Below are 57,671 nucleotides of genomic sequence, written 5' to 3' on the forward strand. Positions count from 1 at the left end.
AAATTGAGTGCAGGCTGATTAAAGTCCCATACTTCTACCATGAGTTGCTTAACGCCGAGTTCTTTCAGGCGTTGCTCTACACTGCACAACAACGCTTTGCCAAGACCGGTATTTCGATATTTAGGCTCGGTATAAAGCTCATCCACATTACCAACGAAAATAGGCTTACTAATCGGTGAGGTAAGCTCACAAAATTGTGCGCTGACAAAACCAATGATGTCATCACCAAGCTCCGCGACCAAGACTAAACAATCCGGGGAATCCAAATAACGAGCAATACTTTTCTCTTCTTGAACTTCATCTGCCGTTTTAAAGTCTTCGGGCACAGCATTATGATGATGCTCATGCAGGGCATGCATCAGTTCATTGAGCATTTCTATATCCGCTAGCTTTGCTGCGCGTATTTTATAGCTGGATGATGTCATAGCGTTATGAATGTAATACAGAGTGAAGGAAGCGACCAAAAATGTGCGCACAGTGTGAGGGTTTTGTCAGGTATGTGCAAATGAAATTCTAATCGTGATCTCACCGAGGTGTGATTTGGGGAGAATATCACATTATTAACAAATCACGACAGCGTTGACAGCTATACTAATGGTACGTGTCTTATTGATAGCAGCGTCCGTTGTTCAGTTCCCCTGTGTAACAATGCAGCCTCACTTAGCGCCCCTGCTTGACCTTAATCCGCTAGCAGTGCACGAAGGAGATGTTTATGAATCGGTTATCTTCCTCCAGAGCGCTAATTTTATCTAAAAAACAAACACTTTCTTGGTATTTTCGCATACTGTTATCGGCTGCTCTGATCTCTGGGTTATCTTTCACTAATCGGTTAAACGCTAACACAGATAGGTTAAATGCTAGCCCTAATAGCTTAAACGCTAAACCCAACGCCTCCTCTGACCAAACAGCATTCATTCCGATAAAGTGTCTGCTTAAGGGAAGTACTGATCATTTTTGGTTTTATCAAACGCAACTCGTTTATCAAAGTGACCAATTCGCTCTATTTCAAAACTTCAAAGGACGGGTTGTAACGCAGATTGATCTCACAAACGGTCAGTTTAGCCGCACCACTTACATTGGTGCCCCCTTTACAGCAAAACACCAAATACTATTTGGTCGCTGTCAGGAACCGGCTCACGTACTCAAAATATGGGCAGTGAGCGCGATCCCTTTTGATCAGTAAATAGAAATTGAATTCGTTAACTATTGCGTAAACGAGCGTTTGTATCAGTTAATGTTTAACGGCCTTGCCCGTTAATTGCTATGCAACGCATCCTCAATTTCATTTAGACTTGCGGGATCATCAATGGTTGATGGAACGACGTAAGCCTCACCATCTGCAATTTGACGAATGACACGGCGAAGGATTTTTCCTGAGCGGGTTTTCGGTAATCGTTCAACCACCAACGCATGCTTAAAACACGCTACAGCACCAATTTCCTGCCTAACTTTGCCAATCAGTTCACCTTGCAGCGCTAGGCTATCAATTTTCACCCCATCTTTGAGTACTACCAAACCAAGTGGTAACTGCCCTTTTAATTCGTCATGAACACCTACGACTGCACACTCCGCAACGGCAGGGTGCCCCCCAACTATCTCTTCCATCTCTCCAGTAGACAACCTATGACCGGCCACATTGATGACATCATCCACTCGCCCCATGATAAAGAGATAACCATCATCATCAAGATAGCCCCCATCACCTGAAACGTAATAGCCTTCAAACTGGCTCAAATAACCGGACTCAAATCGGTCATGGTTTCGCCAGATCGTGGTGAGACAACTCGGTGGCAATGGCCTTTTCAAAGACACAAAACCTTGCTTACCGGCTGGTAAAGCCTCGCCTAACTCATTTAATATCTCAACCGTAAACCCTGGACTTGGGAGTGTTGATGAACCCGCTTTCACTGGCATGGCCTCTAAACCAATCGGGTTACTGGCAATTGCCCACCCTGTCTCAGTTTGCCACCAATGATCGATCACCGGCTTTTTCGTATGCGTCGTCACCCACTCTAAGGTTGGCGGATCTAATCGTTCGCCCGCCATAAAAATACTGGTGAGATTCGTTAAATTGTATTTATCTAGCTCTAGCCCATCCGGGTCCTCTTTTTTTATCGCTCGAAAAGCGGTCGGGGCAGAGAACAGTACATCAACATGGTACTCATCACAAACGCGCCAAAATGCACCCGGATCAGGCGTGCGTACGGGTTTACCTTCGAACAAGATGGTCGTACAGCCATGTATAAGGGGGGCATAAACAATATACGAGTGGCCAACCACCCACCCGACATCTGATGCTGCCCAAAACACGCCGTCAGTGGGCATGTCATAAATTGCGCTCATCGAATATTTCATGGCTACCGCATGTCCACCGTTATCACGCACCACGCCTTTTGGTTTGCCTGTTGTACCTGACGTGTAAAGAATATAAAGCGGATCCGTTGCCAGCACAGGCACACAATCATGAGGTCGCGCTTCTTGATACGCCACATTCCAGTCAACGTCTCTTGCTTGAGTGAGTTCTGCCACACACTCAGGCCGTTGCCATATCACAACACGATCAGGTTTCCATCGACTGTCCATTATGGCTTTGTCGACTAAGGGTTTATAAGGTAGGACTTTGTTCACTTCAACACCGCAGGATGCAGTGAGAACGACTTTAGGTTCAGCGTCTTCTAATCGCACCGCTAATTCATTGGGCGCAAAGCCACCAAAAACGACAGAATGAATGGCGCCGATACGTGCACAGGCAAGCATTGCAATCGCCGCTTCAGGGATCATCGGCATATAAATGACAACGCGGTCGCCTTTTTCAACGCCCTGATCTGCCAGCATTCCCGCGGTTTTCGCAACGCGCTCTCTCATTTGAAAATAGGTAAAACGCTGCTTAGATTGAGTGACGGGGGAATCGTAAATGAGCGCCGTTTTTTCGCCACGCCCCTGTTCACAATGGTAATCAAGTGCCAACCAACACGTGTTCATAACGCCATCAGCGAACCAACGTTCAATACCGTTGTCATCATAACTGAGAGTCGTTTGGGGAGGCGTAAACCAATCGATTAACGCGGCTTGAGCTTGCCAAAAGACTTCTGGCGTTTCTTTTGCACTTTGATACGCTTTTAAATATTGAGACATTCCTTTTCTCCCTGATTATTCGTTAGCGTCAACGATGTAGGCAGGGACACGAACCCAACCTTCCATTAAAATACGGGCACTGCGGCTCATGACAGCTTTCTCCACTATCCAGTGCGCCTCTTTTACTTCAGACTTCGCACCAACGGTTAATGTGCCAGACGGGTGACCAAAAGTGACGGATTCTCTCACCTCTCCACCTGCGGCTCTGTTCACAATAGTACCGGGGACACTTGCGGCAGAAGCAATGGCAACGGCCGCCGTCCCCATCATGGCATGATGCAACTTGCCCATCGAAAGCGCTCTCACCAAGACATCAATATCGTTTGCTTTAACACGCTTCCCGCTCGATGCCAGGTAGTCTTTCGGCGTGCCAACAAACGCAATCTTTGGAGTGTGTTGCCTATGTTCAGCCGCTTGTAGGTCGTCAATTAAGCCCATTGCTAATGCACCATAGGCTCGAATGGTTTCAAATTTATTCAAGGCAGACGTATCACTATTGATGTCTGATTGTGTTTCAGTACCCAGGTATCCTAACGCTTCGGCGTCCATGAAAATGGTGGGAATACCGGCACTGATCATGGTGGTTTTAAATTGCCCAATACCCGGCACGTCTAACATGTCTGTGACATTACCCGTCGGAAACATCGAGGTGGCGTCATCACTTGGATGATGAAATTCGACCTTTATTTCCGCCGCAGGGTTCGTCACACCATCAAGTTCAAAATCGCCGTGTTCTACCACTTGTCCATTTTTAATCGGGACATAAGCAACAATCGTTTTTTGAATGTTGGCTTGCCAAATTTTTATTGCCACCCATCCATCATGAACAAGCCGCTCTTCGTCAATTAAACCCGCATGGATGGCGAATGGCCCTACGGCAGCCGACAGATTTCCGCAATTGCCACTCCAATCCACAAACGCAGTTTCAATGCCAACCTGACCAAACCAGTAATCGACATCGTGATCTTGATGGCTGCTTTTTGCGACTAACACGGTTTTGCTGGTACTCGAGGTTGCCCCACCCATACCATCAATTTGTTTGCCATAGGGGTCGGGGCTGCCAATCACTCGCATCAACACCTTATCGCGAATAGTACCGGCTTGCTGGGCCTCTTTCGGCAAATCAGCAACGTTAAAAAAAACGCCTTTGCTTGTTCCCCCGCGCATGTAGGTAGCTGGTATACGTAATGACGGTTCTTGTGATGTTATCGACTGCATATCGCCTCCTTAATTAGCTAAAAAGTCTTGCGCGAAGCGTTGTAAAACACCACCGGCATGATAAACATTGACCTCATCTTCAGTATCTAATCGGCACGTCACCGGTACATCCAAACGCTCACCGTTAGTTCGTGTGATGATCAATGCGACATCGCCGCCCGCATCAATATTGCCAGCAACATCGTATTGCTCAGAACCATTCAGGTTTAACGTCTTACGGTTAGTGCCCGATTTAAACTGCAGTGGAAGCACCCCCATCCCGACAAGATTAGTTCTATGGATACGCTCAAACCCTTCCGCCACAATCACTTCAACACCCGCCAGTCTCACCCCTTTCGCGGCCCAGTCTCGCGATGACCCTTGTCCGTAATCTGCACCGGCCACAATAATCAAAGGTTGCTTACGCGCCATGTAGGTTTCAATGGCTTCCCACATGCGCGTGACCTGCCCTTCAGGCTCAATTCGAGTCAATGATCCCTGTTTCGGCTCCCCCCCCTCTAATACCATTTCATTAAACAGCTTGGGGTTGGCAAAGGTCGCGCGTTGCGCGGTTAGATGGTCACCACGGTGTGTTGCATAGGAATTGAAGTCTTCTTCAGGAACCCCCATCGATGTGAGGTATTCTCCCGCCGCACTAGACGCTAAGATGGCGTTAGAAGGTGACAAGTGATCGGTGGTTATATTGTCACCCAATACCGCTAATGCTCGCATACCTTGTAATGTGCGCTTTCCTGCCAGTGCTCCTTGCCAATAAGGAGGACGGCGGATATACGTACTTTGTGGTCGCCATTGATAAAGCGGTTCACTTTGTACATGGCTGTCTTCTAACTTGAACATCTGAATGTAGACTTGCTTGAATTGCTCAGGTCTCACATGTTGATTCACTACGGAATCAATCTCTTCGTCAGTCGGCCAAATGTCACGCAAATAAATAGGTTGTCCCTGTTTATCGGATCCCAGCGCATCTTTCTCTATATCAACGCGCATCGTACCCGCTAACGCATAGGCGACCACTAAGGGTGGCGATGCCAGAAATGCTTGTTTCGCATGCGGGTGAATACGCCCATCAAAGTTGCGATTCCCTGATAGAACCGCTGTGGTATAAAGATCTCGCTCAATGATTTCTTGTTGGATTGTGGGATCAAGCGCGCCGCTCATGCCATTGCATGTGGTACATGCATAGCCCACAATGCCAAAACCAAGCTGCTCTAGCTCAGGCAATAACCCCGACTCTTCCAAATACAACTTAGCAACCTTGGAACCCGGCGCAAAGGATGTTTTCACCCACGGTTTTCGTGCCAACCCTAAGGCATTGGCTTTCTGTGCAATGAGCCCTGCGGCAACGACATTTCTTGGGTTACTGGTATTGGTGCAAGAGGTAATAGCGGCAATAATGACGGCACCGTCAGGCATGACGGTCTCATCCGCGTCATGGCGTCGCTCATTCGGTTGATTGGTACGAGCAAAACCATGCAGAGCAAGCTCTGACGTAGGCAAGCGTCGATGTGGATTTGACGGGCCAGCGAGGTTTCTTTCAACGCTAGACAAGTCAAATTCGAGTTCTCGCTCATAATGAACTTGAGTGAGATCATCGGCCCACAGCCCAGCTTGCTTGGCATAGTTTTCCACTAAGGCAACCTGTTCGGGTTCGCGGCCAGTTAACGTTAAATAACGGATGGTTTGTTCATCGATATAAAACATCCCTGCCGATGCACCATACTCAGGTGTCATATTGGATAGTGTAGCGCGATCACCAATCGTCAAATCTTTTGCGCCTTCGCCAAAGAATTCCAAATAACACGATACCACTCCAGCGTGGCGTAAGAATTCAGTCATTGCCAAGACAATATCGGTGGCAGTAATACCAGGTTGCCGAGTGCCCACCAGCCTCACTCCAACAATATCAGGCATACGCATCATAGAAGGACGCCCTAACATTACTGTCTCAGCCTCTAGCCCCCCTACGCCAATGGCGATAACACCAAGCGCGTCAACATGAGGGGTATGACTATCGGTACCAACACAGGTATCAGGAAATGCCACACCGTCCTTTAATTGAACAACAGGCGACATTTTCTCTAGGTTAATTTGGTGCATAATCCCATTACCAGCGGGGATAACATTAATGTTTTCAAATGCCGTCTTGCACCATTCGATAAAATGAAATCGGTCTTCATTTCGACGGTCTTCAATGGCTCTATTTTGAACGAACGCATCAGGTTCGAAACCGGCATGTTCGACCGCGAGTGAATGATCAACAATAAGTTGTGTTTCCACCACAGGATTAACCTTGGCAGGGTCTCCGCCTTGCTCGGCAATCGCATCTCGCAATCCAGCCAAATCGACTAAAGCCGTTTGGCCCAAGATATCGTGGCAGACGACTCTGGCAGGGTACCAGGGGAAATCTACATCTTGTTTGCGCTCAATAATTTGCTTAAGCGCTGTTGTCAATTGCTCTGGTGGGCAACGGCGGACTAAGTTCTCCGCAAACACACGCGCACTGTACGGGAGCGTCTGATAACTATCAGGCTGGATATCGTCAATGGCCTGTCGTACGTCAAAGTAATCGACATTAGAGTTGGGGAGCGGCTTCCTATAAGAGGTGTTTATCATCATGATTACTCATTGCTGTGCATTCCGTGTAACCGGCGCATTTATGGACTATTGGCTCGTGTTATTGACTAGGCTTGAACTGATTCGCACGCCTCATGTTTATCCCGCAGCTCAATAGGTACCCACGGCATACTTTCTGGTCCTTCATAATCAGCGCTTGGCCGAATGATGCGGTTACTCGCGCGTTGCTCAAAGACGTGAGCCGCCCAGCCGGTCAGCCTGCTCATGACAAAAATAGGCGTGAATAATTTGGTGGGAATATCCATAAAATGATACGCCGATGCATGAAAGAAGTCGGCATTACAAAACAAGCCTTTCTCGCGCTTCATTACCATTTCTACTCGTTCAGACACATCGTATAAATGTGTATCACCCACTGATTCAGACAAGGTTTTCGACCATGATTTAATGAGCGCATTTCGCGGGTCGCTTTCACGATAAATCGCGTGACCAAAGCCCATGATTTTGGCTTTATCTGTCAGCATTTTCATGATGTTATCTTCAGCTTCGGTCGCACTTTTCCAGTCTTGAATCATATCCATTGCCGCTTCATTAGCACCGCCGTGCAACGGGCCACGCAGAGTACCAATAGCTGCCGTTACACAAGAATGAATATCCGATAACGTTGACGCGCAAACTCTCGCGGCAAAGGTTGAGGCATTAAATTCATGCTCGGCGTACAAAATAAGTGAGCAGTGCATCACTTTTTTATGAAGTTCCGACGGTGCTTGCCCTGTTAGCATTTTGAGGAAATAACCACCAATGCTGTCTTCAGAGCAATCGTCGGTATTAATCCGTACCCCGTCATGGCTGAAGCGATACCAATAGCAAATAATGGCGGGAAATAGGGCCAGCATTCGCTCCGTTGCCTGTTGTTGAGTAGAAAAGTCATGCTCTTGCTCTAAGTTGCCCAGCATTGAACACCCTGTTCTCATCACATCCATAGGGTGCGCGCTCGCGGGTATCAACTCCAACGCTTGCTTGAGAGGCTCAGGAAGACCACGCAGTGAGGTCAACGTCGACTTATAAGCGTCCAATTCCTGTTGCGTTGGCAAATGGCCTTGCAGTAACAAGTAGGCGACTTCTTCAAATTGAGCATGCTGAGCCAGATCAGTAATGTCGTAGCCACGGTAGGTCAACCCCGCGCCTGACTTCCCCACGGTACATAATGACGTCACCCCTGCGCTCTGGCCTCTAAGCCCGGCTCCACCGATAGTTGAATTTGGCATGTTGAACTCCTTTTCGACTTTCCACGTTTATTGCCCTTTGCGGGTCTATGTGGAAGTGTTTCACATAATAATTGGATTAATTTTCCAAGATGTGCCGATGCGAATAAATCGTTACACCGACGGATCGTTAAATAATTGGTCTAACTTATCTTCGTATTGATGATAATTGAGGTGCTCATAAAGCTCGGCGCGGGTTTGCATATTCGGAATCAGCGCCTCCTGATTGCCCTGAGCCAGCAAATGTTGATAAACATTTTCCGCCGCTTGATTCATTGCTCTAAAGGCCGACAACGGATACAGCACCATATCTACGCCAGCATTGGCTAACTCATGACAACCAAATAAAGGCGTTTGACCAAACTCAGTGATGTTCGCCAAGATAGGAATGTCTCTGTTTGTCGCCTCTGATAGCGCGGCTTTAAACTGTGTGTATTGTTCCAACGTGGTCATGGCTTCTGGGAAGATCATATCCGCTCCTGCTTCAACACAAGCAATTGCACGCTCAATGGCGCTATCCATTCCCTCAACCGCCAAGGCATCCGTGCGAGCCATAATCACAAAGCTTTGTTGTGTTTTGGCATCCACCGCCGCTTTTATTCGGTCTTGCATCTCTTGCATGGAAACAATGGCTTTGTTTGGTCGATGACCGCAACGTTTTTGTGCTACCTGATCTTCAATATGCACGGCCGCCGCGCCTGCTTTTTCCATCGCCTTTATGGTACGGGCAATATTAAAAGCGCCACCAAACCCTGTATCAATATCAACTAAAAGTGGCAGGTCACAGGCGTTAGTAATACGCTCAACATCCACCAGCACATCATTGAGTGTCGTAATACCCAAGTCGGGTAACCCATATGATGCGTTGGCAATGCCGCCACCAGATAAATACACCGCTTGGTGTCCAACATTTTTTGCCATCATGGCGCAATACGGGTTCACCGTACCGACAATCTGCAATGGCTGGTTATTAGTGACGGCGTCACGAAATAATTGTCCTGGAGATGTAGACATGTCATGTTGCTCCCTATTCGTCGTTGTCATTTAAATGCTGTTGTATTAATGCTTTGCTTCGAGAGATATGGCGTCGCATTAATAACTCAGCCAACTCTTCATCTCGATTTTTAATCGCATCAAGGATAAATAAATGTTCTTTCAATGCCGATTCAGGGCGAGAATGTGTTCTCGGCGATTGATATCGGTACATGCGCAGCAAGTGGTATAGCTCATTACACAGCAAATTAATAAGCTGGTTATTCTGGCTTGCTTTAATAATTTGATAGTGAAAATCAAAATCACCATGTTGATGAAAATATGAAGCGCCATCCACCTCATCGATATGTTCAGAATGCTGCTCAAGCAGCAGTTCGAGTTGCTCGACTTCTGACATCGTTATGTGCCGCGCCGCGAGCCTTGCGGCCATACCTTCAAGAGCCTCTCGTACAGAATAAAGCTCCATGAGCTTAGTTTGTGATAGGGTAATCACCCGCGCACCAACATGAGGAATCCGCTCAATAAGCCCAAGTCCTTCTAACCTCATTATCGCTTCTCTTAATGGGCCTCTGCTCACCGAAAACCGCTTTGCTAGCTCCGGCTCAGATATTTTCATTCCCGATGGAATGTCACCATTCACAATATTTTCGATTAACAACTCAGTTAAATTTTCTGACTTTGTTACTTCTTTTATGACGGTGTCATCTTGGCTTGCAACCTTCATATTCATCCATTTCTCACTCAACCGCTTATTCATATTGTCGACAATACCTTTTATAGGGTGAAATTTAAGCACTCTTTCGATCAAATCTCAACCACATTGTCGACAATGTAGACTAATGTCTAATATTTCTCACCCTACGTGAACAGTATGAACAAAATCAAATCTATGCTCTTTATTCTCAATATCGTCTCTATATTGAGCTGCCATTAACAATTCAATAACCTTTAAGCAACCCATAGACGTCACCAGCAACCGTGCAAAAGCTGGCAGACTACGATAGTCAACATAAGGAACGTGAACATGTTTAAGGCATTTAAACCTGCAGTAGCCGCTTCAATTATCTCCGCTACCCTATCTTTCGGCGCATACTCCGCCGATGTCGATAAGATTCATTTCTTGATCCCTGGTGGCGCAGGCGGTGGCTGGGATATGACCGCTCGAGGAACGGGCGATGTGTTAGTCAAAGCCGACATTGTCGACAATGTGTCTTTTCAAAACTTATCTGGTGGTGGGGGCGGTAAAGCAATCGCTCACCTCATTGAAACGGCCCAGCGCCAAGAAGATACCTTGATGGTAAATTCTACCCCTATCGTCGTGCGCTCTTTGACCGGAGTATTTCCACAGTCTTTTCGAGATCTCACTCCTGTTGCCGCGACTATTGCTGACTATGGCGCGATAGTCGCATCGGCTGACTCTCCCTACAATACTTGGGAAGATGTCGTTGCTGACTTTAAAGAAAATCCCAAAAAAGTAAAAATTGCCGGTGGTTCAGCACGAGGCAGTATGGATCATTTAGTGGTCGCGGCGGCATTCAAAGGAGAAGGGTTTAACCCTAAGAAGGTTCGCTATATTGCTTATGATGCGGGCGGAAAAGCGATGGCAGCATTGCTGTCCGGTGAAACGCAACTTCTTTCCACTGGCCTAGGTGAAGTATTAGAAATGTCTAAGTCTGGGCAAGTAAAAGTACTCGCTGTAACCGCACCAAAGCGCTTAGAAGCAGCGCCAGACATTCCAACCTTAACCGAATATGGCAATGAAACTGTGTTTGCTAACTGGCGTGGATTCTTTGCCGCTCCCGGTATCAGCGAAGAAAAAGTCAGTGAATGGAATGCGGCGTTAAGCAAGATGTACGACACCGAGCAATGGGCGGTTGTCCGCGACCGAAATGGCTGGATTGATAACTATAAAGCCGATAAAGACTTTTATAAGTTCCTAGAGGATCAAGAAACACAAATGGGGGCCTTAATGACCGAACTCGGGTTCCTAAACAAATAGCGACCTTGGCACATTTGGCGATGAGATGACATCTCTTCGCCCGCTTCTTTGCCGGCTATAAGACACAATAACGAACCCTTCAGTTCGTTTTGTGACTCGCTGTACTCCTTTGTTTAATTGGGTATCACTGACACTAATCTTACTCACTGACACTCAGTTCATGAGATTGCGTCAGCTACCCACTTGGGTCGAGCACCTATCGCCCCCTTATGGTCGGCTTTTTTCTTTGTTCAATTTTTATCGCTAAATAGTTGTTGGAGTCCGTTATGCCAGCTTTCACCTCTAGTACGTTTACCAAACAGAATCTCCTGTGCCGTGACCGCGTGGGTGCGATGATTTTTCTTATTTTTTGCCTTGGTTATGGATACCAAGGATCGTTAATCCCAATGTTCCCTGGCGACGAATATGAACCTTTCACCGCCCGTACGCTTCCGACCATTCTTACCTTTATTGGCGTCGGCCTATCTTTGTTATTGTTGGTCACGGGGCAACCCAATCATAAAAATGCAGACAACAAAAACCTGAACTGGTCGTTGCTATCGGGATTCATCATTTTGATGGCGCTGTATGGTGTCGGGCTCACCTATCTTGGTTTTGTACTGGCTACCGGCTTCTTTCTTATGTTCGGTTTTTATTTACTTGGTGAACGACGCAAAAAAATCCTGTTCGGCGCTTCGTTTCCTTTTGTAATCGCTTTTTATCTTATGCTCACTCAGGGTTTAGACATCTACCTTGAACCCGGCATTATTTTTACTCTTTGGTAGGACACCATTATGTTAGACGGAATTTTACAAGGCTTGTCCACGGCCATTATGCCGATGAATATCATGATGGTGATCGTTGGTTGTTTTGTTGGTACTTTCATTGGAATGCTACCGGGTCTTGGCCCAATCTCAGCAATTGCATTGATGATCCCTATTACTTACGGGTTAGACCCATCATCAGGTTTGATTCTGATGGCTGGCGTGTACTATGGCGCGGTATTTGGAGGGTCAACCTCTTCAATTTTAATTAATGCGCCGGGTTGTTCTTCCACCGTTGTTACCGCATTTGATGGCTATCCTATGGCACGTAAAGGCCAGGCAGGTAAAGCCTTAGCTTTAGCGGCCTATTCATCATTTACCGGCGGTACACTTTCCGCAATCATGTTACTGTTCGCCGCACCAGCGTTAGCAAAAGTCTCGTTGAGCTTTCAGTCTTCCGATTACTTTGCTCTTATGCTGGTCGGCTTATCTGCTGTGGCTGCTTTTGCTGGCAAAGGGCAAGTGATTAAAGCTTGGATGATGACGATACTGGGATTAATGATCTCAACCGTTGGCATTGATAAAGGCGTTGGTGTTGAACGCTTTACATTTGGCCTGACCGATCTTATGGACGGCTTTAGTTTCTTATTACTCGCGATGGCTACGTTTGCCTTGGGTGAAACCCTAATGGGCGTATTGAAACCAGAAAAAGACACTCGCGGAGAAGAAAAGAGCCTAATGAGTGACATTGGTAGTATGAAGGTGACTAAGGAAGAGTTTAAGGAAGTCGCTCCCGTGTCTATTCGCTCCTCCATATTGGGTTTTTTCACTGGCGTCTTACCTGGCGCTGGCGCAACCATTGCTGCGTTTTTATCCTATGGGATGGAACGAAACCTGGCTCCTAAAGAAAAACGAGACGAGTTTGGTAAGGGCAGTATCCGTGGTTTAGTCGCTCCTGAGTCCGCGAACAACGCCGCATCAAGTGGTTCATTTGTTCCTTTGTTGACGCTGGGTATCCCCGGTTCAGGCACTACCGCGATTATGCTAGGCGCATTGATTGCTTACGGAATACAGCCTGGGCCTCGCTTATTCGTCGAGCATCCCGATGTCTTTTGGTCTGTGATCATTTCCATGTACTTTGGTAATGTCGTATTGGTAATTTTAAATCTACCTTTGATTCCGTACATCTCAAAACTGCTTGCCGTACCAAGGACTGTACTGCTACCAATGATTATCTTTTTCTCTATCACTGGTGTTTACCTTGTCTCATTCAATACTATGGACGTGTTTATCATGATCTTAGTCGCGATGGCGGCAATTGCTCTCAGGTTAGCGGACTTCCCTCTTGCACCTCTGCTGCTCGGCTTTATCTTAGGCGGCCTAATGGAAGAAAACTTACGCCGCGCACTGATGATTGCCGACGGCGAGCTAAGCTTCCTGTGGGAGCGTCCAATTACGCTAACCTTTACTTCGATTGCTGTTGCCGTGTTGATTGGACCCGTCATCATTTCGCTTATCAAGAAATACTTCTATCAACCGAAAAAGGTAGTGTCTTAAACAGAATAACGCCTTCCCTATACGGGAAGGCGTTATCGATAATTAAGCTACTTGGGTAACACGTGGCTAAGTCTTTTAGGATTAATTTGTTGTTACGCGACCACTAAAACCAACATTGTTTTCACAGCAAATCTCGCCAATATTCAGTATGGTTGGTCGTCTATCTAACGCTAAATTTTAAATACAAAAAAGCCCACATGTAGTGGGCTTTTTTGTATTTAATTTGGTGCCCGCTACTGGACTCGAACCAGTGACACCTTGCATGTCATGCAAGTACTCTAACCAACTGAGCTAAGCGGGCGTTGTTCTAACAGTCTGACTAGCTATTCACATACGTAAATCAAGAAATGGTGCCCGCTACTGGACTCGAACCAGTGACACCTTGCATGTCATGCAAGTACTCTAACCAACTGAGCTAAGCGGGCGTTCTTTCTAACTGTCTTACTCATTCACTTCCTATAAGGAAATATAGAAAATGGTGCCCGCTACTGGACTCGAACCAGTGACACCTTGCATGTCATGCAAGTACTCTAACCAACTGAGCTAAGCGGGCGTTGTTCTTTAGAACGAGGGAGATATTAACGAGAGATATTGGGCTGTGCAAGCACATTTTTGTGTTTTTGATATCGTTTGTCGCTTATATCGCCAGTTCGGTCTGTTTTTGTGCTTTTATCTGCAAATAAACGACTAATTTTCATTTCCTTACGAAGAAAACTAATCCGCGACGTCATCTTCAAATACAACATTGTAGTTCTCTGTGTACTGGCATAACGGTTGTCGGCTACAGGTAAAAAAGCGTCGCCCTTTAAAATTCCCTTGCGTTGCTGTTTTTATATTCATAGGGCTGCCACATCGTTTGCAAAAACGGATTTCTTTCTCAGGTTCGATAAGATCAATGTGAGCCCCAATGAGACGCCGAAGCTTACTGACTTGGTAACTCAGTTTAACGCTCGCACCAATTAATGGAAGCTCTGCCGACTTGCAAACTTGCATGATCAGCTTCTGCCTTTCAATTTTACCCTTATGCAGTTTTTGTCCATCGTCATACTCAATAACAACGCGAGGTTGCAATGTCCTTGGATCGCAGACAACAAAATCAAAATAACTTTTTGCGATCACGTTGTTCGCGATGAACCACTGTTTCTTATTAGCCGTTTGTGTTGGAACGACAACATTCGATAGGTTAACTTTCGTCAGTATGAGTCCATGCTCGCCCACCGCCTCTCGCAACGCATTATAAAATGCCGTCTGCGGCGCGGAAAGAATGGGGCCTTTCGATTTATAACGATAGGTTTTAGTGTCTTCTTGTTTCACAAAGTACTTTTGAGCGACAAAAAACAAACCTACCAACATGGCAAGGACGAGAAATATTTCAATCATTGTATACCCACTACCTTTTCCGCCAATTCATCTCTTCAATAGACACAATGAGAATATTCGCAATGCGATATTTATGCAATATTTGTCACTCTTAAGCTTTGATAACGTACATAAGCGTTTATAATTAAAGAAAATATCAATAACAGGACGTTAAAATGATCATGTATTTACGGAAAATGGCGGCATTTTTGTTTATCGGTTTACTTGCAGGTTGTACGGGGATGCCGGAAACGGTGAAACCGGTGAACGAATTCAACCTCGACCGATACCTAGGGACCTGGTACGAAATCGCTCGTCTGGATCATAGTTTTGAACGAGGCTTAGATAACGTTTCAGCTTCATACTCAGTTAATGAAGACGGTTCCGTGAAAGTACTCAATAGAGGGTGGGATATCGAAGATAAAGAGTGGTCGGAAGCGGAAGGTAAGGCTAAATTTGTTCAAACACCGGACATTGCCCACCTTAAAGTATCGTTTTTTGGGCCGTTCTACGGAAGCTATGTGGTCTACTATCTTGAACAAGATTACTCCGTCGCCTTGGTGAGTGGTTACAACTCTGATTATTTTTGGATTCTATCTCGTACGCCCACGCTTCCGAAAAGCCAACTTGATCAATACATCAACATTGCACAAAAAGCGGGGTTTGACACCAATTCACTTATTTTCCCAAATCAAGACAAAGCGAAGTAACTTATTTCACTAAAGACAGGATGAACTTCTTTGTTTTAATTTTCACCACACGCCAATGAGTCACAGGCTTTCGAGGTGCGGTTTCTAATAGATGGTCCCGCGCCTCGCGATCAAACTGAACGGCACTTCGATGGGCTAACAATACCTGTTTGGCATGCAGGTTATACACTTTTTCGACTGACACACGGTATTGATTGGGATGGAACACTGGAAACGGTGCAACGAGGTGCTTTTTTACCTGAACCATGAGATCAGCCACATAAACAACCGCTTGTTCTTTATGATAAACCGAAATATCTCGGTCGGTATGGCCGGGCGTCGCCAATACTTGCCAATCGGGAAAATGCGGAAGCTGATCGCCGTCGCTTACGCCAAACTGAGGGGAAAGTGTTTTTTGATACCACAAGTTTTTACGCGGTCTCCCCATACGACTGGCCATCCACCACGCCAACAGAAGATCACTCAGATGCATAAAAAAACCATCAACGCCTTGATACCATTGCTTGCTCTCTAGAGATGAAACGATATCACAACCCGATACTTTTCTTAGATGATTTGCAGCACCAGCATGGTCAGGGTGCATGTGCGTCACAACGACTACCTTAAGATCCGAGACGGAACGGCCCAGCTCTTGAGTAATATAATCACATATAAGAGTGACGTCAGCCCGGCTGGCGCCATCGAGTAGCAATAACTTATCTGGATACTCAACCAGATAAATCTGTTGGATATACCCTTTTATATGATGTATTTTCATTAACTTACCAACTGGTCTAATCACTCAATCAAGATAAACGCATATTTACAATTGTGCAACATTCATTTTTTAATCTTTACTTCACGCTTATCGCTTTTTAAAGCAATAATTCATTGTCGTCTCGTTGTCTCGATAATAAAATACATCGTCGTTTGGTCGTTAACCAGAGCACAATTCAATAGGAATCAAACTATGAGCGCCATCATTGCTGGACACCGAGGAGTTGCAGGTACCCATCCAGAAAACACGTTAGCAAGCATTAAAGAAGCACAGCGTCTTGGCGTTAAATGGGTAGAAGTTGATGTACAACCAAGCCTCGACAATGCATTGGTAATTTGTCATGACCATACCGTAGACCGCTGCAGTAATGGGAGTGGTCGAGTCGATGAACTGACTTTATCACAGCTGCAGCAACTGGACTTTGGTGCTTGGAAAGCCGCTCAATTCAAATCAGAGCCCATCTTGACGCTAGAAACATTATTGTCTTATTGTCACGAAAATCAGCTAGCCATTAACTTGGAGATTAAGATTGATAGACACGATGCCAAACACGTCGTCTCTTTAGTGAAATCTGCCATTGACTCAAGTCTTATCGATCGCTCACAGCTCCTTATTTCAAGCTTTAGTGCCGAGGTTATGCAAGAACTCTACGCCGCTAATTTGGATGTGAGACTTGGCGTCTTAGGTAATAGACTCAACAACAAGCTACTAAGGCTGATCGACAGTATCGATGCATTTAGCTGCCACCTAAGCTATCGTTGGTTGACACAGAAACACATTCGCTCTTTGAAGACACGAAATGTCTCGATTTGGTGTTATACCGTCAATAACCCCAAATCTTTTAAACACCTGCAACTTGTCGATGGCATCTTTAGTGATTTTCCTCAACGTTTTAGTGCTCAATAACAGCGACAGAAACAGAGGTATTAAGATAGAGAGTGCGTGATCTTGAAGTGAAGTTTTACAGTAACGGTGCTTTCTAGGACTACCGGGACGACGGCTTCATCGCGGTTGCTATATAGTCGATAAAGACTCTTCTACGAAGAGGCATATATTTGGATTGAGGGAACTGCATGACAACCATCCCCTGATAACGCGAATTCACATTCCAATCAGGCAATACTGGCAAGACTTCTCCCATGAGTAATGCCTCTTGGACAACAAATTCTGGAAAAACACCAATACCCAAGTCTTTTTTAACGGCGTTCAACCTCATTTCTGAATGGTTGACGCTATATCGCCCATCTACTTGTACCTTGATGCTCTCATGCTCTCGAGTAAACAACCATTGATTGTCATTAGGTGTTTCATTGAGGAATAAACACTGATGTTGAACGAGTTGGTTTGGCTCAAACGGAATTCCATTTTTCTGCAAATAAGCTTTGCTCGCACAAAGCACCGTTTTTATATTGCCCAAATTCTTCGCAACCAAATTCTCTCTAGGCGTATGAGTTAACTCAAACACAATATCTAGGTTATGACCAAACGGGTCGATAAAATCGTCACTGACGAACAGCCTTAGTTTTATTTTCGGGTGCAGCTGTAAAAATGACAACAGCATAGGTTCTAAAATATGTCGACTGAACGCTTTTGGCGCCGCGATTCTAAGCTCTCCAGCTGCATTATCGTTGTCAATACTCGTTATGGCAGCGATGTCCGTCGCCGCTTCCATAATTTTCTTACCAAACTCGTAAACGGCTTTCCCCGCATCCGTCATCACTTGTCTACGAGTTGTTCGCTCAAGCAAATCGGTCGAGAGCGCTAACTCTAAGCGACTTACCTGGCGGCTTACTCCAGACGGTGTCACGCCCAGACGCTGTGAGGCAGCGGTAAAACTACCGGCATCCACTACAACCACAAAGGCTGCAATATCGGGCAACAATCCCATCAATTTATTCGTGTCCACAAGTCATCAGTCCTTTGCTTGCCATGTGTATTATCATATTGCTTTCATAAGTTAGCATAAGATTCAACATATTCACGATAGAGCTATAAATTAAATGCTAATAAACCTTAGATATGCATCAAACGCAGCGTCACTCAGCGCAATTTGGGGACTACTTGCCGTTTCAATTTTATGGGGTACTAGCTACGGTGTTTCTAAACCGTTACTTATGCACTTTTCTGTTCAACAAATACTCTTTTTAAGATTTGTGATTGCTTTCGTCGCTCTGGGCATACTCATAATAAAGAACCGCTCTTACCTCGTTTTTTTACATTCGCCACAACCCTATGTAATCGTCGGCGTAAGTACTGGCATCGTACTCACTAGCATTTTTCTGGCAGAAACCTGGGCACTAATGAGCTCACACGCAAATCAAGTTGCCGTATTGATCAGCTTGTGCGTATTATTTACGCCCATTCTAGAGCGCATCTGGCTTAAAGCTGTGCTTCCTCCGTTGCTGTGGATGTATGGTTTGGGCAGTGTCATCGGGGTTATCTTAATAACAGGCGAGCATTCTCTAAATATCAACTTCTCTTCTGGCACTCTATTAATTTTGCTCGCAGCAATACTTCGTGCTGTTATGGTCGTGAGTTGTCGAAAAGCATTTAGCACCTATGAACTACAAACCGATGTTGTGACGTTTATTCAACTTTCCATCGTTACCACGGTTTCCTTGATTCTAGTGATTCAGGATGCCAGCCACCCTTCCCTTATTCATACACTTAAGTTTGCTTCCACCCAAGATTATTTGAGCATTGTTTATCTTGCTCTTGGCTGTACATTGCTGGCTTTTATTCTTCAAAATCATTCGGTCAAATCACTCGATGCAAGCCATGCATCCTTATTGATGGGGACGGAACCTTTATTTGGTTTGCTTTTTTCTGTCATCTTTCTCCAAGAGACGTTACTGCCATTGCAGTGGGCTGGAAGTCTACTGATTGTTTGCGCTACGATGATAGCCTGTTACCAATTTTCCAACCATAATCGAACAAAACTCGACCGATAAAACAACATTGCCGTGCTTTATTTGATTTACCTCAGGTCTAGCACGTAAAGATAGGGTGTAAAGTAATCCTCCCTGTTCTCAATGCGAAGTAATCCTATGACCCATGTAAATACGGACCGTTTGGTCAACCATTTCTTTGATCTCATCAAAATCGACAGCGAATCTGGTAACGAAAAAGCCATTGCAGAAGCAATATCTGAGCAACTTGGTGAGCTTGGGTTTACAGTAAGTAAACTGCCTGTACCCGAACAATACACCAATGGTTTTAACGTTTATGGCCGCTTAGACGGCACGTTAGATGGAAGCATTGTATTCAGTGCCCATATGGATACGGTCACACCAGGTATCGGTATCGAACCCATTATTGAAGATGGCATCATTCGCTCTAAAGGCAATACGATCCTTGGTGGCGACGACAAATCCGGTATTGCGGCAGTGATCGAAGCGGTTCGTTGTTTAAAGGAACAAAACATCGCGCATAAGACCATCGAAGTCGCGTTTACCGTGCATGAAGAAGGCGGTTTGTTCGGCTCTGAATATTTCGATATGTCATTTATTCAATCTGACAACGCTATCGTTCTTGATACTGGTGGTCCTATTGGCACCATCGTGACTGGGGCGCCGGGTCAACAAAAGATCATCGCGAAAATCACAGGGCGTCCAGCCCATGCTGGCTTAGCACCAGAAGAAGGCATTAGCGCTGCGAGTGTTGCAGCGGACGCGATTTCTAACATGAAACTTCTCCGTATCGACGAAGAAACAACAGCAAACATTGGTATGGTAAATGGTGGGCAGGCAACCAATATCGTCATGCCTGAGATGACTGTCGTTGCAGAAGCTCGCTCGTTAAACAGTGAAAAACTCACCGCACAAGTCGACCATATGGTTCAAACGTTCCAAGCCTCTGCGGCTAAATTTGGTGCGACAATTGAAGTAACATCAACCCGAGCTTACGATGCGTTCGTGATCGCAGAAGATAACCCTCATGTTCAGCATGTTAAAGCCGCATTTGCTAAAAATAACATTACGGCTAAGACGAAACATACTGGTGGTGGAAGCGATGCGAATAACTTTAACAAGAAGGGTCTGACAACCGTCAACCTTTCAACAGGGATGGCGAAAGTTCACACCACTGAAGAGTACATTGCGATTGCCGATATGGTGAAAATCACTGATTTTGTGATCACATACGTTACAGAGTAACGTCTGTACATTTTTGACCGGTACTGACAGCCATCACGACGACACGTGATGGCTTTTTTCTATCTTAACCTCTGGTAAGCATGAGCGACTGTCTAAGTATAGAAATACATTCATTGTATCCACCAGATAAACTCCCAACTTAACAACGCTATAAAAACTCAAAATCATCGATAGCTTTTCTTGCTTCCACTAACGTGCATCCAGATTCATGCATCAGCTCAGCAATCGTTACATTTGGGTTCTTTTCTAAGACTTGCTGAATTGGCGACTTGTATTCCGCAAGGACCTTATCGACCGCAACTGAAATCCAGCCCACCCCAGACTGAAACGCAAACTCTGTTAGAGAATGAGCGTTACCCGTAAGAGTCCAGTGTCGAGACCGACGAATACGCTTGAGTTGGCACTGTTGTTCTGTCGCAAGTTGAAGTAAACGCTGTTTATCTTCCACTCGGTGGACGAAGCTGTTGAGCTTAATCGTAATTAGAAGCCGCGATATTTCCAAAACTGCCCCTCGTCCCTTGCGATAACTTTAAACTTCTTTTGCGCCACTATCTTGCCTTGCAGAGTCATTTCCATCCTCCATTCCCCTAAATTACTTTCAAGCCCTTGGGTTGGGTGGAGTAATTGGATGGTGTCGCCTAAATAAAAATCCCAATCATTACTATTGATGTGCTCTTCACCATCAAACGGGTCAAGAATTTGTCCCTTCTTACCCACAATACCAGGATGAAAAATACAAAATTGAATGCGTTCGCCCTTTGCTTTTTTAATGTTGACCGTAAAGCCAAACTCAACATGTTCATCAGCGGTCACTGTGGTAGTAAAGTCTTGTATTTTAGGAAGTTCTTTTGAACCAGAATCCCAAGTTGAATAAATACCATAAGACGTCATTTCAACCGTTGGGGAACGTTTTGCCATGTACAGGTTCCTGTTAATAAATAAAAATTGCGTGTCGCTGAACAACTATTTAATCAATCTTGCCAACGTCGGCGCATTTTATCAATGACAGCGTCACTCACACCATGAATATTCTGATACTGTCCCTTGCACACCTTCACTTCTAATGTTGCCTTGTAGCGCTTCGCCAGCTGTTGGTAAACCTTCATTTCCCAGCGGCGTACAAACGTGTTGGCTACCACAACATCCTTGCCTAGTTTCAACTGCTTTTCAGTTTCACCTTGGCACCACAGGTGAGCCTGCTCGATACAACTGGCATCATACTGATATTGTCCTTTATCGTTCAAAAAGAACATATCGGCTTCAATATGAACCGCATCGAAGCTTTTCGCTAAGGTGGATTTTCCTGAACCTGGCAAGCCACGAATTAATATCAATTTCAACACAACTTCCTAATAATCAACCGCTTTAGTCACAATGAATCCAGTATACCGGAATAACGCTCGCTCAGGAGTAAAACTCAGATAAGACAAGCGCTTCGATAATTCAATAACAATTAACGGTCGACAAGGTAAAAAGATTCGGTTAACTTTAGATGTATAGACGTCCAGAAGACCAGATAGCTTAGGGAGTAAGCTGTGCCAATTAAGATTCCTGACCAATTGCCTGCATCCGATGTATTGCGTGAAGAAAATATTTTTGTGATGCCTGAAACACGTGCATCCTCTCAGGAGATCCGTCCCCTTAAGGTTTTAATCCTCAACTTAATGCCCAAGAAAATTGAGGCTGAAACTCAATTTCTAAGATTATTATCAAACAGCCCGTTACAAGTCGATATCGAGTTGTTACGCATTGATGACCGACCAAGTAAAAACACACCCACCGAGCATTTAGACAATTTCTACCGTCAATTTGAAATGGTCAAAGATCGTAATTTTGATGGGTTGATTATTACCGGTGCCCCCCTTGGGCTCGTGCAATTCGAAGATGTGATGTATTGGGATCACCTACAAACCATCATGAATTGGGCGCATCACCATGTGACATCCACTTTATATGTATGCTGGGCAGCCCAAGCAGGGTTAAAGTTGTTGTATAACCTTCCTAAGCGCACACGTAAAGAAAAGCTGTCTGGTGTTTATCATCATTCCATCCTACAGCCTTATCATCCCGTCTTACGTGGGTTCGATGATTCTTTTGTCGCACCTCATTCACGCTATGCCGACTTCTCTGTGGAATATTTAGAAGAGCACACCGACCTTGATATCCTAGCGACATCAGACGTTGCGGGTGTCTATCTCGCGGCAACAAAAGACAAACGAAACGTATTTGTCACTGGCCACCCTGAATACGAAGCCCATACTCTTCACAATGAATACGTACGCGATCTCGGCGAAGGGATGGAGCCGACTATTCCAGTGAACTACTACCCTAATGATGATCCGGATAATAAACCTATCGCAAGTTGGAGAAGTCATGGTCATCTGCTGTTCGCAAACTGGTTAAATTATTGCGTCTACCAGCAAACACCTTACGATCTAGAGCATTTCAGTGCCGATAATTTTACTGTCACTGAGTGAGTTCACGACGTGATTGTTGAAGAACTAATCAGTAGCCAATAACTAAACCGGCGTTAACCGTGCCTTCTATTCCCTAAATGCGAAAGCCCCAGTGACAACCATCACTGGGGCATTTTTGTATCCGCTTATCAATTATCCACTTATCAATTGTTAGTGAGGCTATGCGTATTAGCGAAGCTCACGTCTCAAGATTTTACCAACGTTAGTTTTTGGTAGTGACTCTCGGTACTCTATGACTTTAGGGATTTTATAACCCGTTAAATATTGGCGACAATGCTTTTTAATCTCTTCTACTGTCACCTGTCCATTTGTAACAACAACCAGTTTTACGCGCTCACCGGCGACATCATCAGGCACACCAATTGCCGCCGCTTCAATGATCTTTGGGTGCAACGTCGCGACTTCTTCTATTTCGGTAGGAAAAACATTGAAGCCAGACACCAGAATCATGTCTTTTTTTCTATCTTCAATGTAAAAGATTCCTTGCTCGTCCATTCTGCCAATATCGCCTGAGAACAGCCAACCATCATCCGTCAGCACGGCCTTCGTTTCCGCGTCTTGTTTCCAGTAACCTTTCATGACTTGGTCACCACGGATCTGAATTTCACCCACCTCGTTAATGCCCAATGCCTTGCCTTCTTCATCAACAATACGCAGCTCAGTGCTTGGCAAAGGGACGCCAACGGCAGGCACAAAAGATTGTTGAGTATGGACGCCACCAGCAACCACAGGCGAACATTCCGTTAAGCCGTACCCTTCGATAATCGGCATTCCTGTAATTTTCTGCCACTCTTCAGCGACGTGTTTTTGTGTGGCCATGCCACCAGCGATCGTAAATCCTGCATGTGAGAAATCGAGTTCTTTAAATTTTGCATGATTGTTGAGCGCTGAGAACAAAGTATTCAAGCCAAAGACCATGGTAAATGGATATTTGCTCAGGTCATTCACGAAGGCATTGAGATCTCTCGGATTGGTAATCAACAGGTTGGTCGCCCCCATATACATCATCAGCATCATGCTGACTGAGTTCGCAAAAATATGGTAAAGCGGCAGCGGCGTTACTGCGTATTCCTGCTCAAGCGAGGTTCGAGGACCAAAATGACCAAACACTTGCAACACGTTTGCAATAATATTTCGATGTGTAAGCATCGCTCCTTTTGCCAGACCGGTCGTACCGCCCGTGTACTGTAAGTACGCTAAGTCGCTGCTTTCTATTTTCGGTGGGTTGAACTCTAGCTTTCTTCCTTCTGTCAGTACTCGGCGCAGTGAAATAGCACCAGGTAAATGATACTTCGGCACCATCTTTTTGACGTATTTAACGACAAAATTGACTAAAGTTCGTTTATGAGGCGCTAATGCATCACCGATACTGGTCAACACAACATGTTTAATGCTGGTTTTCGCGACCACTTTTTGCAGATTCTCGCCAAAATTGGTCACCGCTACGATAATCGTTGCACCAGAATCACGGAGCTGGTGCTCCAGCTCTCTTGGCGTATAAAGAGGATTAACATTAACCACGACAAGACCAGCTTTTAGCGCCCCCAAAATCGTGATTGGGTATTGCAATAAGTTTGGCATCATTAGGGCGATTCTATCGCCTTTTTTTGCACCCAACTTGACCTGAAGGTAGGCGGCAAATGCATCGCTCTTTTCATTGAGCTCTCGATAACTAAGGGAGTGCCCCATATTCACGAAAGCGGTTTTCTCAGCATGTTCGGTAAACGAGTGTTCAAATAACTCGTTTATATTGTTGTAACGGTCAATATTTACATTTTCCGGCACATCATCAGGATAGGTATTTAACCAAGGTTTTTGTTCAATTGTCATCGTCATATGGCTCATTATTTCTTCTTGTTAACTGTATCGAAATTCACTGTTCAGATACAGATTAGAGTTAATATTCCAACTCTGTTTGCTCGTTATTTAAACGAATAATGAACATCTATCGAGTTATTTTTGCGCACTCACTCGCACACACATCTTCACGCCTGCCAGCTATAAATCTAAGTGCTTATTATGATTCTAAAACGCCGTCGCGAAGGAGTGTAAGGCAATGATTAAATGGCTCGTATCCCTAATTGGTATACTAATAGTGAGCGGTTGTGTAACGATAGATGAGGGAGCAGACCGCCAGCAACGAGATCCCGTCTCCATTGCTGAATCTCGTATAGCACTGGGCCTTGGCTATATGAACCAAGGCGATTACGCTCGCGCTAAGCAAAATTTTGAAAAAGCGATGGAACATGCACCCAATTATTACCGTTCTACTCTAACAATGGCGCATTATTTCGAAACCGTAGGCGACGACGACAACGCTAAAGCAATGTATCAACGTAGCATTCGTATGCATCCACATAATGGTAATGTTCTTAATAACTACGGGGCTTTTCTGTGCAAACAAGGCGATTTTATCGACGCCGATCGCTATTTCAATCGCGCCATCGATCAACCCTATTATTACCTCGTCTCTGCAAGCTACGAAAATGCTGGGTGGTGTGCACTAAAATCAAATGATATTAATAAAGCCAAAACGTACTTTTCTAAAGCATTAGACCATCAACCTCTGCGCCCTAATTCCATAATTCAATTGGCAAAAATAGAAGTTTCACAGAATCAGTTAAAAGAGGCACGCTTACGTCTATTGGCCTTTAATCAACGCTATGGGTACCAAGATCCCAGCCTAAAAGTACTGATTATGCTTGAATCAAAGGCGGGGAATCCCGCCATGGTATCGAAGTATCAAGCACTGTTGTCCAATTAAGGAGTATTCCAATGCCCTGAATTTACAATGAACAGCGCTTGCAACGTGCACACGAAGGCTTATCTGAGTGTTTTACCAAATTGTGCGCGTTGTTTTTTCGGCATGAAGGTCCAGGCGACAAAGCGACTTATCTTCTGTCCTTGAGTCATCTCTTGAATGACGACTTCAGAGACGCCAAGTTTTTCCAGTTGTTTCGTCAATGGCTCAATGTTCTCTTTTTTAGATAACAAGGTACTAAACCAAATCACCTGGTTTGAGTAGCATTGACTCTCATTCGCCATTTTTGATACAAACGCAGACTCACCACCAGGACACCATAGCTCGGCTTTTTGTCCTCCAAAGTTAAGCAACGACGTCTTAGCTGAGGTGGCAGGCTCACTACCTCGCTGTTTACGGTTTAGCCCGAGATTCTTGATTTTTCTTTCGGACCCTTGCTTGGCGTCCTCTAATGACTTGTGGAAAGGAGGGTTACAAATCGTCACGACGAAAAAGTCGCCGGGTTGAATCACGCCGTCAAAAATAGTATTTGCACTACTTTGCAAGCGCACGTCAATTTTATTCAGGAGTTTTACGTTTTGGGATACGATCTTTTTCGCTGACACAACCGCGACAGGATCAATTTCTGAGCCCACCCAATTCCAATGATACTGGGCAGCGCCAATGATTGGATAAATACAGTTGGCACCCACTCCGATATCAAGCGCTTGCACTTTTATCTTCGCTCCTGCAACCGACAAGTCTTGGGTAAGATGCTCATTGATCCAATGTATATAATCCGCTCGTCCTGGAATAGGTGGACACAAAAAACCATCAGGAATATCCCAGTAGTCCAAGCCATATTCGGATAGCAGTAACGCTTTATTAAGCAATTTCACCGCGGCAGGGTCAGAAAACGGGATTGTATCCTGACCTGATGGGTTCAGGGTCATCACCGACTTCAATTCTGGCAACGCTGCTACGAGTGCATCAAAGTCATAACGTCCATGATGACGGTTATTTTTATGCAGGCCCGTTGCATTTCGTATCGTGACCAACGGCATGCCTGAGTCGTTATTTTTTTTTTGATTTGATTTGTAGTGGTTTGGTCTAGCGTTTTTTTGCGTTTTCATGCATCAACTCTTTGTAAATCATAAATAGACGGGCATCAAATTCAAGCTGATGATAATCAGGCTCCATATGACAACACAACTGGTAGAACCCCTTGTCATGCTCTTTTTCTCTCACATGAGCAAGCTCGTGGACAACGAGCATGCGCAATAGAGCTTCCGGTGCGTCTTTGAAAATACTCGCAATACGTATCTCATTTTTCGCTTTTAGTTTTCCGCCATGAATCCGAGACACATAAGTGTGTAAGCCTAACGCATTATTAATAAGATGAATTTTACTGTCCCACACCACTTTCGTAATTGGGGCTGTTTTTTTCATAAAACGTTGTTTAATTTTCATCGTATAGTCAAACAGCGCTTTTTCACTCTTTACTTGATGCGATTCAGGGTAACGCTGCTCAAACCAAGCCACAAAACGACCAGACGCTATCAGGCCTGACACCTGCTCAACCAAGTTCGGGGGATAGCCAGTAATATACTTCAGTGATTGGTGCATGGTGCTCCCCTTTCTAAAAGAGGCGCTATTTTAGCGATGCTCCCGATCGAATGAAAGCGATTCGAATAATATCTCGATTTTATCTTAAGAAAACCCGTCTTTTTATTCTTGAATACCACTCGACATAAGGTGGCATGATAAGCGCAGATCGAGCTATCAACATATTTCTTTAGCACAAAAAAAACCCAACCGAAGTTGGGCTTAATTACATCAGTATAATCCTGAGGAATTAGTATTGCTCTTTTGGCTCAGGAGCGGCTTCCTTTGGAAGCGAAGCGTTCAACAATCCGTACCCTAATACTGCAGCTGTCGTTGAGCCCATCAAGATGCCTAGTCGAGCGTAAGTGTCAAACTCTGGACTCACGCCAACGAATGCAAGTGACGCAATAAAAATCGACATGGTAAACCCGATACCACACAGTACTGACACGGCGAATACTTGCTTAAAGTTCACGCCTTCTGGCAATTTAGCCACGCCTAGTTTCACCGCTGCCCAGCTAAAGGTAAAGATACCAAGTGGCTTACCAATCAATAGCCCCGCAGCGATACCGAGTGGTAGCATTGATGTCAAACCTTCGATTGAAACACCTTGAAGAGAGATGCCCGCGTTGGCGAAAGCAAATATTGGCAAAATACCAAATGCCACATATGGGTGAAGCGCGTGCTCCATATGTTTAAGTGGGGAATGCTCACCAGGTTTGCCTTTGAGTGGAATAGCAAAACCAAGTACCACACCAGCCAACGTAGCATGTACGCCTGAAGCCAATACGCTCACCCACAAGACGAGACCGACCGCGATATAGATTGGCAACTTTGTCACCTGCTTCGAGTTCAACGCAAATAAGAGCGCGGTCATCGCAAAGCCAACTGTCAGCGCTAGTGTCGACAAATCGCTGCTGTAGAACAGAGCAATAATGACGATAACACCTAAGTCATCAATGATAGCAAGTGCTAGCAAGAATACTTTTAATGCCACAGGTACTCGTTTGCCAAGTAGAGCCATGATACCTAGTGCAAATGCAATATCGGTTGCTGCTGGAATCGCCCAACCGCTCATTGCTTCAGGGTCACCGGCATTAAATAGAACATAAATCAGTGCTGGCGCAACCATACCGCCAACCGCGGCAATTGCAGGGAAAATAGCCGTTTCGCGAGACTTCAATGCCCCTTCTAAAAGCTCTCTTTTAACTTCCAAACCAATCAGCATGAAGAAGATCGCCATTAGGCCATCATTGATCCAGTGTGAAATAGATAAACCGAAGACGTAGGTATGAAGTACACCTTGATATAATTCATTGAGAGGAGAGTTAGCAACAACCATCGCAATCGCAGCTGCAATCACCAAGATGATACCACCTGCTGATTCCATCTTAAAAAAGTCACGAATGACGTCGTTCATATATAAACCCTTTATAGTTATTCGTTTTGTTTGAATAGTTAGATTCTATATCTAGTTAAATTACAGAAAAAATCGATTGTTCAGAGGTTAAACATCGGAATAACCGAACATTAAAGGAAAATCATTCGAAAAATCCATTTTATTTTCGCTCATCACCAATCAGTATAGTGCATAATTATCGAGAAAAGACTAAACCGCCGCCTTGGGTAGGCGGCTGTCAATATCATCTTGATTAATTAAATTTAGAGAAAAAAATGATGGAATACAAATGTTGTTGAGTTACAACATTTATGCAGTAACAAGAGGGGGAGATCTTGCTCAATATCCGTTGAGCTGCATGTAACCTGATGCCGAGTGTGTACCTGTTGTGTGAATTGGCCCCTGCCATTGAGGTACCACAAAATTCACCCAGTTAACGTTATCGTCCGCTTTTATGGTCACATCAATACCATACTTGGGCGCGCTTATACTCCACGTTAAAGGCACGCGAGCCCCCGTATCCACTTGGGTATAATTCAACACCCGTAACGCGATATCATCAGCGTCAATGGTGGTCACAGCACCTGATTGGTCAATCAAACTTGCGCTAGTGAACGGCATATTTCTGTTGTATCGATACTGACTCACTGTCAGTACCTTGTCCGCTGACAAACGAATAGCAAAATTATCTTCACCAACCGAGCTTCGCCCGACTAACTCACTGCCCCACTCTTTTGAAAGCCATGCGCTTCCAGTCACCGATAATTTTTGTCCATCGGCTAATGCTATTTGACCCGATGCAGAGATAAAAGGCGCTTCAAAAACATAAGACGCTCGCGACAGCAAGTCATGTTTCGCATGATAGCCGTTCTCTCCGATGATGGCATACTTGCCTTTCTGCTCAAGCTGCAAGTTAATCTTAAATTTCTCGGTCGCGATTTTTAGATTACCAGGCATCGGATCTCTCGACAGAGAACGCCAAGACCAGTCATCAATCCATACTCTGAATGGACGACTGACACCACCCGCTTGTCCAATGCCTCCGCGCGATATGCGTTGGTCGGTAAACATTCCCAGATGACTGGTTAGAACAACATTGGAAATATAGATTTGAGGGTCTTCCCACCCTGTTTTAACTCGGTCATCACTGGCATAGCGAAAGAAGCGCCATCTCAGCCAATAGGTCTGCCCATGTTGATCGGTCAATTCTGTAACAAGCTGCCACCATTCATGGTGGAACTCAGGATGAAAACTAAAATCCTCCGGAAGTTTAACCGCGCGGTCAGGCAATACGGGTTCAAATACTTTCTTTCCTGGTGAACCAAATATAGTGTTGATGTGTGCCGTCTTAGAGCGGGTAATACGTTCTTCTTCATCTTTAACAACCCATACAAACGAAGCCGTAACCACAACGACTAAGCAACTGAAAAAGATTATTTTTTGAAGTCGGGTCATTTACAAAGCGTCTCTTAACGAATTAATAGGCGAATTTCGAATCAATCGGAGAACAGGAATAGCACCTGCAACAACCAGAGCAAGTAAACTCCACAAACTGGTGGTGAGATACTGCCAAGGTACGATTTGCAGTTGTAGAGACCAACCAAATGACTGCTTAATAACAATATCAACAATCAATTGCGCTAATGCAATGCCCAATGGCATAGCGATAGCGGCCGAAATCAAGCCAAAGACCAGTAACTGTAATCCACCTACGATAACGAGCTCACGCCCAGATATCCCAAAACAACGCAATAAAGACGTATGTCGTTGCCTCGAAACCTCACCCGCGATTGTCGCAAAGAAGATACCAAACACGGCAATAACCAATGTGATGTTACCTAGTGTGTCTGCAATCGCGAATGTTCGATCAAACGTCTGCATTGCTTCACGGTGAATCGTTGTATTATCGTAAATTCGTTCAGTATTTAGCCTAAAGGTACTTTGCAGACGTCTTTGTACCATGACTGAATGTTCTTTGTCGTTTAATACTGCGCCAAGCGCCACGTCTCCAGAGCCAGCAAAACTTGCTAACCAACGGTTTTGTGACATAAGAACCTGATCGTAAGGGTTACCATAGTCATAGTAGACCCCGATCACCTGCCAGTTTTTACCTAATGGTTTACCCAAATCTAGATAATCACCAGGCCTCAACTTTTGTTTCAGCGCCATCGATTCACTGATCATTACGCCTTTGGAATGATGCAGGTGATACCAATAATTAGGAATACCCGTTTTGACCGTCAGCGAATCCAACTCGCCCACAGAGTCTCCTGTACTTACTACTTGCATCATACCATTGTCAGTTGGCACTTCTTCTTCCCAGCGCCACCAGACTCGTTCGACTTCTGGTTGTTCTTCTAACCATTTACTCATGCGATCAGCATTATTGTTTGTCGGGTATACATAAATGTCCGCGGCTAAACGCTGAGTCAACCACCTGTCAGTTGTGTCACGAAAACTACCAACCATGGTCTCCACCCCCATGTTCGCCGCCATCGCAAGCATAAATGCCATATTGGCGACACCACGATAGCTCATACTGGCTGCAGCATCGGCGAAAAACCATCGTACCTTCACCCATTTCAGAGAAAACGATAGCGCAGTAAACACTTTCCAAATAATGAATGGGGTAATCAGCGCCACACTCAATAGCATCAATACTATAATGGCGTAACCGGAACTCTGCGACTTAGGTGCTTGATAGATGGCGATAGCTGCGACACAAAAACCACATGCTACGAATGCCTGCCAAGTAAACTCCGCACCAGTAAAGCGCATCAACGATAAACGGGAAGATAATCGGATCGGTTGCGATTTTAATAAGCGAACCAATGGCCAACCACAAGAGATAACGGCACCAAAGAAAGCCAGCAAGAAGCTGTACATGCTCCACTCCCAACTCCATTCAATGCTCAGTCCAATGTTCGCATCATATAAATCACTGAGGCTTTGTGAGACAGCAGGTATGAGTTGATTCGCAAGAAGCAAACCCAACACATTCCCCCCCCACCAGCTCAGGAATACAAGTCCTGCGAGCTCAAGGCACAGGGCTTGTGCAAGTTGCCATCCGGAAACCCCTAATTGACGTAAGCTGCCCACTAGAGGTTGACGCTGAGCTAGCGATAACGACATCGCCTGGTAGAAAATGAACAACCCAACGACAAAAGACAGCATGCTCATCGCAGTTAAATTAGTGTGAAAAGCTTTCGTGAGCGCCTCAAGCTGAGATTGAGAGCTTCTTGATAATGTCATCCCGTTAGGAATACGTTTACGTAACGCTTCAAGTTTTTCGGATGACATATCACCGCAGGCGATGACGGACAGTCCAGACGATTTTTTAAGGCTACGCAATAGAGACATATCGGCTAGTATGCGCGTCCCACGGATCCCCTTTTTTGTATCAATTTTGATGGGGCCGATCTGTCTGCCCCCTTTGAGAGTAATGATATCTCCCGCCTGCCAACCCTTATGCTCAGCTAAGTCAGCGCTGACGACCACCGTAGTCGGTACCTTCATAAGGTCTTGTGAGGCGAGATCACTGATTGTGACGGAGTTTTTTAGTTGCAACAATGCGACAGGGTCGACGCCAACTAAATTTAACTCTAAATCATCCGCCGTCATCACTTTATGCATATCAAACGGTACACACTGCTTAAAACCTTCACGCCTCAGTTGAACATAAAAGCCTTGAGGGATTTTTGTTTCTGCATGCTTGGGACGAATTCGATAGGGAACGGGGTTGGCAAATAGCTTCTCACCACTGGCATAAGCCTGTTTAGCATGGTGATTGATCGCGGTTACGCCCACAAGAAGTGAAACACCGAGTGTTAAGCCTAACCAGACGAGTAGAATTTGGAGTGGGTGACGGCGATAGTGCCCAAGTAGCGCTTTAACTACGGGCAATAACATGCAGGTGTCCTCCTTGGAGGCGAATACAACCGTCCATATGGCTTGCCACCTTTTCACTGTGTGTCACCACCAGTAAAGTACATTTTAGCTGACTGGTTAACGAAGTAAGAAGGCGCATCACGGCCTCAGCATTTCGCTCATCTAAGCTGCCTGTCGGTTCATCTGCTAAAAGAATTTTGGGTTCCATATAAAGCGCTCGAGCAATGGCAGCACGCTGTTGTTGTCCACCCGATATCTCTTCAGGGTAGCGCCCTAATAAAGCCATGAGGTCAAGCGCGGAAAGAATTTGACGCCACAAGCCCCTATCTTCTGGGAGACCTTTTATTTGACGGCAAAAGCGGATGTTGTCGGCGACGTTGAGCGTTGGAAGCAAATTAAACTGCTGGAAGATATGCCCAATGTTGTTTCGACGATACGCGGTTCGCATGTTTTCCGTCGAATCGTGCATCGCGAAATCGGGATACCATATTTCACCAGAATCAACACTGTCTATCCCTGCGAGAAGATTGAGTAAAGTACTCTTACCTGAACCACTCTCACCCATCAAAGCTAATTGTTCACCTTGTGACACTGTCAACTCTGCACCTTGCAGTACAGGGTGAAACTCACCACCATCGATATAGCCTTTACTTAGGTCAGATAATTTAAGCACTACTACACTTCAATCACACACAAAATTGGAGTGTGAATTTACACTAAAAACCCCAAGGTAGGAAGCCAAAATGGTCTGTTAAAGGTGAACTATCCGATTTTCACATCTAGATAAGAATGAAATATCGTTTTTTCGCAAAAGCTGTCGTGATGGCATTCAGTTAGTTATATTGCAGAAAACGGTGATGTCTTTATATTTCGCACAGCAAAAATCAGAAAATATGTTAAGTTTTAATAAGATAATACTTATTATTTGATAAATGGAGTGACAAATGAAACGTATTTTGGTCCTTGGCGCGTCCGGTTACGTCGGTTCACAGTTAATTCCATTATTATTGGAGCAAGGCCATGAAGTTACCGCGGCCGCTCGTCAAATCGAATACCTCAAAGCTCGGGTCATGCCACACTCCCAACTAACATTCGAGTACCTTGATTTAGCTGACCGCAAAGCCACGATGGCAATCGTGCCTAATTTTGATGTTATCTATTTTCTCGTGCATGGCATGGCGCATGGTCATGATTTCCTTGACTACGAACTCACGTTAGCCCAAAACGTTAAGGATGCACTCGATATCAGCACCGTTAAACACGTGATTTATTTAAGTGCCATTCAGCCTCAAACTGGTAACTCCAGTCACCTGGCAGCGCGAAAAGCAACCGGTGATTTACTAAGAACCAGTTCTGTCGCGATTACAGAGTTGAGAGCGGGCGTTATCATTGGCCCAGGATCCGCCGCCTATGAGATCATGCGTGACTTTGTCTACAACCTGCCGATTCTTATTGCACCTAAATGGGTCGATTCAAAAGCCAATCCTATTGCGCTTGAAAACCTCAACCATTATCTACTTCAGCTAGCCAAAGATGAACGACCACAAACCGTTATTTACGAGGTCGGTGGGCCCGACGTACTCTCCTATCACGAGCAATTTCGTATTATTTGCGACAGCATTAACAAGCCACTACGCCTTTGGGCTACAAGCCTACTGACTCCAAGGCTAGCTTCGTATTGGCTAGGCATCGTCACCTCGGTACCTTCAAGTATTGGGCGCGCCTTATTGGCGGGGTTAGAGCATGATTTTATTGCCGACTCGACCAAAATCCAAACCCGTTACCCTCAGCGATTAATTTCTTATGAGGAAGCAGTAAAAACGAGCGTCGCTAAAGATGGAGATTTTGTTCTTAGTAATGTTTGGGGCTTTGATCCGAGTGCGTTAACACGCTGGCAGGCAGGTTATGGTTATTATCCCAAGAAAACAGGTGCAACGTTCTCCACGACTAAATCAAGTGAGGCGCTTTGGGATGTAGTGAAACAAATTGGCAGCCCTAAAGAAGGCTACTTTTTTGCTAATAGCTTATGGCGCACAAGGGAATGGTTAGATATTTTCTTTGGTGGCGGGCGGCCTAAGAGGCGCATACCGAAAGGGCCAACGCTTCAGGTCGGTGATTTTATTGATTCATGGAAAGTCATTCGCTGTGAACAACCGGGCTTTCTCTCTTTACTCTTTGGAATGAAAGGGCCGGGTTTAGGAAGGTTGGAATTTACCATCACGGATCTCGGAGATAGGCGAGAGATTAACATCTCGGCTTGGTGGCACCCGCAGGGCTTTTTAGGGCTTCTTTACTGGTTCGCCATGATGCCTGCTCATCTTTTCATTTTTAAAGGTATGGTACGCGCCGTTTGCAAGAAGGCTAAAGGGTAGAAATTTACGCTCAGCGGCAGTGAGAACTGGAGTGCCTAAAGCAAGCGCTCTATTTGATGTCCACAGCCCCACGCGCATAAACCCTACCGGCGATGAACCGAGTTGTATTCAGATGTTAACCATGATTCTTCTAATTACAATTTGGTTTTTCATTGGCTCGACCGATACGGTATATCTTTTCGGCTCGAGTCCCAAAGAACCAAAAGCTGATTGCTAAAATCGCGAAGAGTACGGCTTTATGCGTCCCTTCCCAAAAATACTCAATAAAACGCGTGTAGAGATTGATGAAGATAAAAATCAAACCAAACCCTCTAGTCAGTTCATCATCATATTTCATACCATGATACAGCGATGCAATAGACGCAATAAGCAGTAGTACCGACCAGTGAATCAAAGAGAATTGATCGACACCACTCCATGCCGACCAATCACCAAAATTGCCAAAAATCGACATCAGCCACATGGATATAAAGAAAACAGAAAGCCCTACCGCGCGAGTAGTTGCGACAAAGTCTTCTTTTGAATCCCAACGGCGCAGTGCCCACGAGCTAGCGCCAATAAGTAGCGAGCCAAACAGCACAAAACGCAGCGGAAAGTTTAAACCAATAAAATAACCCAATTCGCTGGCCTGATAGGTTTCAAACCCAAACCAACAACCGAGCGTTAATAGGGCGCACAACCAAACGATCAAAGATGGTATCCAGAGCCCTAATACCCCGTAAACAAATGCAGCGAGTAGGATCAGTTTTGCTAAACTGTCCGCTTGGATCACCTGCCCAAGAAAATAAATCGACAATGCAGTACTGACTATTCCCAATACAAATAGGGCTTCATTACTAAACATTTTGTCCGGTGAAAGCCGCTTGCGGCGAAGCCCAAAGGTATAAAAAAGCCCTGAAATCAACGCGAAAAATCCACTTTTAACAATGTCTGGCGCCGTGAATATCTCTTCAAACAACTTAATTAGCCACTCATCAAGTAGCACCGATAACACTGAGAACACGATACAAACAATGGCTATCCAGAATGAGTATTTGGCGATTATCGACCAATCTATGTTGGCTATTTGATAGCTACCTTTGAGTTTTTTAGAATCCTCTGAGGTAATGATCCCCTCCTCCAGCCATTGGTCAATCGTACGATCTACAACACGACTTTCTGTTTTCGATAGTTTCATTCTAAAACTCTTCTACTCAAACTTTATTTAGGTATTAGTGAATGTGGTGCATAAGCCTAACCAAAAACAACGTCACACCGTTTAGCATTTAGCGGCGCCGTCACTATGACATAACGAGATTCAAGTTTGGTCAATTCAGTGTGGTTTGTTTCAAACGCCGTTACCTCAGCGCTTGAATGGTATTACTCATTATACTTGCACACTGAGTAATACTTTACTTCAAGACAAGGCAATTCTCTAATAATGCGATAGGAATGATACGGTGAATGTGGAATGGTGCCGCGCGAATATCATCTCGATTCGCCAGCTCTCCCAACACGTCACGACAAAACCACCAAGCAAAGCGGCCCATCTATGCAACCAATAGCGGCACATGCGTTCAAAAATCAAGTCCTGTCTGCGTCTCCATCAATCTCAGAACCCTAATTCTCTGAACGCGTTGTATAAGCAATTCGCTTTCTATAAACGCGATATCCCAACGCCAACAACAAGCATAGAATCGCGGGAGGCATTAATGCATAAAAAGCCAGATAATTAAATAAAATCGTGCCTGCTAAGCCGCCAGACACAAAGCCACATAATATAATGACAAACAATTTAGCCTTGCGCTTATCAAAGCTTTCACCTCTCAACGTGGAACCAATCATGATCCCGAGGTCGGTAACAATCCCAGTAACGTGCGTGGTCCTTACTACCGCGCCGCTGAACGTCGTTGCCAATGCATTTTGCAACCCACAGGCAGCCGACGCAAAATAACTGCCAGTTTGAGAGTTGTGAGCTAAGAAATACGTCGCCAAGATCAATAACGCCCCCTCAATACACAATAACCATTCATATTGACGCCCCAATTTCAATGAAACGTTGGAGATAAACACCCCTGAGATAGCCGACCCCACTAAAAAACTAATAATAATGGCGATTAAGTGACCTGACGTCGACCAGCTATTAAATAGTTGCGTACCGAGTAACGTTGCAGTGCCGGATAAATGTGATATGGCTTGGTGCTGAAAGCCCAGTAAACCTACGGCGTTCACTGTACCGGCAAGCAACGCTAAAATGAATGCGCCGGACTCTATCCAGCGTGGAAGTCTCGAAATCACCCCAATGGCCTTACATGACGTGCCAAACATGCACGTGTTGTTAATAAAAAAGTGAGAGTGGTATGTTCGTTAATATCGTGACTATCGATGCTTAGCTCAAGGCTCAATGACAACATTGCCTTCATTCATGGGCACTATTTGCAGTTAAGGAGTCCGATAGTAAGTAGATTCTATAATCACTAGACCTATACCAAGCTGGCATCATAATCCTATTTTAGCTTCGCGCTTTGATGTCAAACACATAATATGTTGCGGCCCAGCTTCTCCACCAAGATACAGACGCTGAGTATCATTAAATCCGAGCTTTAAATACAGCGACCTTGCTGTCTGATTTTTACAGTTCACAGTAAGATACAAATCCCCGACTTCCTCGCCTAACCAAGTGGAATAGTGATAGGCAATCTGTTCAAGCGCGAGTCTTGCAAATCCGCGCCCCTGATATCGCTGGTCTATAAAAAATGACCTCAAACCAACACTCCCTTGCGGGCAAAATGAGTACCGACTCGAATAAGACCGATCAAGTAAGAAAAATCCCACAGGGGTACTATCATGCCAAATGACCCATTGAGACACCGAGCTTTGCGTACTGCTTTGTTCAATGATGTTGGCAATATCACCAACAAACGCTTTCTGTGCATCCAGCACAGACAAATTCAGCACATTAGTTTGGTTATGGGCTTGTAACCGCTCGATGGTTAGCATTCGTTTGTGCTTCCTTGTCGTGTTAATTTACGATGCGTTCGGACGCCATGTCTTTAACTCGTCCTTTTTAGTGACATTAACCATAAGTCCCAGTAACGCCCTTCGACAAATTTAGTGTTTCTGACAATGTCCGTACGCACAAACCCTAATTTTTGATAGCAATGAATAGCAGAACGGTTATGCGAAAACACTGACAGCGTAATATCGGAACGTTCGTTTTTCGAGGTGGCAAGTGCGAGCAACCGCTTTAACATTCTAAAAGCGAAACCTTGTCCTTGAAAGTCAGGATGAATAAACACTCGACAGATACGTAGCGTGTCATTGTCGACTCGAACTAACTCCACAAACCCAACCTTACGACCATTAACATGGAACAAAAAAGGCTGCGCAGCTTGATTACGATAATGCTCCGTTAATTGTCGATGCGTCAAAGGAAAGGTAAATTGAGGGCCGCTCCATTGATAGTTAAGCGTGTCCGTGTTTATCCAGTCGATGAGTAAAGGATAATCGTTAGATGTAAAAGGGTGCAAAGAACACACTTCCATACCAATGGATGGTTTACTACCCTTTTCCGCTTCAATTTCCATCTAATCATCCTTTGCTACGCCCTTTGGACTCGGCGATAACATCGCTCGGGGCGCCCTACTGAGCCATAGTTAACATCTGCTTCAAGCTCTCCGGTACTAATTAAAAACTCCAGATAGCGCCTAGCCGTCGTTCTGCTCGCCCCTATGTAATCACCGGCTTCATCGGCGGTAAACAGATTCTTATCGACAAAAATAGTCCGTATTTTCTCCAGAGTCACCCCGTCAATGCCTTTCGGTAGATGTTTCTCTGCCGCCGACTCGTTAGAATTATTTTGCATCATCTCATCAACCATTGACTGATCTAAACCGTCTAAATGATGCAACTTCTTCGTTCGTTTTTGGTACTTTTTTAATGCGGCTTCTAGGCGAGGGTACATGACCGGTTTTAAAAGATAGTCAATCACCCCACCCCGCATGGCTTGCTGCAAAGTTTCAACATCTCGCGCCGCTGTGATTAAGATAACATCGCACTGCTGGTTCAACGTTCTCAAACGCCCCAAAATATCGATGCCGGTTCCGTCGGGTAAATGCACATCTAGCATCACCAACTCAGGCTCTAGTAACTCCAGTTGCATCTCTGCTTCTGCGCAAGACGTTGCAATCCCTACGACATCAAACCCACCCATTTTCTCTAGATACCGGCGATGCAGTTCTGCGATTTTTAAATCGTCTTCTATAATCATTGCACGTGTCATTGCACTCATGCCAATCCATCCTTTGGTACATATACTGTGACTCGAGTCCCCATATCATTATTTGCTATCAACTCTAATTGCCCCTGATAGCGCTCGGTTAACTGTTTAACCAAGAATAACCCTACCCCGCGGTTGCTAGGCGACTTGCTCGACACTCCACGTTGTGTCAGAGAGGACACATCTAGATTGGTCGGCAATCCGCAGCCTTTATCAACCACTTCGAGGATTATCTCATTGCCAAAATCACTTACTGACACCTCAACCGTGGCGCGTAATTCTCGGTCATTCGGCATTTTTTGAATCGCCGACAAACTCGCATCAAATGCATTATCAATAAGATTACCGAGAATCGTCACCAAGTCATCTGAGTTCAACGCTGCAGGCATCGGCTCTAAACGAGATTCAGGGTCAACCACTAAGGTTAACCCTAGCTCTCTTGCCCGCTCAGTCTTGCCTAACAACATTCCAGCGATCAATGGGTCACGGATGGTCTCTCTTAAAAACTCGATTAGGGATTGATAGTGCGCGGTTTCTTGCCCGATCATATGTTGTACGGCACTTAATTCCCCCATCTGAAGCATCCCATTAATAGTGTTCAGCTTATTGCGGTGTTCATGGGTTTGAGAGCGTAACATTTCTGCATAAGCCTTCGTTTGTGAAAGTTGATCCGTAAGGTCGTTAATCTCATCTCTTAGACGAAAGCTCGATACGGCCCCGACAACCTTACCGTCGACAAGAATAGGACCGCGGTTAGCGACAATTCTTCGCTGATTTAAATACAACTCAATATCATGATCGACCTCTTGGCTATCGAGTAAATGATGCAAATCCGAATTCGGTAAGACACGAGTTAGTGGCTGGTTAAGTGACGCCTGCTTATCTAGCTGCAATATATCGCAAGCACTGGTATTAATTGAGCGCAGTATTCCATTTGAATCAATGCTGATCACCCCTTCTTTTATGGTGCTCATTGTCACATCCAGTTCACTATACAATCGACCTATTTCTTCGGGCTCGAAGCCCAATATCGCCTTCTGAAAACGCCTAGAAATATAGTTTGATACAATACCATTAGCCACTAAAACCAGTGCCGCCATTCCTAATAAAAAAGCCAAATATGGCTCAATACGGTCTTGAAGCCTATCAAGCAAGTACCCAACCGAAACAACGCCAATAATGTTGCCATCAGCACCGAACACGGCAGCCTTGCCACGCACCGACTTACCTAACGAACCCTCGGCAAACGACACATATGACTGCCCATGCACAAGGGCTTTATCATTGTCGCCCCCTTTCATTGGTTTGCCGATTCGTTCATCAATGGGATGCACCAACCGTATTCCATCACGATCACCGATCACAATAAAAGCCGCCCCTATCATTTCGGTCAGGCCACGGAAACGATGTTGACGAGTTGCCGAGGAACGGTTTTCAATCATGCTTATCACTGAAGAAGATTGCGCTAAAAATGTCGCGACACCTTGTGCTTTAAAGCCCATCTCTTGTTCTTGCGATTGCTTAATATAACTAAACCCAGCCAGTGACAATATCACCAGTTGGAGCAACCCTGACAAGGTCATAATGATCAACATTCGATGACGGAAGCTAAACTGATTCCACTTCATTAATACTCCCTCTTTCATGTTAATACCTTAACAGTCATGTAACATCAATACACTCTGTGTGTCATCGTTCTGTGACACTATTAAGTAATTTATAATTTGTATTCAGCACCATTAACGTGCGATTCATAAGCAAGAAATCCATGTTGCATATAGTTCATTCGAAACGCGGGCTAAGATCACACCACTTTTAGGTTATTTTTAGAACTAATTAGTGCATTTTTTGTATATTAAACGAGCACATCATGGTTAGTGATGGAGCAATAGAGACAACCAAAAATTAACATCTCAGAAAAATAAAAATAATGAGAGCGTATAAGGAACAACGTTATGAAACGTGACTGTTTTGGAATTTGCCTAAATAGGGCTGTGCTGTCAAAGAACCGAGCATCAACTTTCACTCATGTTAGGGCTTACCAACAAAAAGACTCGCAGCTAGCACCCATAGAAGATGACCTGCAGGTCTCTTTTGCTTCCCCGCAAATGTCAGGTAGCGAGGTGCTTAAGGCCATGCTAAAAGCTAAAGATTTGGTATGGAGAGCGGGCTATATCTGCCCCTCCCATTCATAGATAACTCCTACCCTCAAGAGGCTCATAACGAGCCTCTTTCTTTTTTAACGACCTTGTTCAAAAAAAACAAACACTTAACTTCGTAATTTGCCTCTTTGCGTCTACATTAATAGTATTGCACTTATATTTTTTAGAGTATAAACTCTAACTTTTTTAACGTACCGCTTGGAGCAAACATGAAAATTAGGTCCCTGCCTTTGGTTGTGGGCGCATTGTTAGGCACACTCTCGTTTAATGCATGGAGTGCAGACGTCTCTTTCGACGAAGCCTGGCAGCTGCTTCAACAAAACAACAACTCACTCGCGGCGCAACGTGCCAACGTCGAACGATATGGACATTTGAAGAGCGCAACCAGTAATCTAAACCTTCCAAGTGTCACTGTAGGCGCCAACTACACGCGGCTCGACCAAGATGTTACTGTCTCAGGACAGCAACTGGGCGACAGCTTAAGTGGCGTGCCTCAAAGCCCAATTCTAGGGCAATTATTAAGCGGGCTTGGTGGCGTCACCTCCACCATCGAACACAAAGATATTTTCAGCTCCTCGATTCGCGCTATCTGGCCTATTTTTACTGGTGGTCGCATTACTGCCGCGCAAACCGCTGCTGAAGGCCGCCAAGAAGAAGCAGAAAGCCAACTCGCTATGGAAGTCCAAGCTCGATACGAAGACCTGAGTAAATACTATTTCAGCGTGATTTTGGCTAAGGAAGTTGTGGAAACAAGAATCGCGGCGGAAGAGGGGTTAATTAAGCATCGCGATCACGCCATTAAACTTGAAAACCAAGGACAAATTGCAAGGGTAGAGCGCCTGCAAGCTGAAGCCTCGCTTGATAAAGCGACCGTTGAACGTAAAAAAGCACAACACAGCCTAAATATTGCTCAAGCTGCATTAACACAAATTTTGGGGCAAACAGAAAAAGTCGACCCAAGAGACGAGCTCTTTATCAATCGCTCCCTCCCCCCTTTAGATGCGTTCATTGATCAAACTTTAGATACGTACCCTGGCTTATCCATTCTTGACGCAAAAGAAAAACAAGCCAGTAGTCTTATCAAGGCTGAAAACGGCAAATATTACCCGGAAGTATACGCGTATGGTGACTATAACCTCTATGAGGGTGATTCGTTAGCGAACCAAATGACACCAGATTGGTTGGTCGGGATTGGCGTCAGTATCCCATTAATTGAAAATACGGGCCGAAGTGAAAAAGTTAAAGCGGCCAATAGTGCAGTCAGTCAAGTCCAGTTCCTCAAACGTCAAGCAAAGCTCGATCTCAGTGTCCTGGTCGAAAAAACGTACCTAGAGGCTCAGCAAGCATTAGATGAAGCCATCGGGCTGAACTCCAGCTTGTCCCTCGCCGAAGAAAACTTGTCGTTAAGACAGAAAGCATTCTCACAAGGTTTAGGACGCTCACTGGATGTCGTTGATGCAGAACTTTACCTTGCGAGCATTAAAACACAGCAAGCAGCAGCAAGCTTTCAATACCTATTGTCTCTCAACAAGTTACTGGCGCTTTCCAGTGAAATGAACAGCTTTAGCCAATACAAATACCAATCTATCAATCCTGCAAACATCAGTAATAAGGACGCATCATGAACAAGGTAAAACCAACACTCGCGACACTCGGTGCGATCGTTATTGCAGGATGGGTAGGCTATAAGTTTTTTGATGCTTATCAAACACCTCCATTTCGTATCCAAGGACAGATTGAGTCGCAACAGTACAGCATCTCATCAAAGGTACCAGGCAGAATCGATCAAGTCATGGTCCGAAAAGGCGATGACATTACCGAAGGCCAGTTAATTTTCACCATCCATAGCCCTGAGATCGAAGCCAAGTTAGAACAAGCGGTTGCTGGCGAAAAAGCCGCAGGCGCTTTGGCTCAACAAGCTAACAACGGGGCTCGCCAGCAGCAGATTCGAGCGGCAGAAGACCAATGGCGCAAAGCCAGAGCCGCATCCCAGTTGATGGAAAAGACCTACTTACGTGTTAACAATCTCTATAAAGATGGCGTAGTCGCCGAACAGAAACGCGACGAAGCAAAAACACAATGGCAGGCGTCAAAATACACTGAAAGCGCTGCGTATCAGATGTTTGAAATGGCAAAAGAAGGCGCACGCAATGAAACAAAAGTCGCCGCTGAAGAAAAGGTTCGTATGGCCGCTGGCGCGGTAGCCGAGGTCGAAGCTTACGTGGCTGATACAAAAATCCATTCATGGTTTGATGGCGAAGTCTCTCAGGTTCTTCTGCACAGCGGTGAACTTGCGCCGCAAGGCTTTCCAGTGGTTACAGTCATTGACACCAAAGACACATGGGCCGTGTTGAATGTGCGTGAGGATCAACTGCAACATTTTGAAAAAGATACAGAATTTGACGCTTATGTTCCTGCTTTAGACAAAGACGTAACCTTTAAGGTGTTCCATGTCGCCGTCATGGGTGACTTTGCAACATGGCGTTCAACAGATGCCACGCAAGGGTTTGACTTGCGTACCTTCGAAGTAGAAGCTCGCCCAGTTGGCAGTGACGTTAAGTTACGAATGGGCATGAGTCTTGTGGTTGAGATGTAAGGGTCGAGCATGAACCAAGCTCCAAACACAGCGTTACCCAGCGCCTCGTCGACTGGGCAGCACTACAGCCAGTGGCACATACTCAGACATGATAAGTGGCTCTTATCCTGTCTAACATGGGTACCTATTCTCTTATGTTTATCCATTTATTGGATATTTTCACAAGGGATTGCCAGCAACCTTCCCGTTGGGGTCGTGGACCTCAACAAAAGTGGCTTATCACAACGATTAGTTCGCCACTATGACGCGACGTCAATGTTAAGTGTTGATCATCAGTATGATGATATTCAACAAGCGAAAGCCGCTTTGGTTGAAGGCGATATCTACGCGATTTTATACATACCGGCTGGCTTTGATAAAGCCGTTACTCGATCTATCCCACCTCAAGTGACGTTGTTTTACAACAGCCAGTACATACTCGTTGGGCGCTTAATCAACTCCGCTGCGCTTCAAGCCCAAGGTACATTTAATGCTCAAATCGATGTTATAAAAAACCTATCAAAGGGCAGTACAACTAGCATGAGCGCTATCGGTAACGCCGTCCCCGTGCGTACTCAAATTACGCCATTGTTTAACAAAGGGACGAATTACGCTCAATTTCTGGTTAGCGCTATCGTACCTGCCATTTGGCAAATTGCGATCGTATCTTTCACCGTGTTGGTCCTAAGCGCCAACTACCGAATCGCTGGGATTCGACCTTGGCTTGGTAACGTGTCAATTGTGCGCCAATTAAGCCGTACGTTACTGCCCTACTTTTTATGGTTTTTGCTGCAAGGCTCATTTTTTCTCGTATGGTTTTACGACATCCTCGCGTGGCCGATGGAAGGCAGTTGGCTTGTACTATTCTTTGCGCAAGCAGTGACAACGTTAACTTGTATGATTATGGCTAGCTTCTTTTTCTTTCTAACGTGTGATGCAGCAAGAGCGATGAGCTTTGCAGGCGCATTTACTGCGCCAAGTTTCGCGTTCATGGGCATCACCTTTCCTGCAACTGATATGAATACGTTAGCCATGGCTTGGCGAGAGTTGCTGCCTATCAGCCACTACATTGAGGTACAAGTTAGCCAAGCAAGTTACGGCGTCACCGCAGGCCAGTCGCTATCACATCTGTTACCAATGATAGGGTATGTCATACCACTGCTACTGACCGTGGTTTTAGTTAAAAAGCACATGAGTAAGGAGTCTGCTGTATGACTTTGCTCGAACACATTAAACTCGAATTAAAAGCTATCCTGACTAACCCTGTTGTCACTTTGACCGTGTTTGGGGGGGTTATTTTCTATTCGTTTTTATACCCACTCCCCTACACGCAACAAACACCACGCGAGCAGCCTATTGCCGTTGTTAACCTCGATAGCAGCCAGACAAGCTTTCAACTTGAACGAATGGTCGATGCCACTCCGAATGTGACGGTTACCGAGCGACTGTATACGATTAAAGACGCCAAGCAATCGTTTTTGCAAGGTGATATCACAGGCTTCATTGTCATCCCTGAGCACTTCTACAAAGATCTAATGCTAGGAAAAAGCCCTGTTTTATCCTACGCAGGAGACGCGGCATTATTCCTTGTTTATGGCACCGTCGTTGAAGGGCTTGCGCAAGCAGGCGGTACACTGGCTGCCAAGACAAAAGTGACGAAGTTATTGATTGATGGTGTTCCGTTGGAATTAGCATCGCACCAATACGCGGCCACTCGATTAAACAGTAAGCCTACATTTAACCCGCGAATGGGCTACGTAGATTATGTTGTTCCTGCGGTGTTTGTTTTAATTCTTCAACAGACACTGGCCATGGCATCGGGGCTCATTGGTGGAACCCAACGACAAGGCAGTGGATATTGGCAGACACAATCCGTCTTCTCGGTACTAGCCGTGCGGACCGGGATTTTGTTACTGATTTATTATTTACTGTCTATGTACTACTTCGGTGCCAGTTTTAACATGTATGGGATCAGCACACTTGCTCAACCATTGGAATTACTGACATTAATGCTGCCATTCTTATTGGTCTCGTGCTTTATAGGGGTCTTTGTTGGCGCGATTACCCCACGCCGCGAGCTTGTTACTGTTGTCGTATTATTAAGTTCTATGCCCTTGGTCTTTTCGGCTGGTTTTATTTGGCCGTCTGAGATGTTGCCTGCCCCAATTCGATGGGTCGCCGCGATGTTTCCTACGCAACCCGCCATTAACGGTTTCCTAAAACTCAACCAAATGGGTGCAAGTTGGTCTCAAATCTCTGGTCATTGGACACAGCTCTGGCTGCAAGTGCTTGCTTGGGGTGGTCTTGCATACTGGAGTTTCTCACGTAATCGTACCAGTAAAACGGATTAGGCGTTCAACCAGCGTCTAACCACTGTTCTTGCCAGGGAAAGGTAAGCCCTCCTTCCTGGTAAAGGTAACCGTCATAAGACGTACTGCTCCTAATTCGCCCTCGATGTGTATACACATTCAAGGACGTAACAAATCTTATTTAGGACAGGTCACACATACTAAAAAGGCCAATGGATTACCCATTGGCCTTTTATCTTTCGAAACTGTCAGCTTAGCATTTAGAGAGCAGCGCAACTTTGCGGCGAGTTACCAAGTGCCCGTCATATTCATCATGCAGACGAACTTATTTTTAGTGACCTTTTTAGTGGTGTCTTCATTTAATGTTGATGAGAAAACACTACCAGAGGATAACCAATAATTCCCCATACCGAGCTTGTTGCCATTCAACAGATACTGATATGCGGTTCTCGACGCCAATTTAGAAGACAGTTTATCCGAACAATAACGAGTGGCATCCGACTTAGTTAAGTACACCGCTTTGCTGCCATTGTCTGAATATTCAACCGGCAGTAAATACTGATACGCATCATCTTTATGTATCACCGTATTGGTAAAGCGCTTACCCGCTAACCCATCCACTTTCTTCTGCTCTAGTGGGGCTTTGTTTTCATAACCGTTTAGAATCTGTTTGGTTAATGTAGGAGCTGTTGCCGCCTTAGGTTCGTTTCCTTTTACAGAGCTTTTAGCCTTCGATTCTGATTTTACTGGGCTCGGCGCTGATTGAGTCTTCTTTGTGGAAAACGGGAAAAAGTAGTCGCCATCATTGGTCAGACTCAGCTTTAAAGATTGAGTTTTTGATTCGTTGACGGCTCGAACATTGTAAATACCAACATAATTACCCGCGATATCAACCTTAGAGCCCGTGCCTACTTTTTGGTCATTAATATAGAAAACCGTGTCATTCGAGTTAGACCGAAAAACAAATCTCACTTTTTCAAGCCCCAACGCCTTGCGTAGCTCTAATTCGGTATTGGAATCAAATTCGTTTTTGTAGCTGGCTTCCACGGTGTATGTCAGGTCACCATTCATTTTTTGGGTCGCATCAACAATATTAAAAGAGGTGATATTTACCCGCTCGAAGCCACCCTTTTCGAGCATGAATGAGCGCTTCATTGTATTTAAATTACGATTGACACACGCCGACATGCTTTCACTTGAATCACACTCTAGGTTACCAACAAAGGTATCGCGGTTTACTTTGCGAGACTCAACAAGGTAGCGAGACTTCACTTGCTTATATAAAGCAAGTAACGCTTCATTTTTAGTCCGGTCTAAGCCTTTAATCACAGATTCATTTTTAGAAATGAGTGCTTTTTTCTCTGTAAGTAGCGTTTCTTTGCTCACCAACTCGGAGTTTAACTCAGCAACACGAGACGCTAAGTTACGCAACGTATCCGATAACGCTTCGTCATACTCGCCAGCAACCAGTTTTTTCTCCATCGAAGTGGAGTCAACTTTTATGTTTTCAATATTATTGACTAAATTGATCTTAATGGACTCAATATTAGAAACTAACTGGCTGTACGTCTCATTGTTTTCTTCAAGACCCGTTTGCAAATAACCGTTATCGTAATTACTACTGATCGTTTCTAGTTGAGCTTTCTCATCATGGTTCATGACTTCTAATGCATTAGCCGCGCTGCCAACACTCAGGCTTGCTAATGCTATTAATTTGAGCGTATTTAAATTAAAAACTCGGTGGGGAAAATTCACGACAACCTCATCTGACTTAACAAATACTCGATGTAGATTGAAAACACAAAAAGTGCTCACTTTACAACCAGTAATTTAATATTCCTTATCTTTTGACTATCATATCAGTCCAGATCTCGATTGTCTTTACAACGCTTAATAGAACTGTGAACTTTAGTGACTCACCGTTCATTTATTGCGAATTGAAAGCCATATCCATATAAAATTTCGCTCGAACAAGCGCATATAAAACATGCCATTATTCACTGAGCATTATATCCACTCTTCGGTTACTCGCTCGACCTTGAACAGTGGCATTGGTTGCTATGGGTTTTGTTTCACCAAAGGACTGCATCACCACCTTTTCACGACTAACGCCTTGGAAGAACAGAACATCGGCAGTATTGACGGCACGTTCCAAGCCAAGCCCTTGGTTATAATGAGTTGGCCCTGTACTGTCTGTATGCCCTTCAACGCTCAATTCAACGCCCTGCTTAGCGAGATCTTGTGCGACACGATTGAGTGATTGCCTCGCAATCGGAGACAAATGTGCATTATCAAAGCCAAACTGCAGTCGGGCTACTTGCTTGTCATCTTTGCTATTCGATTCTTCAATATTTTTGTTACTAATGAAGGTATTGCAATTGTCTTGGTTCACTTGCGAACGATTCATTGCCAACAGCGCTTGTTTCAACGCACGATCATTTGATGATTGCTCAATCTGCAAAAAGCCACTGCGATGCTGTCCGATACCGCTCACTGACACTACCTCGGTCGTGTAGCGATACTCGCCATTTTGGTCATTGCAGTATTCAATACGAGTGCTGCTTGAGGAGTGAGCACCAAATGAAAGACTGAGCATCACGACTGGCAGTAAATAAAAACACGGTAATAACATGGGTAGCCTCAATATAATTTGGTTGTGCCGCTCGTTTTTGAGCCTTTACGAATCAGTTCTTCTATTTTTTCAATGAGTTCATCTAGATTAGAGACATCAATAATGTCCTCATCAGCATCGACAACGCAATCTTGAAAACCACTCTGTAGTGAAGCCTTAAAATCAATTCCTATGACACCGATGTACAAACCGGGTATTAACTCTCTTGCTTCATCACACAAGCCAGAGTCAACCAACATTGGAAAAATATTAGATTCAGGTGTTTCTTGCCCATCACTTAAAATAAGCATCATTTTCACTTTGGTTTTATAAGTTTCTAGCTCATCATCATTCGTCGGTTTGCCGTCATTTAGCTCTTGCACGCCTTTTATAACCCCCTGAAAGACCGCTGTGCTGCCATTCGCACTCATTCCTTTAATAGCATTTACATCAGAAAGCTTATTTGTCAGCGCTACATTATAAAATTGAACATTATTCTTGTTACCAAACCCTGAGTAAAGTCGATTATTTGTATCTGTTTGGTAATGAAACTTATAAGTGCCATACTTATCAACTAGCATCTGGTCAACAGACTTTGCATAATCAACATATCTATATCGGTCTAAATGATAAACATTGGTATTGTAAGATCGCCAATCACAAACCCATATCGTTTCTTGAGCATTTCGGTCCCATTCCCATCCACAATATTCATTCCTTTTCCCCCAAGTTATGTTGAGTACACTAATTATTCTTTTAGACTGCCTATGCAAGTTTTTTTTGGTTCTAGATCCGATGCTCGGACAGCTCTCTTTATCCTGTGCACAATCATAGACTTGCCAAGCGTAGTATTCTCGCCAGAGATCCCAGTCCACTTTTTCGAATGACTTAGGTGAAACACTCGTATCAACATTGCTTAAATAGCGGAGTTGACTTGTCGAAAACGCATTACCATTAGTATTTCGATGCCTAACTCGAATGTTAAATGGTACAACACTAATACGATTATTTAGTTTGTCTGCTAAATCGTCTTGTTCTTTATCAGCACATTTTTTAGTTCCATCTGGCTTCGTCTGAATGTCGACACAAAGCAGTTTCTCAGAAATAGTGTTAACCGCTTTTTTCAAGTCATCAATTTTATAAGTTCTACCACCACCCCATTGCCAATTCATTGAACCAGAGAAGTCCGATACAAAAACAATATCAATATTGTTATCCCCTAAATAAGCTGGATACTTCTTTGCTACCGATTGGCCAGTGAGATCTTGAGTCTCATTAAATGAAGGAATAAACGTACTCGAAAACCAAGAATCGTGCGTAGTCTTTACATCGACGGTGTATTGGATAAATTCGAGTGTATCGCTATCAGGTATCGCCTCTTGATACTTCCTTTTCGCCGTCACTTGCGAAGACTTAATATCACGAACATACGCATTCACGTATTTAGTGGCAAACTCGTTTGCACTGCCTTCTTGGTCTGCCATCGTTACCGCAATCGCCGCCGCTTCTGCTGCATCGCCCAACCGGCTTTTTTCTTGCACATACCGAGTGCCTTCTACCGCCCAAAACGTGAACCCCATTATAGGAACCAATGACAGCCCCATCCAGATGGCTGCTACACCGCCTTGTTTTTTAATACTGCGAACACCAATAGACTGTTTCATCATCATCTCCCCGGCATCACAGAACTAGAAGCAATAGTAATCGTCGGGTTTCCACCGTTAGTAAAAGACTCAAACCACGAATCATGTTTTTCACATAACGTCACGCGATAAAGAGGATGGTTGACCCCGTCCTCAACCGGAATGAGATCGCTATACTCATTAATCGAGCCACTATTACACGACATCTGTCCAAACATACGACTACGCAGCTGCGTAACAGTAGGACCGTCTGTCAGGGACTCAATCTGAATCGCGACGTTATTTTGGCTAACGTTCAACATACGCGCTGCAACAATCGCCATATTATCTAAATCTTGCTGTGTGACATTGAAATCAAGCACTTGCCCTTCGGCATCTGCAAAGTAACGCGTTCTTTCTTTGAGTACGTTGACCAAAGCAAAGCTAGAGCGATCCAACTTGGCTCGGACCAATAATTTATGACTCAGGTCAGTCGAGAACAAAAAGATCATACACAATCCCACCAGTACAAACGCGAGCTCAATGGCAAAGGAACCTTGCTGATTTCTGCGAGCGCTAGTTTTCATCACGCCACCCTTCATGCTCTAGGTTAAGTACCATGGTGCGCGTGATTGGGGTCTCGCCATTGCCCCACATTTCAATCATAGGGGAGTACAAATACGTCACGGTGATCTCAGCCAGATCATAGCTAAACGTCAGGTCCTGACTAGAGTGACCTTCATTAGCGACAAACTTATCAAAGGTTTCAAAGTACTTTCCGTCGATAGAAAACTTGCTGCTATCGATCAGGAAGTGCCATAGGTTATCTTGATTCTCTATTAGATCTTTAAAGCGAGTTTCATATTGCTCATGAATACTGCTTCCTTGATAAATCTTGGTGTTACGTATCGTTTCTCTTAACGAATATTCAGTCATGTTAACCACATAAGTTTGATAACTCGACTCAAAAATAGCGAAAGTAGAAAACATCAAGACTAATCCGCCCAATGCAAATTCTATGCTGGTAACACCGAGTTGACGCCGACGAGTGCTCATCAATCCGCGCCAACATAAGCAAACTGTTGAGAAATGGTGACCAATTCACTGGCGTTGTAATCATTTTTCAGCAGCGTTTTAGCATCAGCGACTTGGCCTAACTTAAGCAATGCAATGGCAAGGTTAGCCTTAACCGTGGCATTGGTTGGGTGTTCCTTGATCACCGGTGCGAGCGTTTCAATAACAAGGTCAAAGCGTTGCTGTGCTAGATAAACAACGGCTAAATTGTTTTTAATGGCAATATCATCGTAGCCACGCAATCGAGCGAGATTAAACTGTTGTTTCGCTTCTTCAAATTGATCCGATTGACTGTATGCAACACCAAGAAGCACCCTAACCTTACCTGACGTATTGCCTTGGGCGATCGAATCGTTGTAAGACGCGATCGCACGGTCAAACTGATTGTTTTCAGCGGCTATCTGCCCTTGTAATTGCAAGAGCCCACTATTTACTACATTTTGATCAATAAGATACTGGGAATAGAAACGAGCAGACTCCACGTCACCTTTATCAAAATAGACGTAGGCCAACTGTTCCATTACCTGATAATCTTGTTGGCCACTGGTGAGTTTGGATTTATACAACGCAATCAGGCCGTCGTAATTATTCACTTTTTCCATACCCGAAATCATACTCTGTTCAGACTGTTGCTGACTGGTAGTTTCACAACCGACTAACGCCGCACTTAAAAGTAGCATCACCGCCATTGCATTCCATCGCATACGTTTAACCACCTATATTGATAGACATCTGCATGATGCCTGGTGCAAGAATTAACACAACGATAGGAAACATAATGAATATAATCAACGGTACACTCATCTTTGCCGATAATTGCCCCACTTTTTCCTCTACCGTCAACACTTGTATTTTTCTTATATCTTCCGCCAAGTCGCTCAGTATATGAGCTAGAGAAGAACCGTATTGCAAATTCTGTATTAACGTTAAAACAAAACTTCTAACTGGCGGCGTAGGGAGTCTTTCACTCAAATCATTCAGTGCCTTTTCAAGTCCTTTGATCTTTGCAGAGTCTGAGGTTCGTTTTATTTGGTAGCAAAGGTCGCCATCAAACGCCTCAAGCTCTTTAGATAAGTAACTCAATGTCGCCTCTATTGTCATACCGGTTTGAACACATACCGACATCATGTCTAATAAGTAAGGCAACTGACTCGAGGTTTTTCCAATCAAAGCCTTACGACGCACTTCAAGCAGTAAATCAGGCACCACAATAACGCCAATCAATGCAAATAACCCTACCAACATCTTATTCGTATCAGAAAGCTCCGAAAAAAAGACACCAGTTAAAACCAACAGTAAAAATACGATCTTTGCAGGGAAATAATACTTTGCCCACTCTTTATTGTAATAACCGGCATTGACTAATTTTTGCTCCAGTTCTTTTTGGCTGCCTTTGCCAAACCGTACCAATAGTCGATTGATGGCCGTCGGGCCTCGATTTGACTCTTCTTCAACAAAACCAGCAATACGTTTGCGGCGTTGTTCATAACGTAATGAATTTACGACAAAATACAACAGAGCGCCGAGTACGACGAGAAAAGCAATAATCAGAATCATGTCCTTACTCCTTTGACCAGCAGCCACACAATTGCCAATCCTATAAACTCACTCGCGACGACATAATACAGAATGTATTGCCCTCTCTCGTCATGGAGAATAAAATCCACGCTACCCGGATTGATATAATTAAGAAGAATGATGAATGCTAAAGGAATAGCGGCGACAATCTTTGCAGAGATTCTCGCTTCTGATGTCATTGCCATTTTCTTTTTATCGAGCGTTCTAGCATCAACCAGAACGCGAATAAGCCTCGCCAATACGCCTTTTAACTGGCCGCCGCGGCTGATATTGGCCTTAAGTGTCACCGTAAAAAACAAAAATTCTGGATAAGGGTAGTTTTTGCAAGAACGTTGCAGCACCAACTCTGGCGGCTCACCCATTTTTAATCGCTCACCCATCTTCTTAAATTCACGACCAATAGTGTTGTCCATCGAACTGCCAACATACGTGATGGCTTGCATTAAACTGTCACCCGCCGTTACGGCGCTCATCAGGATATTCAGTGCATCCGGGAACGTATTTTCAAAGTCCTTGCGCTTTTTATTGGACAGGTATCGGTAACCGACAAGCATGGACACCAACACGATAACGCCTGAAACCCAAGTATTGCGAATCGCCAGTAGTTCAAAGATGACATACCAAGATCCAACCACCACGCAGAGGGTGTACAGTAAAATATAGAGAGGAAAACGCGGCCCTAACACTTGCAGCGTAGGAGAGATGGAATCTTTAAATTTCTGCCAATTTCGTTTACCTGCGAGTGTGCCTACGTTGACAGCTTTCAGGTTTTCAACCTCAACACTCTCAACAGCAAAAAAATGGTCGACTTTTTTCGACTTTGAATCACTCATGAGTAATAAGGCAACAGCAAAAAGTATCAGTGAGATCCACAACATGCTACGCCCCTCTAAATGAAGCCATCAGATCGTCATACAAACCAAAGAATTGCGCTTTTTTTACTAGCTCTGAACGCTGCATGATACCGTTCGTCACATACTCACCTTGTACGGTTTCACTGAAAGTGGTGTCGTCAGATTGGAAGCGATAGATCTCTTCCATCACAACACTTTCGCCTTCCAGCCCCACTATCTCCGCAATACTTGTGATCTTCCTTGTGCCGTCTCGCATTCTATTCACTTGCACGATCAGCTGAACCGCGCTGACAATTGTGCGGCGAATAGCATCCAGTGGCTGGTTGAGATTGGCCATCATCACCATGGACTCGACACGAGCAATCGCGTCTCTCGGTGTATTGGCGTGCAATGTCGACATAGAGCCATCATGGCCGGTGTTCATCGCTTGAAGCATCTCGAAGGCCTCTGAGCCACGACACTCGCCTAAAATAATGCGGTCGGGGCGCATACGCAGCGCATTGATCACCAAATCTCGCTGTGACACTGCGCCTGTTTGTTCAATACTCGAGGTACGCGTCTCTAGCCTGACCAAGTTAGGTTGTTGTAAGCGCAGTTCGGCAGCATCTTCAATGGTGATGACTCGTTCATCATCGGCAATATAATTCGACAAGGCGTTCAATAAGGTCGTTTTACCAGAGCCTGTACCACCAGAAATCAGAATATTCATACGGCAACGCGACGCAATCATGAGCACACGCGCCATATCCATAGACATCGACCCAAACCCAATTAAGTCTTCAAAGCCAATATTTTGCTCGCGAAATTTACGAATGGAGATCGAGGTGCCATCAAGGGCAATCGGTGGGATAACAATATTAACACGACTGCCATCTTCAAGCCGCGCATCTACCGTGGGTGATAATTCATCAACACGTCGACCGACACGTGATGCAATGCGTTTGGCAATCGAAAGTAGTAACTCCTCATTGACAAACGTCACCTCAGATTGATGCACCTTACCATGACGCTCAAAGAAGATATGGTTAGGACCGTTAACCATGATATCGGTAATTGATTGATCTTCAATCAACGGCTGTAATGGGCCCAAGCCAAATAGCTCATCAATTAAGCTTTTTACTAGACCCGATTTCATCACCGATGTGATCGGTCGTTGATAGTTGGATGCAAGCAGGTCAACCGCACTTTGAATCTGCGATTCGATATCTCTGCGGCTCATTTTTTGCACCGCCTCGGCATCCAGCGCTTCAAATATCTGGCTACGGAACGCTAAATACAGCTCTTTGTTCGAACTCATTTCTTACTCGCTCGCTTAAACCACTGTGTTAACCCTTTAGTCTCAACAGGTTGGCCATTGATCAGTTTCATGAGGGAGTCCATCGCACGGCTGATATTCCGATCATGCTTATGAGCTCTTTTACCATCGATGATGATGTGTGAGAGATTTTTGCAATAACCAATCTCGAGATTGATGTCTGCCCCAACGTATTTTTTGAGGTCAGCCGATTGCAACACGAACGCGCCATCTGGACGGTGATAGTTCGCCACTGTAATTACACGCGTGCGTTTTGACAACGCCAACTGAAGGTTTTCGATTCGCTCATATAAGCGTTTGGCGTTGCGTACCGCTGAAACCGAGGCGTCGAACACAATCACCACCACATCGAAATTATCCACCAGCAATTGCGCCTCGACTTTAAAGTCAACGCTGCCAGAAAAGTCTTCAACAATAAAATTGGTGTTTCGAGCGAGAAGCTCGCACAGCGTTTGGTTGTAATTAAGAATATCGTTCTGACTCATGTTGCCATCAATCGATAACAAACGAAGATTTTTGCGAGCAGAATGGAGGTAGCTCAATGCCCCCTCTTCATCCATTTCATGCAATGGTGCGGTAAATTCATCGATCGCCTTAGGCTTAAAATCTTTAAGCCCCATCAACACGTCGATGTTGCTGTCCGTATACTGGTGATCCACTAAAATCGTGTCGGTACCTTGAGTCGATAACAAGGAGCTCAACTCGGTAGCAATAAAGGAGGTACCCGTACCGCCCTTCGCGCCGACAATCGCTACTCGTTTTGCCTTACGCTGCTGACTCACGCCAGAGAAGGTTTTCAGGTTCTTATTTACATGGGTTAAGAAGTCCGCAAACTCTTGCTTATTAACCGGCCAAAACACGTAGTAAAAGCCCATTTCTTTCAACGAACGTAGCGTCGAGATCGCGTCTTCCTTACCTATGACAACCACCCCCTTGTGAGTTGGCAGTTTGCTGGCAAACGCCTTGGCATCTTCAACCACATTCGATGACTCATTGAGTTCCAATAACACAATATGGCTGTTTTGTTGTTCAGAAAACTTACCAACGCCTTGAGATGCTTTCATACAAGTTGGATCGTTCCAACCCTCAAAGCGAAATACCTCGCTAACGAGGTCAAGACATTCTTGCGATTGATAGATTAGCGTACAACCCGACACCCCTTTAGCCACTTTAGGGGCGGCTTTGCTCTTGGTACTCAGGGCTTTTGAAAGATCAAACATTAATTACCTCCCAATAAGCGCGATTTATTGGCTACTTGCTTTAGCCTTGCCGATTCAGAAAAACAATTGGTCTGAGAGTGTTCAAACCCTATTTGTGCGGCATGGCACTCTTCCGTTTGAAGTGCATAAAAGGTGACCTGCACTTCCAAATCACTGAGTAATTGGGTGTTTTTGGCTAACGTCACCTTGTGTTTCTTTATTTTTAGTGCCGGATAGTCATTGATGATGCGTTCTATCAACACTTTTCCTGCATCATTTCGATACTCGATGCTATACAATGCGCCGGTATCTTCACCTTCAACCGCACTAAACAACGCGCTCAATCTTTGTTGGGCTTGTTTTTCGTCCTGGATGGACATCTCGACGGTGTGACGCTGCTGGTACACTAACGCTTCCAGGCCATTGCCACCAAAGTATCGCTCTGAGGCACAGCCTGACAGTAATAATGCGGCGCTAAGTATCAAGATTCTGAATGTCATTGGATAAACCCTCCTTGGGAAAGCAAGCGAATGGTTGCGTCAGAAGGCGTTGCATAGTCGTGGTCTGATTCAATATTGAGCCAACGCAAGAGCGTTGAGGTTTTTCTCATTGTAGGGAGTTGAATGTCGGTCGGTTTTATCGGCTGTACTAGGTTCACCGTTGCAACAATGATGAGTTCGGTTCGTTTTCTTTCCGTCACCGATTTTCTAAATGCTGCGCCAATGACTGGAATATCGCCAACCAAGGGGATTTTTTGCATCTCTTCAAAATCAGCGCTGCTCATTAAGCCGCCCAACACAAAGCTGTCACCATCCGCCAGTTCGATTGTGGTCATGGCGCGGCGAGACGTCAGTTGAGGCACTTCAATACCCGCAGCTTGCACGTACTTTTCAACCTCGCTGACTTCTGGAAAAAGCTGCATTCGAATCTTATCTTCGCTCAACACCTTAGCGGTAAGGTCAAGTCGGATACCATATTCTTTAAACGTGATATTCGTGCTGCCAGTATTAGTGACAACGACGGGAACTTCCCCTCCTACCAAAAAGCTTGCCGATTCACCAGATAATACCGTGAGGTTTGGTTCAGCCAGCACTTGAGCGATATCTTCGTTGCCTAACGCATTGATCACGGTTGTCAAATTGGCCGCCTCAAATTGATTGAAGACAAAC

General features: G+C 44.8%; 54 protein-coding genes and 3 tRNA genes (2 of these 57 cut by a window edge). 16 read left to right on the forward strand and 41 right to left on the reverse strand.

From position 1 onward, the window contains the following. A protein-coding gene (locus AB4405_RS07710; RefSeq protein WP_372060300.1) for an N-acetyltransferase family protein crosses the window boundary here: on the reverse strand, positions 1–425 show its 5' portion. The gene continues 55 nt to the left of window position 1, outside the view; 425 of the gene's 480 nt are visible here — the first part of the coding sequence; the start codon lies at positions 423–425; its stop codon lies off the left edge, out of view. A 287-nt stretch (positions 426–712) separates the two neighbouring features. Between AB4405_RS07710 and AB4405_RS07715 the strand changes: the two genes are divergently transcribed. Beyond that, complete coding sequence (locus AB4405_RS07715) at positions 713–1,183, forward strand: hypothetical protein (RefSeq protein WP_372060301.1); 471 nt, start codon at positions 713–715, stop codon at positions 1,181–1,183. 71 nt (positions 1,184–1,254) lie between these two features. Here the strand turns inward: AB4405_RS07715 and AB4405_RS07720 are convergent, their stop codons facing one another. The 6 genes from AB4405_RS07720 to AB4405_RS07745 form a co-directional block, all read right to left on the reverse strand. Next, positions 1,255–3,135 (reverse strand): propionyl-CoA synthetase, encoded by a 1,881-nt coding sequence (locus AB4405_RS07720; protein ID WP_372060302.1) that lies wholly within the window; start codon positions 3,133–3,135, stop codon positions 1,255–1,257. A gap of 15 nt (positions 3,136–3,150) precedes the next feature. Further along, the gene (gene prpF, locus AB4405_RS07725; RefSeq protein WP_372060303.1) at positions 3,151–4,353 is read right to left on the reverse strand and encodes a 2-methylaconitate cis-trans isomerase PrpF; all 1,203 of its coding nucleotides are present in this window, start codon (positions 4,351–4,353) and stop codon (positions 3,151–3,153) included. 9 nt (positions 4,354–4,362) lie between these two features. Beyond that, positions 4,363–6,969: a Fe/S-dependent 2-methylisocitrate dehydratase AcnD gene (acnD, locus tag AB4405_RS07730; protein WP_372060304.1), complete on the reverse strand. Its 2,607-nt coding sequence runs from the start codon at positions 6,967–6,969 to the stop codon at positions 4,363–4,365. A 65-nt stretch (positions 6,970–7,034) separates the two neighbouring features. After that, positions 7,035–8,195 carry a 2-methylcitrate synthase gene (gene prpC / locus AB4405_RS07735; protein WP_372060305.1) on the reverse strand — a complete coding sequence of 387 codons (1,161 nt, stop codon included), beginning with the start codon at positions 8,193–8,195 and terminating at the stop codon, positions 7,035–7,037. A gap of 111 nt (positions 8,196–8,306) precedes the next feature. Further along, positions 8,307–9,206 carry a methylisocitrate lyase gene (prpB, locus tag AB4405_RS07740; RefSeq protein ID WP_372060306.1) on the reverse strand — a complete coding sequence of 300 codons (900 nt, stop codon included), beginning with the start codon at positions 9,204–9,206 and terminating at the stop codon, positions 8,307–8,309. A 13-nt stretch (positions 9,207–9,219) separates the two neighbouring features. Continuing rightward, complete coding sequence (locus AB4405_RS07745; RefSeq protein WP_372060307.1) at positions 9,220–9,915, reverse strand: GntR family transcriptional regulator; 696 nt, start codon at positions 9,913–9,915, stop codon at positions 9,220–9,222. Positions 9,916–10,209: 294 nt separating this feature from the next. Here AB4405_RS07745 and AB4405_RS07750 point away from each other — a divergent pair, with 294 nt between their 5' ends. The 3 genes from AB4405_RS07750 (at position 10,210) to AB4405_RS07760 (ending at position 13,484) form a co-directional block, all read left to right on the forward strand. Beyond that, positions 10,210–11,184: a tripartite tricarboxylate transporter substrate binding protein gene (locus AB4405_RS07750; protein WP_372060308.1), complete on the forward strand. Its 975-nt coding sequence runs from the start codon at positions 10,210–10,212 to the stop codon at positions 11,182–11,184. Between the two features lie 266 nt (positions 11,185–11,450). Further along, positions 11,451–11,948, forward strand: coding sequence for a tripartite tricarboxylate transporter TctB family protein (locus AB4405_RS07755; protein WP_372060309.1), 498 nt, complete (start codon positions 11,451–11,453; stop codon positions 11,946–11,948). Between the two features lie 9 nt (positions 11,949–11,957). Next, the gene (locus AB4405_RS07760; RefSeq protein WP_372060310.1) at positions 11,958–13,484 is read left to right on the forward strand and encodes a tripartite tricarboxylate transporter permease; all 1,527 of its coding nucleotides are present in this window, start codon (positions 11,958–11,960) and stop codon (positions 13,482–13,484) included. Between the two features lie 224 nt (positions 13,485–13,708). On the opposite strand, the gene AB4405_RS07765 is transcribed toward AB4405_RS07760, so the two are convergent. The 4 genes from AB4405_RS07765 to AB4405_RS07780 all read right to left on the reverse strand — a co-directional run bounded on the left by AB4405_RS07765 (position 13,709) and on the right by AB4405_RS07780 (position 14,864). Then, positions 13,709–13,785 (reverse strand) — tRNA-Val (locus AB4405_RS07765). A 47-nt stretch (positions 13,786–13,832) separates the two neighbouring features. Further along, a tRNA-Val gene (locus AB4405_RS07770) sits at positions 13,833–13,909 on the reverse strand. A gap of 51 nt (positions 13,910–13,960) precedes the next feature. Beyond that, positions 13,961–14,037, reverse strand: a tRNA-Val gene (locus AB4405_RS07775). Between the two features lie 161 nt (positions 14,038–14,198). Further along, positions 14,199–14,864, reverse strand: coding sequence for a DUF2726 domain-containing protein (locus AB4405_RS07780; RefSeq protein ID WP_372060311.1), 666 nt, complete (start codon positions 14,862–14,864; stop codon positions 14,199–14,201). 161 nt (positions 14,865–15,025) lie between these two features. Here AB4405_RS07780 and AB4405_RS07785 point away from each other — a divergent pair, with 161 nt between their 5' ends. Continuing rightward, entirely contained in the window at positions 15,026–15,553 is a 528-nt protein-coding gene (locus AB4405_RS07785) for a lipocalin family protein (protein ID WP_372060686.1), read from the forward strand. Between the two features lies 1 nt (position 15,554). On the opposite strand, the gene AB4405_RS07790 is transcribed toward AB4405_RS07785, so the two are convergent. Beyond that, positions 15,555–16,310, reverse strand: coding sequence for an MBL fold metallo-hydrolase (locus tag AB4405_RS07790; RefSeq protein ID WP_102470691.1), 756 nt, complete (start codon positions 16,308–16,310; stop codon positions 15,555–15,557). A 192-nt stretch (positions 16,311–16,502) separates the two neighbouring features. On the opposite strand from AB4405_RS07790, the gene AB4405_RS07795 reads away from it, so the two are divergent. Continuing rightward, positions 16,503–17,216: a glycerophosphodiester phosphodiesterase family protein gene (locus AB4405_RS07795; protein ID WP_372060312.1), complete on the forward strand. Its 714-nt coding sequence runs from the start codon at positions 16,503–16,505 to the stop codon at positions 17,214–17,216. A 79-nt stretch (positions 17,217–17,295) separates the two neighbouring features. Here AB4405_RS07795 and AB4405_RS07800 read toward each other — a convergent pair whose 3' ends face one another. Next, positions 17,296–18,216 carry a LysR family transcriptional regulator gene (locus AB4405_RS07800; protein WP_102470689.1) on the reverse strand — a complete coding sequence of 307 codons (921 nt, stop codon included), beginning with the start codon at positions 18,214–18,216 and terminating at the stop codon, positions 17,296–17,298. Positions 18,217–18,310: 94 nt separating this feature from the next. Here AB4405_RS07800 and AB4405_RS07805 point away from each other — a divergent pair, with 94 nt between their 5' ends. Then, positions 18,311–19,261, forward strand: coding sequence for a DMT family transporter (locus tag AB4405_RS07805; RefSeq protein WP_372060313.1), 951 nt, complete (start codon positions 18,311–18,313; stop codon positions 19,259–19,261). Between the two features lie 96 nt (positions 19,262–19,357). Continuing rightward, a complete protein-coding gene (locus AB4405_RS07810; RefSeq protein WP_372060314.1) occupies positions 19,358–20,464 on the forward strand; it encodes a M20/M25/M40 family metallo-hydrolase in 1,107 nt (368 codons plus the stop codon). 148 nt (positions 20,465–20,612) lie between these two features. Here the strand turns inward: AB4405_RS07810 and AB4405_RS07815 are convergent, their stop codons facing one another. Genes AB4405_RS07815 through AB4405_RS07825 form a run of 3 tightly spaced genes read right to left on the reverse strand, consistent with a single transcriptional unit; the run spans position 20,613 to position 21,804 of the window. Beyond that, positions 20,613–20,966: a ribosome recycling factor family protein gene (locus AB4405_RS07815; RefSeq protein ID WP_372060315.1), complete on the reverse strand. Its 354-nt coding sequence runs from the start codon at positions 20,964–20,966 to the stop codon at positions 20,613–20,615. Continuing rightward, positions 20,945–21,382, reverse strand: a complete 438-nt coding sequence (locus AB4405_RS07820; protein WP_372060316.1) for a DUF3859 domain-containing protein — start codon at positions 21,380–21,382, stop codon at positions 20,945–20,947. The genes AB4405_RS07815 and AB4405_RS07820 overlap by 22 nt, the downstream gene beginning before the upstream one ends. Positions 21,383–21,435: 53 nt before the next feature. Continuing rightward, positions 21,436–21,804 carry an AAA family ATPase gene (locus AB4405_RS07825; RefSeq protein WP_372060317.1) on the reverse strand — a complete coding sequence of 123 codons (369 nt, stop codon included), beginning with the start codon at positions 21,802–21,804 and terminating at the stop codon, positions 21,436–21,438. 195 nt (positions 21,805–21,999) lie between these two features. On the opposite strand from AB4405_RS07825, the gene metA reads away from it, so the two are divergent. Further along, on the forward strand, positions 22,000–22,941 hold the full coding sequence (gene metA / locus AB4405_RS07830; protein WP_102470683.1) for a homoserine O-succinyltransferase: 942 nt from the start codon (positions 22,000–22,002) through the stop codon (positions 22,939–22,941). Positions 22,942–23,109: 168 nt separating this feature from the next. On the opposite strand, the gene AB4405_RS07835 is transcribed toward metA, so the two are convergent. Beyond that, the gene (locus tag AB4405_RS07835) at positions 23,110–24,771 is read right to left on the reverse strand and encodes an AMP-binding protein (protein WP_372060687.1); all 1,662 of its coding nucleotides are present in this window, start codon (positions 24,769–24,771) and stop codon (positions 23,110–23,112) included. 226 nt (positions 24,772–24,997) lie between these two features. Here AB4405_RS07835 and pilW point away from each other — a divergent pair, with 226 nt between their 5' ends. Continuing rightward, the gene (pilW, locus tag AB4405_RS07840) at positions 24,998–25,705 is read left to right on the forward strand and encodes a type IV pilus biogenesis/stability protein PilW (RefSeq protein WP_372060318.1); all 708 of its coding nucleotides are present in this window, start codon (positions 24,998–25,000) and stop codon (positions 25,703–25,705) included. A gap of 59 nt (positions 25,706–25,764) precedes the next feature. Here the strand turns inward: pilW and rlmF are convergent, their stop codons facing one another. The 6 genes from rlmF to AB4405_RS07870 all read right to left on the reverse strand — a co-directional run bounded on the left by rlmF (position 25,765) and on the right by AB4405_RS07870 (position 33,246). Next, positions 25,765–26,814 (reverse strand): 23S rRNA (adenine(1618)-N(6))-methyltransferase RlmF, encoded by a 1,050-nt coding sequence (rlmF, locus tag AB4405_RS07845; protein WP_372060319.1) that lies wholly within the window; start codon positions 26,812–26,814, stop codon positions 25,765–25,767. Beyond that, positions 26,792–27,307, reverse strand: a complete 516-nt coding sequence (locus AB4405_RS07850) for a YgjP-like metallopeptidase domain-containing protein (RefSeq protein WP_372060320.1) — start codon at positions 27,305–27,307, stop codon at positions 26,792–26,794. Before AB4405_RS07850 ends, rlmF begins: the two co-directional genes overlap by 23 nt. 229 nt (positions 27,308–27,536) lie before the next feature. Beyond that, positions 27,537–28,706: a Na+/H+ antiporter NhaA gene (nhaA, locus tag AB4405_RS07855; protein WP_102470679.1), complete on the reverse strand. Its 1,170-nt coding sequence runs from the start codon at positions 28,704–28,706 to the stop codon at positions 27,537–27,539. A gap of 318 nt (positions 28,707–29,024) precedes the next feature. Next, the gene (locus tag AB4405_RS07860) at positions 29,025–30,140 is read right to left on the reverse strand and encodes a lipocalin-like domain-containing protein (protein WP_372060321.1); all 1,116 of its coding nucleotides are present in this window, start codon (positions 30,138–30,140) and stop codon (positions 29,025–29,027) included. Further along, a complete protein-coding gene (locus AB4405_RS07865; RefSeq protein WP_372060322.1) occupies positions 30,141–32,594 on the reverse strand; it encodes an ABC transporter permease in 2,454 nt (817 codons plus the stop codon). Beyond that, a complete protein-coding gene (locus AB4405_RS07870; protein WP_102470676.1) occupies positions 32,575–33,246 on the reverse strand; it encodes an ABC transporter ATP-binding protein in 672 nt (223 codons plus the stop codon). The genes AB4405_RS07865 and AB4405_RS07870 overlap by 20 nt, the downstream gene beginning before the upstream one ends. Before the next feature lie 271 nt (positions 33,247–33,517). On the opposite strand from AB4405_RS07870, the gene AB4405_RS07875 reads away from it, so the two are divergent. Then, positions 33,518–34,945: a DUF2867 domain-containing protein gene (locus tag AB4405_RS07875; protein ID WP_372060323.1), complete on the forward strand. Its 1,428-nt coding sequence runs from the start codon at positions 33,518–33,520 to the stop codon at positions 34,943–34,945. Between the two features lie 130 nt (positions 34,946–35,075). Here the strand turns inward: AB4405_RS07875 and AB4405_RS07880 are convergent, their stop codons facing one another. From AB4405_RS07880 to AB4405_RS07905, 6 genes are all read right to left on the reverse strand, one after another. Beyond that, a complete protein-coding gene (locus AB4405_RS07880; protein WP_372060324.1) occupies positions 35,076–36,122 on the reverse strand; it encodes a hypothetical protein in 1,047 nt (348 codons plus the stop codon). 422 nt (positions 36,123–36,544) lie between these two features. Next, the gene (locus AB4405_RS07885) at positions 36,545–37,222 is read right to left on the reverse strand and encodes a YoaK family protein (RefSeq protein WP_372060325.1); all 678 of its coding nucleotides are present in this window, start codon (positions 37,220–37,222) and stop codon (positions 36,545–36,547) included. A gap of 201 nt (positions 37,223–37,423) precedes the next feature. Continuing rightward, the gene (locus AB4405_RS07890) at positions 37,424–37,924 is read right to left on the reverse strand and encodes a GNAT family N-acetyltransferase (protein WP_372060326.1); all 501 of its coding nucleotides are present in this window, start codon (positions 37,922–37,924) and stop codon (positions 37,424–37,426) included. Positions 37,925–37,977: 53 nt separating this feature from the next. Then, a complete protein-coding gene (locus AB4405_RS07895) occupies positions 37,978–38,511 on the reverse strand; it encodes a GNAT family N-acetyltransferase (RefSeq protein ID WP_372060327.1) in 534 nt (177 codons plus the stop codon). A gap of 14 nt (positions 38,512–38,525) precedes the next feature. Further along, entirely contained in the window at positions 38,526–39,215 is a 690-nt protein-coding gene (locus AB4405_RS07900; protein WP_372060328.1) for a response regulator, read from the reverse strand. Beyond that, positions 39,212–40,831 carry an ATP-binding protein gene (locus AB4405_RS07905; protein WP_372060329.1) on the reverse strand — a complete coding sequence of 540 codons (1,620 nt, stop codon included), beginning with the start codon at positions 40,829–40,831 and terminating at the stop codon, positions 39,212–39,214. The genes AB4405_RS07900 and AB4405_RS07905 overlap by 4 nt, the downstream gene beginning before the upstream one ends. A gap of 327 nt (positions 40,832–41,158) precedes the next feature. On the opposite strand from AB4405_RS07905, the gene AB4405_RS07910 reads away from it, so the two are divergent. From AB4405_RS07910 to AB4405_RS07930, 5 genes are all read left to right on the forward strand, one after another. After that, the gene (locus tag AB4405_RS07910; RefSeq protein WP_372060330.1) at positions 41,159–41,398 is read left to right on the forward strand and encodes a cation transporter; all 240 of its coding nucleotides are present in this window, start codon (positions 41,159–41,161) and stop codon (positions 41,396–41,398) included. Between the two features lie 176 nt (positions 41,399–41,574). Next, complete coding sequence (locus tag AB4405_RS07915) at positions 41,575–42,990, forward strand: TolC family protein (RefSeq protein ID WP_372060331.1); 1,416 nt, start codon at positions 41,575–41,577, stop codon at positions 42,988–42,990. Further along, positions 42,987–43,961, forward strand: a complete 975-nt coding sequence (locus AB4405_RS07920; RefSeq protein WP_372060332.1) for an HlyD family secretion protein — start codon at positions 42,987–42,989, stop codon at positions 43,959–43,961. Before AB4405_RS07915 ends, AB4405_RS07920 begins: the two co-directional genes overlap by 4 nt. A gap of 9 nt (positions 43,962–43,970) precedes the next feature. Then, entirely contained in the window at positions 43,971–45,155 is a 1,185-nt protein-coding gene (locus tag AB4405_RS07925; protein WP_372060333.1) for an ABC transporter permease, read from the forward strand. Then, positions 45,152–46,291 carry an ABC transporter permease gene (locus tag AB4405_RS07930; protein ID WP_372060334.1) on the forward strand — a complete coding sequence of 380 codons (1,140 nt, stop codon included), beginning with the start codon at positions 45,152–45,154 and terminating at the stop codon, positions 46,289–46,291. The genes AB4405_RS07925 and AB4405_RS07930 overlap by 4 nt, the downstream gene beginning before the upstream one ends. 246 nt (positions 46,292–46,537) lie before the next feature. Here AB4405_RS07930 and AB4405_RS07935 read toward each other — a convergent pair whose 3' ends face one another. The 12 genes from AB4405_RS07935 to AB4405_RS07990 all read right to left on the reverse strand — a co-directional run. Next, positions 46,538–48,004 (reverse strand): hypothetical protein, encoded by a 1,467-nt coding sequence (locus AB4405_RS07935; protein WP_372060335.1) that lies wholly within the window; start codon positions 48,002–48,004, stop codon positions 46,538–46,540. Positions 48,005–48,242: 238 nt separating this feature from the next. Next, positions 48,243–48,881 carry an OmpA family protein gene (locus AB4405_RS07940; RefSeq protein WP_372060336.1) on the reverse strand — a complete coding sequence of 213 codons (639 nt, stop codon included), beginning with the start codon at positions 48,879–48,881 and terminating at the stop codon, positions 48,243–48,245. A gap of 8 nt (positions 48,882–48,889) precedes the next feature. Then, positions 48,890–50,527: a pilus assembly protein TadG-related protein gene (locus tag AB4405_RS07945; RefSeq protein WP_372060688.1), complete on the reverse strand. Its 1,638-nt coding sequence runs from the start codon at positions 50,525–50,527 to the stop codon at positions 48,890–48,892. Further along, complete coding sequence (tadF, locus tag AB4405_RS07950) at positions 50,527–51,069, reverse strand: tight adherence pilus pseudopilin TadF (protein WP_372060337.1); 543 nt, start codon at positions 51,067–51,069, stop codon at positions 50,527–50,529. The genes AB4405_RS07945 and tadF overlap by 1 nt, the downstream gene beginning before the upstream one ends. Then, a complete protein-coding gene (locus AB4405_RS07955; protein ID WP_372060338.1) occupies positions 51,059–51,538 on the reverse strand; it encodes a TadE/TadG family type IV pilus assembly protein in 480 nt (159 codons plus the stop codon). Before AB4405_RS07955 ends, tadF begins: the two co-directional genes overlap by 11 nt. Beyond that, positions 51,538–52,260: a tetratricopeptide repeat protein gene (locus tag AB4405_RS07960; RefSeq protein ID WP_372060339.1), complete on the reverse strand. Its 723-nt coding sequence runs from the start codon at positions 52,258–52,260 to the stop codon at positions 51,538–51,540. The genes AB4405_RS07955 and AB4405_RS07960 overlap by 1 nt, the downstream gene beginning before the upstream one ends. Positions 52,261–52,264: 4 nt before the next feature. Next, on the reverse strand, positions 52,265–53,113 hold the full coding sequence (locus tag AB4405_RS07965; RefSeq protein WP_372060340.1) for a type II secretion system F family protein: 849 nt from the start codon (positions 53,111–53,113) through the stop codon (positions 52,265–52,267). Then, on the reverse strand, positions 53,110–54,012 hold the full coding sequence (locus tag AB4405_RS07970; RefSeq protein WP_372060341.1) for a type II secretion system F family protein: 903 nt from the start codon (positions 54,010–54,012) through the stop codon (positions 53,110–53,112). Before AB4405_RS07970 ends, AB4405_RS07965 begins: the two co-directional genes overlap by 4 nt. Position 54,013: 1 nt before the next feature. Beyond that, positions 54,014–55,285, reverse strand: coding sequence for a CpaF family protein (locus tag AB4405_RS07975; protein WP_102470655.1), 1,272 nt, complete (start codon positions 55,283–55,285; stop codon positions 54,014–54,016). Continuing rightward, positions 55,282–56,523 carry a CpaE family protein gene (locus tag AB4405_RS07980; RefSeq protein WP_372060342.1) on the reverse strand — a complete coding sequence of 414 codons (1,242 nt, stop codon included), beginning with the start codon at positions 56,521–56,523 and terminating at the stop codon, positions 55,282–55,284. The genes AB4405_RS07975 and AB4405_RS07980 overlap by 4 nt, the downstream gene beginning before the upstream one ends. After that, complete coding sequence (locus AB4405_RS07985) at positions 56,523–57,002, reverse strand: hypothetical protein (protein ID WP_372060343.1); 480 nt, start codon at positions 57,000–57,002, stop codon at positions 56,523–56,525. Before AB4405_RS07985 ends, AB4405_RS07980 begins: the two co-directional genes overlap by 1 nt. Then, a protein-coding gene (locus AB4405_RS07990; RefSeq protein WP_372060344.1) for a type II and III secretion system protein family protein crosses the window boundary here: on the reverse strand, positions 56,999–57,671 show its final stretch. Its footprint extends 698 nt past the window's final position; the window shows 673 of its 1,371 coding nt (coding positions 699–1,371); the start codon falls outside the window, past its right edge — the gene reads right to left on this strand; the stop codon is at positions 56,999–57,001. Before AB4405_RS07990 ends, AB4405_RS07985 begins: the two co-directional genes overlap by 4 nt.

The sequence above is a fragment of the Vibrio sp. 10N.261.51.F12 genome, from assembly GCF_041471725.1.
GTDB lineage: Bacteria > Pseudomonadota > Gammaproteobacteria > Enterobacterales > Vibrionaceae > Vibrio.

Excerpts from the sequence above, each read along its gene's own strand:
- AB4405_RS07715 (WP_372060301.1), top strand. The coding sequence starts at position 713 with ATGAATCGGTTATCTTCCTCCAGAGCGCTAATTTTATCTAAAAAACAA.
- AB4405_RS07720 (WP_372060302.1), bottom strand. The coding sequence starts at position 3,135 with ATGTCTCAATATTTAAAAGCGTATCAAAGTGCAAAAGAAACGCCAGAA.
- prpF (WP_372060303.1), bottom strand. The coding sequence starts at position 4,353 with ATGCAGTCGATAACATCACAAGAACCGTCATTACGTATACCAGCTACC.
- acnD (WP_372060304.1), bottom strand. The coding sequence starts at position 6,969 with ATGATGATAAACACCTCTTATAGGAAGCCGCTCCCCAACTCTAATGTC.
- prpC (WP_372060305.1), bottom strand. The coding sequence starts at position 8,195 with ATGCCAAATTCAACTATCGGTGGAGCCGGGCTTAGAGGCCAGAGCGCA.
- prpB (WP_372060306.1), bottom strand. The coding sequence starts at position 9,206 with ATGTCTACATCTCCAGGACAATTATTTCGTGACGCCGTCACTAATAAC.
- AB4405_RS07745 (WP_372060307.1), bottom strand. The coding sequence starts at position 9,915 with ATGAATATGAAGGTTGCAAGCCAAGATGACACCGTCATAAAAGAAGTA.
- AB4405_RS07750 (WP_372060308.1), top strand. The coding sequence starts at position 10,210 with ATGTTTAAGGCATTTAAACCTGCAGTAGCCGCTTCAATTATCTCCGCT.
- AB4405_RS07755 (WP_372060309.1), top strand. The coding sequence starts at position 11,451 with ATGCCAGCTTTCACCTCTAGTACGTTTACCAAACAGAATCTCCTGTGC.
- AB4405_RS07760 (WP_372060310.1), top strand. The coding sequence starts at position 11,958 with ATGTTAGACGGAATTTTACAAGGCTTGTCCACGGCCATTATGCCGATG.
- AB4405_RS07780 (WP_372060311.1), bottom strand. The coding sequence starts at position 14,864 with ATGATTGAAATATTTCTCGTCCTTGCCATGTTGGTAGGTTTGTTTTTT.
- AB4405_RS07785 (WP_372060686.1), top strand. The coding sequence starts at position 15,026 with ATGTATTTACGGAAAATGGCGGCATTTTTGTTTATCGGTTTACTTGCA.
- AB4405_RS07790 (WP_102470691.1), bottom strand. The coding sequence starts at position 16,310 with ATGAAAATACATCATATAAAAGGGTATATCCAACAGATTTATCTGGTT.
- AB4405_RS07795 (WP_372060312.1), top strand. The coding sequence starts at position 16,503 with ATGAGCGCCATCATTGCTGGACACCGAGGAGTTGCAGGTACCCATCCA.
- AB4405_RS07805 (WP_372060313.1), top strand. The coding sequence starts at position 18,311 with ATGCTAATAAACCTTAGATATGCATCAAACGCAGCGTCACTCAGCGCA.
- AB4405_RS07810 (WP_372060314.1), top strand. The coding sequence starts at position 19,358 with ATGACCCATGTAAATACGGACCGTTTGGTCAACCATTTCTTTGATCTC.
- AB4405_RS07820 (WP_372060316.1), bottom strand. The coding sequence starts at position 21,382 with ATGGCAAAACGTTCCCCAACGGTTGAAATGACGTCTTATGGTATTTAT.
- AB4405_RS07835 (WP_372060687.1), bottom strand. The coding sequence starts at position 24,771 with ATGACAATTGAACAAAAACCTTGGTTAAATACCTATCCTGATGATGTG.
- pilW (WP_372060318.1), top strand. The coding sequence starts at position 24,998 with ATGATTAAATGGCTCGTATCCCTAATTGGTATACTAATAGTGAGCGGT.
- rlmF (WP_372060319.1), bottom strand. The coding sequence starts at position 26,814 with ATGAAAACGCAAAAAAACGCTAGACCAAACCACTACAAATCAAATCAA.
- AB4405_RS07850 (WP_372060320.1), bottom strand. The coding sequence starts at position 27,307 with ATGCACCAATCACTGAAGTATATTACTGGCTATCCCCCGAACTTGGTT.
- nhaA (WP_102470679.1), bottom strand. The coding sequence starts at position 28,706 with ATGAACGACGTCATTCGTGACTTTTTTAAGATGGAATCAGCAGGTGGT.
- AB4405_RS07860 (WP_372060321.1), bottom strand. The coding sequence starts at position 30,140 with ATGACCCGACTTCAAAAAATAATCTTTTTCAGTTGCTTAGTCGTTGTG.
- AB4405_RS07865 (WP_372060322.1), bottom strand. The coding sequence starts at position 32,594 with ATGTTATTGCCCGTAGTTAAAGCGCTACTTGGGCACTATCGCCGTCAC.
- AB4405_RS07875 (WP_372060323.1), top strand. The coding sequence starts at position 33,518 with ATGAAACGTATTTTGGTCCTTGGCGCGTCCGGTTACGTCGGTTCACAG.
- AB4405_RS07880 (WP_372060324.1), bottom strand. The coding sequence starts at position 36,122 with ATGAAACTATCGAAAACAGAAAGTCGTGTTGTAGATCGTACGATTGAC.
- AB4405_RS07890 (WP_372060326.1), bottom strand. The coding sequence starts at position 37,924 with ATGCTAACCATCGAGCGGTTACAAGCCCATAACCAAACTAATGTGCTG.
- AB4405_RS07895 (WP_372060327.1), bottom strand. The coding sequence starts at position 38,511 with ATGGAAATTGAAGCGGAAAAGGGTAGTAAACCATCCATTGGTATGGAA.
- AB4405_RS07900 (WP_372060328.1), bottom strand. The coding sequence starts at position 39,215 with ATGAGTGCAATGACACGTGCAATGATTATAGAAGACGATTTAAAAATC.
- AB4405_RS07905 (WP_372060329.1), bottom strand. The coding sequence starts at position 40,831 with ATGAAGTGGAATCAGTTTAGCTTCCGTCATCGAATGTTGATCATTATG.
- AB4405_RS07910 (WP_372060330.1), top strand. The coding sequence starts at position 41,159 with ATGAAACGTGACTGTTTTGGAATTTGCCTAAATAGGGCTGTGCTGTCA.
- AB4405_RS07915 (WP_372060331.1), top strand. The coding sequence starts at position 41,575 with ATGAAAATTAGGTCCCTGCCTTTGGTTGTGGGCGCATTGTTAGGCACA.
- AB4405_RS07920 (WP_372060332.1), top strand. The coding sequence starts at position 42,987 with ATGAACAAGGTAAAACCAACACTCGCGACACTCGGTGCGATCGTTATT.
- AB4405_RS07925 (WP_372060333.1), top strand. The coding sequence starts at position 43,971 with ATGAACCAAGCTCCAAACACAGCGTTACCCAGCGCCTCGTCGACTGGG.
- AB4405_RS07930 (WP_372060334.1), top strand. The coding sequence starts at position 45,152 with ATGACTTTGCTCGAACACATTAAACTCGAATTAAAAGCTATCCTGACT.
- AB4405_RS07940 (WP_372060336.1), bottom strand. The coding sequence starts at position 48,881 with ATGTTATTACCGTGTTTTTATTTACTGCCAGTCGTGATGCTCAGTCTT.
- AB4405_RS07945 (WP_372060688.1), bottom strand. The coding sequence starts at position 50,527 with ATGATGAAACAGTCTATTGGTGTTCGCAGTATTAAAAAACAAGGCGGT.
- tadF (WP_372060337.1), bottom strand. The coding sequence starts at position 51,069 with ATGAAAACTAGCGCTCGCAGAAATCAGCAAGGTTCCTTTGCCATTGAG.
- AB4405_RS07955 (WP_372060338.1), bottom strand. The coding sequence starts at position 51,538 with ATGAGCACTCGTCGGCGTCAACTCGGTGTTACCAGCATAGAATTTGCA.
- AB4405_RS07960 (WP_372060339.1), bottom strand. The coding sequence starts at position 52,260 with ATGCGATGGAATGCAATGGCGGTGATGCTACTTTTAAGTGCGGCGTTA.
- AB4405_RS07965 (WP_372060340.1), bottom strand. The coding sequence starts at position 53,113 with ATGATTCTGATTATTGCTTTTCTCGTCGTACTCGGCGCTCTGTTGTAT.
- AB4405_RS07970 (WP_372060341.1), bottom strand. The coding sequence starts at position 54,012 with ATGTTGTGGATCTCACTGATACTTTTTGCTGTTGCCTTATTACTCATG.
- AB4405_RS07975 (WP_102470655.1), bottom strand. The coding sequence starts at position 55,285 with ATGAGTTCGAACAAAGAGCTGTATTTAGCGTTCCGTAGCCAGATATTT.
- AB4405_RS07980 (WP_372060342.1), bottom strand. The coding sequence starts at position 56,523 with ATGTTTGATCTTTCAAAAGCCCTGAGTACCAAGAGCAAAGCCGCCCCT.
- AB4405_RS07985 (WP_372060343.1), bottom strand. The coding sequence starts at position 57,002 with ATGACATTCAGAATCTTGATACTTAGCGCCGCATTATTACTGTCAGGC.